Consider the following 40,778-nt stretch of genomic DNA (forward strand, 5'->3'; position numbering starts at 1 on the left):
GGGGAGGGAGCACAGCGCTGCAACACCGAAGATCGCGGCACCGTCCCGCACGCGGGGAGGGAGCACCGCGCTGCAGTGCCGAAGATCGCGACACCGTCCCGGCGCGCGGGAGAGAGCACCGCGCCGCAATGCCGAAGATCGCAACACCTCCCCCGCTTGCGGGGTGAGGTCGACGCGCGTCGCGCGGCGGGTGGGGGCCGGGGCGTTCCCGACATCCAAACGACGCGCCCTCGCGGCCGTTTCCCCCACCCCAACCCTCCCCCGCGCGCGGGGGAGGGAGCACGGCGCTGCAATGCCGAAGATCGCGGCACCGTCCCGCACGCGCGGAAGGGAGCAAGGCGCGGCTGTACCGAAGATGGCGACAGCGTCCCGCACGCCGCGGGAGGGGGGGCGACGCGCAGCGCGCGCGACCGGGCCTCAGCGTCGGCCGGGGCGTCGGCCGGTCGGGCGGGCGTCGTCCTGGCGGGCGGCCAGGCGGTCGGCGCGGCGGGCGGTGGCGGCGTCGCGTTCGTCGCGCAGCTTGAGGTAGTTCGCCAGCCGCTGCGCGGTCAGGGTGCCGGCCTCGACTGCGGCGCGCACGGCGCAGCCGGGTTCGCGTTCGTGCCGGCAGTCGCGGAAACGGCAGTCGGCGGCCAGGGCTTCGATGTCGGCAAAACCGCCCTCGGCGAGATCTTCTTCGCCGGTCGGCTTGAGCTCGCGCATGCCCGGGGTGTCGATCAGGCAGGCACCCGCCGGCAGCGGAATCAGTGCGCGATGGGTGGTCGTGTGCCGGCCACGGTCGTCGCTGTCGCGTACCGCGCCGGTGCGCATGTGTTCTCGGCCGAGCAAGGTATTGGTCAGCGTCGATTTGCCGGCCCCCGAGCTACCGACCAGCACCGCGGTGGTGCCCGGGCCGAGCCAGGGATGCAGCGCGGCGACGCTGTCGGGGTCGCGGGCGTTGACCGCCAGCACCGCGACGCCCAGCGCGGCGATCTCGGCCAGCGCGGCACGCGCGGCCTCCGGGTCGGCGCTGTCGCGGTCGGCCTTGGTCAGCACGACGACCGGTGTGCCGCCGCCCTGCACCAGCAGCAGATAGCGCTCGATGCGGCGCGGGTTGAAGTCGGCATCCAGGCCGCAGACCACGAGCACGGTGTCGATGTTGGCGGCGATCAACTGCTGGCGGTAATGCTCGCCGGCCGCCGCGCGCTTGATCGCGCTGCGACGGGGCAGCATCGCGACGATGCGGCGCTCGTCCTCGACCAGCACCCAGTCGCCGACCGCGGCGCGGTCCTCGGGCGCCATCGTGCCCTTGCGGTAGCCGCTGCGGCGCAGCCAGTCGGGCAGCGACTCGACCGCCAGCGCCTGGCCAGGGGCGCCGGCGACCAGGTAGCCGGAGCGGTGTTGCTCGACCACACGCCTGGGGCGCGCCTGCGGGTGGGCGGCCATCGCCTCGGCCCAGGGGCCGGACGGGGGGCCGTCGAATGGCCAGCCGATCGCGCGCAGCGCAGGGTCGGGGGCGGTCAAGCGATCGGCGGGGCAGTCGGCATGCGGCGGATTCTACGGGGACAGCGCCAGGGCGCGCACGACAGCCGGGGGCGCCCGTTCGTCGGCGTGGCCGCATTCATGCGGCTTTTGGGCTAGCATCGGGCCATCCTCCCCGCGCAGAGCGCCGCCCGATGTCCGCCCCCCTCAAAACCCGCGAACGCCTGTCCGAAGTGCGCTACGAAATCCGCGGCGAGTTGGCCCGGCGAGCGCGCGAGCTGGAGGCCCAGGGGCGCACGCTGATCAAGCTCAACATCGGCAATCCCGGCGCGTTCGGTTTCCGCGCGCCCGAGCACCTGCAGCGCGCGATCGCCGGTCGCATCCACGACACCGATCCCTACACCCACCAGCAGGGCCTGCCGATCGCCCGCGAGGCGATCGCCGCCCACCATGCCGCGCGCGGCGCGCACGCGGTCTCGCCCGAGCGCGTGTTCGTGGGCAACGGCGTCAGCGAGCTGATCGACATCGCGCTGCGCGCGCTGCTCAATCCCGGCGACGAGGTGCTGGTGCCCTCGCCCGACTATCCGCTGTGGTCGGCGGCGACGATCCTCAACGACGGGCGGCCGGTGTTCTACCAGTGCAAGGCCGAGCACGGCTTTCTGCCCGACCCCGACGCGCTCGAGGCGCTGGTGTCGCCGCGTACGCGCGCGATCGTGCTGATCAATCCCAACAACCCGACCGGTGCGGTCTACCCGCGCGCGCTGCTCGAGCGCATCGTCGCCGTCGCCGAGCGTCATGGCCTGCTGCTGCTGTGCGACGAGATCTACGACGCCATCACCTACGACGGCGCGGTGTTCGAGCCGCTCGCGCCGATCGCAGGCGACGTGCCCTGCGTGTCGTTCGGCGGGCTGTCGAAGGTCCACCGCGCCTGCGGCTGGCGTGTGGGCTGGGCGGTGCTGTCGGGCAGTGAGGCGCGCAGCCGCGAGTTCCGCAACGCGATGGACCTGCTCGGCGCCCTGCGCCTGTGCGCGAACGTGCCCGGCCAGTTCGCGATCGAAGCCGCGCTGACCGGCATCGACACGATCGGGGCGCTGTGCGCGCCCGGCGGCCGGCTGTACGAAGCGCGCCGGGCGGTGGTCGACGCCTGCGCGGCAAGCCGCTATCTGCAACTGGTCGAGCCGGCCGGCGCGTTGTACGCCTTCCCCGGCATCGCGCCGGAGTTCGCGCAGGGGTTCGACGACCATGCGTTCGCGCTGGACCTGATGGACGCCGAGGGCGTGCTGGTGGTGCCGGGCAACAGCTTCAACGTGCCCTATCGCAACCATTTCCGCGTGACGCTGCTGCCCGAGCCGGCGCAGCTGCGCGAGGTGTTCTCGCGCATCGAGCGGGTGCTCGATCGCCAGATCACCGACGCGCGCAAGGTCGTGCCGCTGGTGCCGCGCGCGGTCAATGGCTGAGCACGCGCGGCCGCTCCGCTACCTGGCGCTCGGCGACAGCTACACGATCGGCGAAGGCATCGCGCCGGCGGCGCGCTGGCCGGTGGTGCTGGCCGATGCGCTGCGCGCGGCCGGCACCGCGATCGACGCGCCGCAGATCGTCGCCACCACCGGCTGGACCACCGACGAGCTCGATGCCGGCATCGACGCCGCCGCGCCCGAAGGGCCGTTCGACCTGGTCAGCCTGCTGATCGGCGTCAACGACCAGTACCGCGGCCGCGCGCTCGACGACTACCTGCCGCGCTTCGAAGCACTGCTCGCGCGGGCGATCGGCTTCGCCGGCGACCGCGCCCAGCGCGTGTTCGTGCTCGCGATCCCGGACTGGGGCGTCACGCCGTTCGGTGCGCATTCCGGGCGCGACGTCGGCGAGATCGCGCGCACGCTCGATGCCTACAACGCTGCGGCAATGGCGCTCTGTGCGCGGCAAGGGGTGGCGTTCGTCGACATCGCGCCGATCAGCCGCGCCCGCGGCGGCGAGCCGGCAATGCTGGCCGACGACGGCCTGCATCCATCGGCCGCGCTGCACGCGGACTGGGCGCGACTGGCGCTGCCGGTCGCACGCGGCTTATTGTCGCGGGCATGACCGCGACCACCTCCGACCCCACCCCGCTCTCCACCGCCCCGTATCCGCGCGACGCCGCGCGTGGCATCGCCCGCGCCTTCCTGCCGCGTCATCCGCTGGGCAACCGCTACGACTACTACTACACGCTGACCAAGCTGCGCACCGACCCGCTGTACCCGGGCGTGCTGCAGGCGCTGCGGCCGACGACCGCGCCGGTGCTCGACCTGGGCTGTGGCCTGGGGCTGCTGGCGCATGCGCTGCGTGCCGATGGCCAGACATTGGCTTACGCCGGCGTCGACATCGACGCGGCCAAGATCCGCCGCGGCCGCGAGGTCGCCGCACGCGCCGGGTTGGCCGAGGTGCGGCTGGACGTGCTCGACCTCGCCGCCGGCCTGCCGGCGCACCAGGGCAGTGTCGCGATCCTGGACGTGCTGCAGTACCTGTCGCACGAGCGCCAGCGCGCGTTGCTCGACGAGGTGATCGCGATGCTGGCGCCGGGCGCACTGCTGGTGATCCGCAGCGGACTGGCCGACGGCTCGACCCGCAGCCGGACGTCGCGCATCACCGACCGGCTGGCCAATTTCGCCGGCTGGATGCAGGAACGCGCACGCTGCTATCCGACCGCCGATGGCCTGCGCACGCAGCTCGAAGGCGCGGGTCTGGCGACCACGCTGCGGCCGCTGTACGGCGACACGCCGTTCAACAACTGGCTGATCGTGGGCCGCCGCGCATGAGTCCGCGCGACGGGCTGGCCGATGCGCCGATGCTGGCGCTCGACGATCCGGCGTGGGCGCGCCTGAGTTGCGCGCAGGGCATCGCCCTTGGGGTGCCTGCGTTGCTGGCGCAGCTCGACGGCGCGACCGAGGACAGTTGGCAGAGCCCGCCGTGGCAGGCGCTGTGGGCGGCGCTGTGCGACGAGGGCCGCGTACACCCGGCCTCGTTCGCGGCCGTGCCGCACATCGTCGCCGCGCTGGCCGAGGCCCCCGAACGCGCCTGCCCGAGTCACTTCGTGTTGCCCGCGAGCATCGAGTTGGCGCGCGCCGCCAGCGATGCGGTGATTCCCGACAGCCTGATCGACGGTTACGTCGCCGCGCTCGCCCGGCTGCCGCTGCTCGCCGGCCTGGTCGCCGCGCCGGACTGGGACGAAACGCTATGCGCATCGGCGCTGGCCGCCACCGCCGCGGCGACCGGCCAGCACGCGCTGGCCGAACTGCTGCTCGAGGCCGACGACGTCGACGCGGTACTCGCCTGGCTGCGCGCGGACTAAGAAAAGCGCCGCAGGGGCAGCGTCGCTCCCACATCGGCTTCAGCGACGCTTGGCTATAGTCGTCGGCCCTTCGCCGCCGTCCGTCCGCCGATGCCGTCCAGCGCCCCTCGCACCGCCCGCCCGCTGCCGCGCACCCTGCGCGGCGCCCTGCTGTCCCTGCTCGCGCTCGCCGCCGGTGCGCAGGCGCAAGCACCGGGCGACGACGGGTTCCTCGCGGCGATGCAGGCTGCCGAGCGCGGCCAGCCGGTGCCGCCGGCGATGACCGGCCATCCGGCCGCCGCCTGGCTGGAGCTGGCTGCGCTGCGGCGCAATCTCGACACGCTGCCGTTGGCCCAGGGCCAGGACTTCCTGACCCGGCATGCCGGCGAGCCGGTGGCCGAGGTCTTCCGCGAGAGCTGGTTGCGCGCCATGGCCAAGCGTCAGGACTGGGCCGGCGTGCGTGCGGCCTGGTCGCCGTCGATTTCGAACGTCGCGCTGCGCTGCATCGAACTCGACGCGCGCGCCCGCACCGGCGCCACCGATGCGCAGTGGACGCGCGACGTGCAGGCGATCTGGCGCAGCAGCGGCGCCTCGCTGCCCGACACCTGCGATGCCCCCTTGCAGACCCTGGCCGCGCGCGGCGGCCTCGACGACGCCCTGCGCTGGGAACGCTTCGACCTGGCGGTTGCCGCGCAGGACGTGGCGATGGCGCGCGGAATCGCGCGCGGGTTCTCCGCCGCCGAGCAGCCGCTGGCGACCGACTACGCGGCCTATCTGCAGGCGCCGCACGCGCGCGCCACCGGCTGGCCGAAGACCGCGCGCAGCCGACTGGTCGCCTCGCACGGACTGGCGCGCCTGGCCAAGGACGACCCACTGGCGGCCGAGGCGCAGTTGCCGGCGGTCGCGAGCGCGCTGGGCTTCACCGAGGAAGACAACGGTCGCGTGCTCTACCAGGCCGCGCTGTGGACCGTGGCGTCCTACCTGCCGGACTCGGCGCGGCTGCTGGCACGGGTGCCGGCCTCGGCCTACGACGAGCGTCTGCACGAATGGCGCGCGCGCGAGGCGATGGCGCGCAGCGACTGGCCGGCAGCGCTGTCGGCGATCCGCGCAATGGGCGCAGCGCAGCGCGCGCAATCGCGCTGGACCTATTTCGAGGCGCGGCTGGCGGCACTGACCGGCGATGCGGCGACCGCCGAGCGGCTGTACCGCGACGCGGCGACCAAATCCGACTTCCACGGCTTCCTCGCCGCCGACCGCCTCGGCCAGTCCTACGCACTGTGCCCCTGGGACTTCGCACCATCGAACGAGGCCAAGACGCGCGTGGCGACCGACCCGGGCATCGTGCGGGCGATGGCGCTGTACCGCATCGAGCGGCCGATCTGGGCGACGCGCGAATGGAGCGCCGCGCTCGAGCGCTTCGACGACGACCAGCGGCGCATCGCGGTGCTGGTGGCCCAGGAGAACGGCTGGTACGACCGCGCGGTGTTCGGACTCGGTCGCCAGCCCGACGAAACCCGGCTCTACGCGCTGCGCTTCCCGCTGACCCAGCAGGCGCTGATCGAGCGCGAGGCCAAGCGCCACGGCCTGGACCCGGCCTGGGTCGCAGCCGAGATCCGCGCCGAGAGCACGTTCAACCCGCGTGCGCGCTCGCCGGCCGATGCCCGCGGGCTGATGCAGGTATTGCCCGCGACCGGCGCTGCGGTCGCGCGCCGGCTCGGCCGCAGCTGGGGCGGCGCCGAGAGCCTGTACGATCCGGAGACCAACGTCGCGCTGGGCACCGCCTACCTGCGCGAGAAGAAGGACATGTACGGCAAGCCCTACGTCGCGATCGCCGCCTACAACGCCGGACCGACGCCGACCTCGCGCTGGCTGTCGCAGCGCCCGGACATGGCCCCCGATTTCTGGATCGAGACGATCAGCTACCGCGAAACGCGCGAGTACGTCGCCCGCGTGCTCGCCTTCAGCGTGCTCTACGACTGGCGCATGTACGGGCGCGCGGCCAAGCTCGACGAACGCCTGCGCGGTGGCAGCGATGCCCGGCGCACGTCGTTCGCCTGCCCCACGCCGTGAGTGCGATGCAGACCTATCTGGTCGGTGGCGCGGTGCGCGATGCGCTGCTCGGCCAGACGCCGGGCGACCGCGATTTCGTCGTCGTCGGCCAGACCCAGGCGGCGATGGAGGCCGCGGGCTTCCGCGCGATCGGGCGCGATTTCCCGGTGTTCCTGCATCCGCACACCGGCGAGGAGTACGCGTTGGCGCGTACCGAGCGCAAGGCCGGGCGCGGCCATCGCGGCTTCGTCGTCGATGCCGACCCCTCGGTGACGCTGGAACAGGATCTCGAGCGCCGCGACTTCACGATCAACGCGATCGCCCAGGCCCCCGACGGCACATTGATCGATCCTTACGGCGGCGCGCGGGACCTCGATGCACGGCTGCTGCGCCACGTCGGCCCGGCATTTGCCGAGGACCCGTTGCGGGTGCTGCGCGCCGCACGTTTCATGGCCCGCTTTGCGCCGCTTGGTTTTACGGTCGCCGACGAGACGATGGCGCTGATGCGCGCGATGGTCGACGCCGGCGAACTGGCCACGCTGACGCCCGAACGCGTGTGGCAGGAGCTGCGTCGCGCCCTGGGCTCGGCGCGGCCGTCGGCGTTCGTGCGCACCTTGCACGACTGCGGCGCGCTCGCGGTCGTACTGCCCGAGGTCGATGCACTGTACGGCGTGCCGCAGCGCGCCGAATATCACCCCGAGGTCGACACCGGCACGCATATCGAACTGGTCGTCGACATGGCCGCGCGGCTGGCGCCGGGCAACGATGCGATCGGCTTCGCCGCCCTCACCCACGACCTCGGCAAGGCATTGACCCCCGCGCACCAGCTGCCGCGCCACGTCGGCCACGAGCATGCGGGCGTGCGTCCGCTCGAGGCGCTGTGCGCACGGCTCAAGGTGCCGTCCGCGCATCGCGAGCTGGCGATCGTCGCCTGCCGCGAACACCTCAACGTGCACCGCATCGCCGAACTGCGCGATACCACGCTCTACGAACTCATCGCACGCTGCGATGGCTTCCGCCGGCCTGAACGCATCGACCAGCTCGCGCTGGTCTGCGAAGCGGACAAGCGCGGCCGCCTGGGCAGCACCGACAGCGACTATCCGCAGGGCGCGCAACTACGCCGCGCCCACGCCGCCGCCTGCGCGGTCAACGCCCGCGACCTCGCGGCCGAAGGACGCGCAGGCCCCGCGATCGGCGAAGCGCTGCGGCGCGCACGGATCGCGGCAATCGCGGCAGCACGCGGTGGCGACGACACACCGGCCACGTAGCCGTCGGCATTCTCGAGCCGTTCCAGTACGGGAGCTTCCAATGCGTCAGTTCATGATCCTGCCCTTGGGCCTGTTGCTGGCGGCTTGCAGCCCGCCGCAGGCACCCGCCCCTGCCGCGCCCGCTCCGAGTGCCGCACCGGCCGTGGTCGGCGGCGACCGTGACGCCCACGGCTGCATCGGCTCGGCCGGCTACGCTTGGTGCCCGCGCAGCGCGACCTGCGAACGGCCGTGGGAACTGGCCCAACGCGAAGGCATCGAGAACACTGCACCCGCTGTCGAGGCCTGGTGCGCGGCGCCGGCCGACGCAGATGATCCACGATGAGATGCGCGCGGACGCGGCCGACACCAGCATGCGGCGCGCTGCACGATGGCCATCAACCCATCTCGTGATCGACGGGACGCGAGCTACGACCGCGCCGCACTCTGACCGTGCAGGCGTTCGGGGTCCTCTCGCCGTTGTCCTTGCCCTCTTGGCGAGAGGGTCGCGTGCGCGTCCAACGAGGCGTCGAGATGGCCTGCATGCGCCTTCGATTGCAGCTCGATCTCCCACTCGCGTCGGCTCGGAGCGGTTTACGCCCCCGTTCCCCACGGTTCATTCGCTACGAAGCGCGTAGTGCAGGCGGACACAGCCCCGGTCCAGCGTCTTCGCGCTGATCAGCGTCGGACTCAGACGAACTCCTGCGGCGGGAAACAGCGGGCTGCCGCCGCCCAGCAGCTCCGGCATGACGTAGATCTCGATCTCATCGAGCGCCCCACGCTCGATGAGCGCCATCTGTAGCTTGCCCCCTCCCAGCATCCAGACGTCTCCGTCATCAAGCGCTCTGAGTTCGGCGATCAACGCGTCGACATCGTGGCGAATTTCGAGCGTCCCTCGGGGCGCGTCGATGACGCCAGAGGTGACGACAATCACTCTGTGGTGTGGATACGGCCAAGGAGCGGGGTCGCGAGCGAGAAAGTCATACGTGCCGCGTCCCATGACGACCGTTCTGACCCGCCGGAGGAAGACGTTGTAATCGTGCTCCCCGAGCGCCATGCCCTCATAACGCTGCAGCCAATCGAGTCTGTCCCCAGGTGACGCGATGAAGCCGTCAAGGCTGGTCGCGATGTAGCCAAGAATGCGTGCCATGGCGCGCCCTTTTTTTGTAAGCGAACGTTCGTTTATATTAGACCAATGGGCAGATCGAAGAAAGTCTCGGACGAAGAATTGATGGATCGACTCCTCGTCCTCATCGCCAGGGACGGGCCAGGCCTGTCGTTCGCACACGCCGCGCAATGGGTCGATCTCGCGCCTGCCACACTTGTGCAGCGCTTTGGAACGCGAGAGGGCATGGTCGAGTCGACCCTGTCGCATGCCTGGACGCGGTTGGAGCAAGCCACTCACGCCGCCGATGCCCAGGCGTCGGCGGATCCTGCGGGCGCGGTGGACCTGCTCCTGCGCCTGACAGCGAGGGGGGCTGGAGACGTGGACTTCTCGGATGGACTGTTACTGCTTCGAGAGGATTTCCGTCACCCTGCGCTTCGCGCTCGAGGCGCGCAGTGGACCAAGCAGTTGACCACTGCATTGGGACAACGCCTTTCCCGGGATCCGGTGCTTGCCGATGTGCTGGGTCAGCAGTTGGCCAGCGTCTGGCAGGGCGCCATCATCTGGTGGGGCTTCACGCGAAAAGGCACGCTTGAAGCCAATGTAAAGGCCGTATTGGACGACTGGTGTCGCATCGCTCTTCGCGCCTGAACCCGGTGTCCCAACGCGTGCCAGCGCACAGCGATCACTGCGGCGCCCCCCCGGATTGAAAGAAACCCTTCTCGATTCTCGACCGCCGATGCCATCGACCGATGCATCGGCCGGCTCGCGCGCGCTAGTGCAGGCGAGGCCTGCGCGATCGCGGCACTTGCCATCGAATCCGCTCATGGCTGCGATGAGATCGTCGCGCTTGTGACGTCCGCGAGAGCCTGTCGACAATCGCCGCACGATCAAGACCGGAGTGAACGATGCGAAGCGCGATCGGTTGGATGCTGTGGACGACGGCGGTGCTCGGTGGCCTCGGCGCGCTGCAGGCGATGGCGGCCGAGCCGCTGCCGCAGTTGCGCGCCTACGAGGTGCCCGCCGCCTGGCGGCAGCCGGTCGCGCCATTGCGCATCGCCGCCGGCACCTGGCAGATCGGCACGGCGCAGTTGAGCGCGCTGCTGCTCAAGGGCGATGCCGGCGCCATCCTGATCGACGGCGGCATGCCACAGACCGCCGAGCACCTGCTCGCGAACATGGCCGCACTCGGCGTGGCCCCGTCCGACCTGAAGTTCATCGTGCTCAGCCACGCCCATGCCGACCATGCCGGCCCGCTGGCGGCCCTGCGTCGGGCCACCGGTGCCCGGGTCGTGGCCAATGCCGAATCGGCGCAGTTGCTCGCACGCGGCGGCAGCGACGACCTCCACTACGGCGATGCCTTTCTCTACCCGCCGGTCGTCACCGATCGTCTGCTGCAGGACGGCGAAACGCTGGCGTTGGGCGACCTGCGCCTGCAAGTGCATTTCACCCCCGGGCACACGCCAGGCGGCATGAGCTGGACCTGGACCGACCGGGCCGACGATGGCACGCCCGTGCGGATCGCCTACGTCGATAGCCTCAGCGCGCCCGATTACCGCCTGCTCGGCACCCCCCGCTATCCGCATATCGTCGACGCCTACCGCGCGAGCTTCGCGCGCGTGCGCAGCCTGCCCTGCGACCTGCTGCTGACCCCGCATCCGGACTTCAGCGGGCTGCGCTATGGCGCCACGCTCGAGCGTGCGCGCCCAGCCACCTGCGCAAGCTATGCCGATGCCGCCGAGGCCGCATTCGAGGCGCAGCTCAAGTCGGAACGAGAGGGCGCGGTAGACTGAGGGCTGCGTCGGTCGGAGTGGCCGAAGAACGCGCGTACTGCCCTGCCCCACCCGGTGCGCTGCGCGCACCGACCTCCCCCGCGATGCGGCGGAGGTGACAGCAGAAGCCCTTCTCCGCGTGCGGGGCATTGCGCCCTTCACGGATGGAGGGTTGGGTGGGGGCTACAGGTCGAGGCGATGTCCTCTACTTCTCCCACAAGCAGGGAGATGATCTCCCGCCCCCACCCGGTGCGCTGCGCGCACCGACCTCCCCCGCGATGCGGAGGAGGTGACAGCAGAAGCACTCCCCGCGATGCGGGAAAGTGAGGGCAAAAGCCCTCCCCCGCGTGCGGGGCATTGCGCCCTTCACGGGTGGAGGGTTGGGTGGGGGTTACAGGTCGAGGCGATGTCCTCTACTTCTCCCACAAGCAGGGAGATGATCTCCCGCCCCCACCCGGTGCGCTGCGCGCACCGACCTCCCCCGCGATGCGGAGGAGGTGACAGCAGAAGCCCTTCTCCGCGATGCGGAGAGGCGATCACGGCGCTATGTGGTCGCTTCGAGCCGCTGTTGCAATGCCATCGCGGCGGCGGGGTTGCGGGCCTTGGCGGCGGAGATGAAGAACACGAAGGTGTCGCGCGGCACGACCGGGGCGGCGTCGCGCTCGCCGGCGTAGGGCAGGTCGGCCGGGGCGCCGCCCTTCGCCCACTGGCGCGCGCGCTGTGCCCAGGCGTCGAGTTGCAGGCCGGGGTAGCCCTGCGGGTGCTCCTCGCGGCTGGACATCAGCCGGGCGTAGACGAAGTCGCCGGTCAGGTCGGCGAACGAGGGGTAATCGGCCGAGTCGGTGAACACCGTGGCGACGTCGTGCGCACGCGCCAGCGCCAGCCAGGCCGCGCTCTGGAACGAGGGGTGGCGGACCTCGACGGCATGGCGCAGCGGCAGGCCGTCGACCTCGCGCGGCAGCAGCGCGAGGAAGGCTTCGACGTCGTCGGCGTCGAAGCGGCGGTTCGGTGCGAACTGCCACAGCAACGGGCCGAGTCGGTCGCCGAGTTCGGCCATGCCGCCCTCGATGAAGGCCTCGATCCTTGCGCCGGTGTCGGCCAGGGCGCGCGCGCCGACGATGTGGCGCGGCGCCTTGAGCGAGAACATGAAGCCCTCCGGTGTCTCCGCGCGCCAGGCGGCGTAGGTCGCCGGCTTCTGCGCGCCGTAGAACGTGCCGTTGATCTCGATCGCGGTCAGCTTCCGGCTCGCGTACTCGAGCTCGCGCTTCTGCACCAGGCCCTTGGGGTAGAAGTTGTCGCGCCACGGCGCGAAGGTCCAGCCGCCGATGCCGGTGCGGATGCCGTCCACCGGCTGCGGCGGGGCGTCGAACAGGTCGATCATGAGCACCTCAGTCGGGATGCTGCGCAAAGCGCAGCCGGTTGTGGTCGGGGTCGACGAGCAGCATCTCGCGCGTGCCCCAGTCGGTGTCGTGCGGCGGTTGCAGGATCGCAACGCCTGCGGCTGCGAATGCGTGCGCGCAGGCATCGACATCGGGCACCTTGAAGTAGACCGCGCCGCCGACCGTGCCATCGCCGGCGTGCCCGCTCAGGAACAGCGTCTGACCGTCGCGGGTGAGCTGCGCGAACAGCGGCAACCCGGGTTCGAAGCGATGCTCCCAGTCGACCCGGAAGCCGAGCGCGGCGTAGAACGCGAGGCTGCGCGCGGCATCGGTCATGCGCAGCTGCGGGATGACGGTCTGGCGCATCACACCGCAGCCGGTGCCATGGCAGCCAGCCGCGGCCGCACATGGCGGTCGAGGATCGCGGCCAGCGGTGCGAGCGTCGGTTCGTGCGCGAGCACCTGGTCGAGATACGCGACGAAACGCGGCGCATCGGCCAGATACCGCGGCTTGCCGTCGCGGTAGTGCAGCCGCGCGAACAGGCCGAGGATCTTGAGGTGACGCTGCATGCCGGCCAGGTCGGCATGGCGCGCGAACACGGCGGGATCGGGATCGAGCGGCACCCCGGCAGCGCGCGCGCGGGCGTGGTAGCGCGCGAGCCAGGCATCGACGCGCGCCGGCGGCCAACTGCGGAAGGCATCGCGGAACAGGCTGATCGGGTCGTAGGCCAGGGGTCCACGCACCGCGCCCTGGAAATCGATCACCGCCACGCCCGCGCCGTCGGGCATCAGGTTGCGCGGCATGTAGTCGCGGTGCACGAAGCCCTGCGGCTGCGCCAGCACCACCTCGATCAGCGTCCGCTGCACGGCCTGCAAGCCGGCGCGCGCCTCGGCGTCGAGCGTCACGCCGAGGTGGCGCCCGAGGAACCAGTCTTCGAACAGGTCGAGCTCGCGCTGCAGCATCGGCGCGTCGTAGGCCGGCAGGTCCGCGGGGCACACGATCGCCTGCAGGCGCAGCAATTGCTCGAACGCGGCATCGACCATCGCATCGGCGCCGGCGTCGTCGACGACATCCAGGCAGGTGCGCGGGCCCAGGTCCTCGAGCAGCAGGAACCCGGCGTCGGTGTCCTCGGCCAGCACCGCGGGCACGCGCACGCCGGCCTCGCGCAGCAACGTGCGGATGCGCAGCCACGGCCGCACGTCCTCGAGTTCGGGCGGCGAATCCATGACGATGCGCGCCAGCCCTGCGCCCTGCGTGCGCCAATAGCTGCGGAAACCGGCATCGGTCGACGCGCGGACGAGCGTCAGCGTTGCATCGTCGGCCGCATCGCGCGCCCAGGCCAGGCGGGCGGCGCTGCGGTCGGGATCGGCGTCCGGGGAGACGGGAAACGTCGCGGTCATCGGGCGGATGTGTGGGGCGGGATGCGCAGGGTACAAGCTCGGCACGGCCGCGGCATCGCGGCTCAGACCTTCAGGTACCACCGACGCCGGTCCATCCAGGCGGCGACCGCCCACCACAGCGCGACGAACGCCAGTGCGAATGCCAGCGACGCGCCCTGCTCGCCGAGCAGCGGGGCCAGCGGCGCGGCGAACAGCACGCGATAAAGCGGTGCCCACAGGCCGGCGCCGATGGCGAGCAGCACCATTGCGCTCGAACCGGCATAGACCGCGATCGCGTTGACCCCGAACCGGCGGCCCCAGGCCGGCCAGCCGCGCCGGTCGATCAGCAGGTGCAGGCCGACGAGCGCGAGCGCGGCCAGCCCACCGGTCCACAGCACGTAGGACCCGCTCCACAGCGGCTTGTTGAGCGGCAGGACCAGCGACCATGCCGCGCCCAGCGCGCACGCGACCACGCCCAGCGCCCCCAGCGCGCGGACCCGCCCCAAGCGCAGCCAGTCGCCAGCACGCACACCCAGCAACGTCGTCGCCAGCGCACCCGCCGTGCTCGCCAGGCCCTCGGGATCGTGGCCGAGGCCGGTGACCGGGTCGTAGCGATACAGCCAGGGTGCGAACAGCGCGGTGTCGAGTCGGTCGAACAGATTGCTCCCCGGCGCGGTGCCGCCCAGGCCCAGAGCCACCGCACCGGCCACAAGCAGCGCGGCCAGCAGCGTCCATTGCGCACGCGGCGACAGCGACAGCGCGGCGAGCCCGGCCAGCGCGAAGCACAGGCCGATGCGCTGCAGCACACCCCACGGGCGAACATGCGCCAGGTCGAGCACCCACCACGCCAGCAGATGCAGCGCCAGGCCGATCAGCACCAACCGCGCCGCGCGCACGAGCACGCTGCGACGCAGCCGGGCAAGGTCGGCGCCGGCCGCCCGCCGAGGCGACAACGCTAGTGCGATCGACACGCCGACCACGAACAGGAACGTCGGAAACACCAGGTCGGCCAGCGTGCAGCCGTGCCAGGCCGCGTGCCGCAGCGGGGCGTAGACGTGGTCCCAGTCGCCCGGGGTGTTGACCAGCAGCATCGCCGCGACCGCGATGCCGCGCAGCGCATCGACGCTGGCCAGCCGCGCCGACGGCGCGGCCATGTCAGCCGGCCGCACCACCAATCCAGGTGCCACGCAGCGACAGCGTGTCGTCGACCAACGCGAAATCCGCACGCAGGCCGGGCGCGATGCGACCCAGCCGATCGTCCACGCCGAGGAACTGTGCCGGGTAAGTCGCCGCCATCCGCGCCGCTTCCTCCAGCGGCACGTCGAGCGTGCGCACGGTGTTGCGCACCGCCGCCATCATGTCGAGCGCCGAGCCGGCGAGCGCGCCGGCGGCGTTGCGCACGACGCCATCGACGGCGGTGATCGTCTCGCCGTAGAGCACGTAGTCGGGGCGGTCGGCACCGACCGGGGGCATCGCGTCGGTCACCAGAAACACCTTGCCGCGCGGCTTGGCGGCCAGCGCGACGCGCAGGCTGGCCGGATGCACGTGCGCGCCGTCGACGATGATCCCGCACCACGCGTCGCGGTCCTCGAGCGCGGCGCCGACCGCGCCCGGCTCGCGGCCCTGCAGCGGCGACATCGCGTTGTAGAGATGGGTGAAGCCGCGGATGCCCGCCGCCAGGCCGGCGCGCGCCTGCGCCCAGGTGGCGGCGGTGTGGCCGGCGGCGACGATCGCGCCGGCACTCACCAGCGCGCGCACGGTGTCGGCGGGCACGCGCTCGGGCGCCAGCGTCACCAGGGTGACACCGCCGCGCAGCGAGGTCGCCAGCGCGATCTCCTCGGCATCGGGCACGCGGAACTTGCCGGCATCGTGGGTGCCGCGGCGCTCGGGCGCGATGTAGGGGCCTTCGAGGTGGATGCCGATCACGCCGGGCACGCCGGCGGCGATCGCCGCGTCCACCGCCGCGATCGCGTCGCGCATCACCGCGACCTCGTCGCTGATCAGCGTCGGCAGCAGCGCGGTCGTGCCGAAGCGCCGATGCGCGGCGGCGATCAAAGCGATTGCCTCGACGGTCGGTGCGTTGTTGAACAACACACCGCCGCCGCCGTTGACCTGCGCATCGACGAAGCCCGGCAACAGGTGCAGGCCGTCGAGGTCTTGGCGCTCGACCTCGCGCAGGCGCGGATCGTCATGTGCGAGCAGCGCGGCGATGCGCGCGCCCTCGACCAGCACCGCGAGGTCGTCGCGGAAGCCCGCATCGGTCAGCACGCGGCCATTGACCAGGGCGAAGGTCATCAGACGGTCTCCGTGACCTTGTTGAGGTGCGGCGGCACATCGGGATCGAAGCCGCGCCGCAGTGACAGCGCGTTGGCCGCGCGATAGAAGCTCTGCACCGCGAGCAACGGCGCGCACGCGGGCTCGGGCGCGGTGACGACCGGCAGCTCGCCACCGGGCGCGGCCAGCCACACGTCCGCGCCCCGGCCGCGGAACTCGTCGGCGACCGCGCGCGTGCCGGCGTCGGTGCCGTCGGGCTGGGCCAGCAGCAGCACCGGAAACCGGGGGCCGACCAGCGCCATCGGCCCGTGACGCACCTCGGCGGCGCTGTAGGCCTCGGCGTGCAGGCCGCAGGTCTCCTTGAACTTCAGCGCCGCCTCCTGCGCTGCGGCGAGGCCCGTGCCGCGGCCGAGCACGAACAGATTGCGCGCCTCCGCCAGGCCGTCGACCAGCGGCGACCAGTCGCAGGCCCAGGCCGCGCGCATCGCCTCGGGCAGCGCCGGCAGCGCCGCGGCCAGCGCGGTGTCGCCGGTGACGGCCCGCTGCCAGTGCGCGGTCAACTGCAACAGTGCCGACAGCGAGGCCAGATAGCTCTTGGTCGCCGCCACGCTGCGCTCGGGGCCGGCATGCAGCGGCAGCACCGTATCGGCGAGCTGCGCCAGCGGCGCGTCCTCGACATTGACCAGCGCGAGCACATGCGCGCCGGCCGCGCGCGCAGCCTCGGCGTTGCGCAGCAGGTCGGGGCTGCGGCCCGATTGCGAGATCGCGATGAACAGCGCGCCGTGCATGCGTTGCGGCGCGGCGTATACCGAGCCGACCGACGGCGAGGCCGATGCGGTGACGATCCCTAAGCGCGTCTCGAACAGGTACTTGGCGTAGGTCGCGGCGTGATCGGAGCTGCCGCGCGCGCAGGTCATCACGAACGGCGGCGGCCGGGCGACGAGGGTGGCGACCAGCGCGTCGATCGCGCCGGCGTTGCGCGCGAACTGCGCGGCGACGACGTCCGGCGCCTGCGCGGCTTCGCGGAACATCCAGGTGCTGGCCGCGTCGCGCGGCGCCTCAATCGCGTGGGGCATCCTCGGGTCCCGGTGACGGCGTCGGACGCGGACGCATCGGCGCGGTCGATCCGCGCACGACCAGCTGCGGCACGAAGCCTTGGTTGTGGGTGGCCTGCGCGGCGACGGCATCGGCGTCCTCGCGCAGGCTGGCGATCAGCATCCGCGCGGCCTGCCGCGCGATGTCCTCGGTGGCCTGCTTGGCCGTGGTCAGCGGCGGCCACGACTGGCGCGAGAACGGACTGTCCTCGAAGCCGGCGATCGACAGATCGAAGGGCACGTGCATACCGGCCGACTTGGCTGCGGCCAGCACGCCGGCGGCGATCTCGTCGTTGGAGCCGAAGATCGCGGTCGGCGGATCGCGCAGCGCCAGCAGCCGACGCGCGCCGCGGAACCCGTCGTCGAAGGTGTAGTCGCCGGGAACCACCAGGTGCTTGTCGTGCGGAATCCCATAGTCCTTGAGCGCGGCCTCGTAGCCGGCGTGGCGTTCGCCGCTGGAATGGTGCTGCGGCCCGCCCCACAGAAAGCCGATGCGCTGGTGGCCGAGCTGGATCAGGTGTTCGGTGATCTCGTAGGCGGCGTCGCGGTCGTCGACGAACACGCAGGGATGGCCATCGCGCGGGTCCTCGGTGGCCGCGATGATACGCACCAAGCGGATGCCGCGCGCACTGAGCGCGTCGATCAGCTCGCGGCGCTCGGACATCGGCGCGGTCAGCACCAGGCCGGCCAGCCGCGAGCGCCGTACGAACTCCACCAGTTCTTCCACCAGCAGCGGCGAGCTCGCGTCGCAGGGATGGATCTGCAGCCCGAAGCCGGTTTCCCGGCACGCGGCGAGCACGCCGTTCTGCACGCCGATGATGTGGTACGGATTGGGGTTGTCGTAGATCAGCCCGATCACGAACGAGGTCGCGCTGCGCAGGTTGCGTGCCGACGGGTCGGGCTCGTAGTCGAGTTCGGCGATCGCATGCAACACCCGCGCGCGGGTGGCCTGCAGCACCGACGGCTCGTTGTTGATCACGCGCGAGACGGTCTTGAGCGAGACCTTGGCCCGCTCGGCGACATCCTTGATGGTGGGTTTGCGCACGTCCGGCTCCGGCAGTCTCTCAGGCCGCCATCATCGCGCAGCCCGGCGCGCCGCGTGACCGGCACGATGCCCGCGCAGGCCGTAGTACAGGATGTACAGGTAGCACGGCAGGGTCAGTGCCAGGAACACCAGTTGGAAGTCGTAGTGCTGCTTGAGCACCGCGAACAGCTGCGGCACGATCGCGCCGCCGGCGATGCCCATGATCAGCAGCGCCGAACCGGTTTCGGTCAGCCGGCCCAGGCCCTTGATCGCCAGCGGAAAGATCGCCGGCCACATCATCGCGTTGGCAAAGCCCAGTGCCGCCACGAAGCCCACCGCGACGTAGCCGTGGCTCAGAAACGCACCGGCCGAGAACACGATGCCCAGCACCGCCGAGATGCCCAGGTAGCGCTCCTGGCTGACGAACCGCGGGATCGCGACCAGACCGGCGACGTAGCCCAGCAGCATCGCGCCGAGCGTGAACGAGGTGAAGAACTTGGTGCGGTCCAGCGGCAGGTCGAACCCGTTGCCGTAGGTGCCGATCGCATCCCCCGCCAGCACCTCCACGCCGACGTACAGGAACAGGCACAGCACACCCAGCCACAGGTGCGGCAGCTGAAACAGCCCGCGCACGCGCGCGCCTTCGCCCGGTTCGGCCGCGGCGTTGGCCTCGGCCGGGCGCAGTTCGGGCAGCGGCGAGAACAGCACGCCCAGCGCGACCAGCATCAGCACGCCGGCCATGACCAGATACGGCAGGTGGATCTTGGCGGCGAACTCGCCCAGCAACTGCGCGCGTCCGGCGGCATCGGCGGCCGCGGCCTGCGCGCTGAGGTCGCCCATGCCGTGCAGCACCACCGTGCCCAGCACCACCGGCGCCAGGATGCCGGCGACCTTGTTGCAGATGCCCATCAGTGCGATGCGCCGCGCCGCGCTCTCGATCGGCCCCAGGATGCTCACGTACGGGTTGACCGCGGTCTGCAGCAGCGCCAGACCGCTGCCCATCACGAACAGCCCCGACAGCGCACCGGCGTACCAGCGCTGGGTCGAGAACTCGCCAAACAGCATCGCACCGGCCGCCATCACGAACAGGCTCAGCGCCAGCCCTTTCTTCATGCCGGTCCGGCGCAGCACCCAGGCTGCGGGCAGCGCGAGGAAGAAGTACGACAGGTAGAACACCATCAGCACCAGGAACGCGTTCACCTCGTCGAGTTCGAACGCCAATTGCACGAACGCGATCAGCGGGCCGTTGACCCAGGTGAAGAAGCCGATGATGAAGAACAGCAGGCCCATGATCGCGATCGAAGTCGCGTGGGTCGGGCGGACGTGCGGTGTCGCGATCGCAGACATCAGGAGCGCTCCGGCGGGCGGGACTGCGGGACCGGCGCGGCGCTGCCGCAGACCGGACATCGAGTACCAACGTTGTCATCAATCCAGGCCGGGCGCTACCCGGCGCTCGCATCATGCCTCAACTTCTGCGCGAAACGCGTGCTGCATTGCGACATGCGCTCGTCATCCGCAAGCGACCCGTGCCATCGGAACTGGCTGATTCGACGCGCTTATCGCGTTCATCCGCGCGGCGCCCGCCGATTGTTGCAAAAGTGTGAAGGATCCAGCCCGTCGATCGACGCCATTGCCGCGAGGCGTTGACATCGTTGTCATGACATGCCGACACTCCGTCGCATCTGGCAGCGGCTGTCATCGTATGGCGCCCTTCCCACCCGGAGCTTTCGTGGCTGCATCTTCTTCCCTGCCGTCGACCGCGCCCCGCCCTGCCGTGCGCGACGCCTTCATCGCCGCCGACGTCGGCGGCACCCACGTCCGTATTGGCCTGGTCGAGGCCACCGGCGATACGGCACGCCCGGTGCGCGTGCTCGAGTACCGCAAGTACGCCTGCGCGGCGTATCCCGGCCTGGCGGAGATCGTCGAGGAGTTCCTTGCCGCCCTGCCCGGGCGCCGGGTCGATGCCGGCGCGATCGCCAGCGCCGGCTACGCGCTGGGCGACGGCACCGTGATCACCGCCAATCTGCCGTGGCCGATCTCGCTCGAGCGCATCCGCACGCGGCTGGGCTTCCGGGATTTCCGCCTGGTCAACGATTTCGAAGCGGTCGCCCATGCCGCCGCCCAGGTCGACGCCAGCGAAGTGCTGCGCCTGACCGGCCCCGACGCCGCCGCGCCGGGGCCGATGTTGATCGTCGGGCCGGGCACCGGCCTGGGCGCTGCGGTGCGCATCCCGACCGCGCACGGCCCGGTCGTGCTGGCCACCGAGGCCGGGCAGGCGGCATTGACCACCGGCCATGCCGGCGAGCAGGCGCTGCTGCGCGAGCTGCAGCGCGGGCGCAGCCACGTCCCGATCGAGCATGCGCTGTCGGGCCCGGGCCTGCTGAATCTCTACCGCGCAGTGTGCGCGCTGCAGAGCGTGCCCCCGGTCCACACGGCGCCGGGGGCGGTCACCGCGGCGGCGATCGCAGGCGACGACGCGCCAGCGCGCGCGGCACTGGACGCATTCTGCGGTCTGCTCGGCAGCACGATCGGCGACATGGCGCTGCTCTACGGCGCGCACGGTGGCATCTATCTGGCGGGCGGGATCCTGCCGCAGATCCGCGACTACCTGATGGGCAGCGACTTCGTCGCCCGGTTCCTCGACAAGGCACCGATGCGCGAGGCGCTCGAACGCATTCCCGTGAATCTGGTCGAGCACGGGCAGCTGGGCGTCATCGGCGCCGCCAGCTGGTACCTCGACCGGCTCGACTGACGCGTCGCCGGCGGCGCGACGGTCGGGGAAGGACCCGCGTTACGGCGCGCCCTGCGGGGCGCGCGCGCCGCGGCCAGGCAGTGGGGTACGCCGGCAAGGCACGCACGCGACGGCACGACGGCCGCCGCGGCGCCACTCACATCAGCGATGGGGACCACCATGAACACCCGTAAATCAGTGCTTTCGGCCGCGATCACGATGGGCCTGTGCGTCGCCGCGCAGGCCCAGGCGCAACAGGCGGCCCCCACGTCGGACGCGGCCACCGACCTGGACCGGGTCGTGGTGACCGGTATCCGCGGCAGTTTGGAGAAGTCGCTCGACACCAAGCGCGAGGCGCAGTCGCACGTCGAGGCGGTCTCGGCCGAGGACATCGGCAAGCTGCCGGCCAAGAACGTCGCCGACGCGCTGCAGCGCCTGCCCGGCGTCAACATCAGTTCCTCGAGCGCCAGCGAAGGCGGCTTCGACGAAGCCGACCGGGTGAGCCTGCGCGGCACCAATCCCAGCCTGACCCAGACCCTGGTCAACGGCCACACCATCGGCACCGGCGACTGGTTCGTCCTCAGCCAGACCGCGAACGTGGGACGCAGTGTCAGCTACTCGCTGCTGCCGGCCGAGATCGTGGACCAGGTCGTGGTCTACAAGACCGCGCAGGCCAAATTGGTCGAGGGTGGCACCGCCGGCTCGGTGAACATCGTCACCCGCAGCCCGTTGCAGTTCCCGCAGCCATTCACCGCGGAATTGTCGGTGGGCGCGGTCCATGCCGACCTGCCGGGCGAGACCGATCCGCAGATCAGCGCCCTGTTCAACTGGAAGAACGATGCCGGCAACGTCGGCGTGATGGTCCAGGGCTTCCACCAGAAGCGTCACCTGCGCCGCGACGGCCAGGAAGTGGTCGGCGGCTACGGCGTCATCGGCGCCGATTCGGCGGTCGCGGCGACCAACCCGGACCTGGCCGGCGTGCTCTATCCCAACCTGCTCGGCGCGGTGCTGTTCGAGCAGGAGCGCGAGCGCAAGGGCGGCGTGGTCGACATCGAGGTCAAGGCGTCCGACACCCTCACCCTCGGCCTCAATGCCTTCTACTCCAAACTCGAAGCCGACAACTTCAACCGCAACTTCATGATGTGGGGCAGCCAGTTCGTCAACGGCCAGGCGCCCGCACCGGGTTATGTGGTCCGCAACGGCGTGCTGACCCAGGCCACCTATGCGCCGGTGACCAGCGACACGATCACGCCCTACGGCGTCTACGACATGATCTCGCGCCCGGGCGCGGGCTCCGAATCGAAGTACATCGCCCTCGACGCCGACTGGCAGGCCACCGATGCGCTGGGCATCAAGGTCCAGGCCGGCACCACCCGGGGCCGCGGCCAGAGCCCGACCCAGGACGTGATCGAGACCGGCGTGGCCGGCAACGCCGGCGCCAGCTGGCAGATGCACGGTCTGGGCCACCCGATCGACTGGTCGCTGGGCGGCGACAACACCACCGGCACGCACCTGCCGCAGTTCGGCTGGATCTTCGGCGGCCAGGCGATCGACGTGCGCGACGACGAGGACTGGTTCTCCGCCGACGGCGAACTCTATGTCGGTCGCGTGCTGTCGTCGCTGGACTTCGGTGTGCGCCACGCCGAGCACGAGCGTCGCAACGACCGGCAGATCGGTCAGGGCCCGAACTGGGCCAGCGACTGGCAGAACTTCGGCGCCTACCCGACGCCAGGCGGCCACTTCCCCAGCGACTTCGGCAACGGCATCGGCGGCAGCGTGCCCGGCGGCATCTGGTACTACACGCCCGAGCAACTGGCCGAACTCAACAGCCGCTTCGCCAACCGCGATCCGGTGGGCCGCTTCGACTTCTCGGGCGTCTACGGCGTCAAGGAGCGGGTACGCGCCGCCTACGTGCAGGCCAACTTCGAAGGCGATCGCTGGAGCGGCAACATCGGCCTGCGCTACGTCAAGACCGACACCGATGTGAGCTACAACCAGTCGGTGTCCTCGCCCGACGATGTCCCCGGCGCGATCACCGGCTCGGACTTCGGTGCCTACCTGCCGGTGCGCGACGAGAACAACTACAGCAAGCTGCTGCCGAGCCTGAACCTCAAGCTCGACATCACCGACGATCTGGTCGCGCGCTTCGCGGCTTCGCGCACGATGACCCGTCCGGACTTCTCGGCGCTGTCGGGCACGCTGGCGCTCGACGACCTGACCCATACCGGCAGCGGCGGCAATCCGTACCTGGCACCGATCGTCTCGACCAACCTCGACCTGTCGCTGGAGTGGTACTTCGCGCCGCGCGCGTTGCTCGCCGCCAGCCTGTTCCGGATGGACCTGGACGACTACGTCAACTTCGGCACCACCACGATCCAGTACAAGGACCAGGCCGCCAGCGTCGAGGCCGGCCGGGACGTGTACGCCGACTACTTGGTCTCGATGCCGATCAACAGCAACGGCAAGGTCAAGGGCGTGGAGCTGACGTACGAGCAGCCGATCGGCGAACACTTCGGCGTCGCGGCCAACTACACCTACGCCGACGGCTACGCCGAGGGCGGACGCCCGCTCAACGGCACCTCCGAGAACACCTACAACCTGTCGGGCTACTTCGAGAACGAGCGGTTCAACGCGCGCGTGAGCTACACCTTCCGCGATGCGTTCTACGCCGGCGTCAGCCGCACCGACGCGTTCTACCAGGACGACTTCGGCACGCTGTCGGCCTCGCTCGGCTTCAAGGCCAGCGACTGGCTCACCGTCACGCTCGAGGGTCTCAACCTCAACAACCCCGACCACAAGTACTACACGCAGACCACCGCCGGTTACCTGCCGTACGCGTTCTACTCCAACGGCCGGCAGTACTACCTCAACTTCCGCTTCAAGTTCTAAGCGCGCAGGTGCGCCGCGTCCGGGTTCTCCGGACACGGCGCGCCCGCATCGCCTGCGGGCCTCCGGCCCGCACCGGCGGCGCCGCATTCGTGCGGCGCCGCGCATTTCTGATGGAATATCGCGTATGCCTGTTCGCTTGATCCCGCGCCTGCCTGCCGTCGCGCTCGGCCTGGCCGCCGCCGCACTGCTGGCCGCCTGCGCCCCGCGTCCGCAACGGCCGCATGAGGTGGTCACCGCCCCAGCCCTGATTCCCGCTCCTGCCCGGATCGTGACCGGCGATGGCGGCTTCGATCTCAGCGTGGCCACACCACTGCATGCCGACGGCGAGGCCGCGCAGCAGGCAGCGCGCCGGTTCGCCGCGCTGGCCGCCAAATCCAACGGTCTGCGCCTGGCCGCGCCCGCAGCCGGCGGCCCGGCGCCCAGCGCGATCGCGTTCGTGCTCGATCCGGCGGTCTCGCCCGAGGCGCCCGAAGGGTATGCGCTGGAGATCGCGCAGGACGGCATCGTGGTGCGCGCCGCCGATGCGCGCGGCCTGTTCCACGGCGCGACGACGCTGTGGCAGTTGGTCGCGCAAGCCCAGGGCGAGGCGATGACGCTGCCGGCGTTGCGGATCGACGATGCCCCGCGCTTCGGCTGGCGCGGGCTCATGCTCGATTCGGCGCGGCATTTCCAGAGCGTCGACGAGATCAAGCGCGTGCTCGATGCGATGGCGGTGCACAAGCTCAATGTCTTCCATTGGCATCTGACCGACGATCAAGGCTGGCGCATCGAGATCAAGCGCTATCCGCGTCTGGCCGAGGTCGGCGGTTGCCGCATTCCGGCCGGCGATGGCGGTATCGATCCTGCGACCGGCGCGCCGGTGCCCTACTGCGGCTACTACACCCAGGACCAGATCCGCGAGATCGTCGCCTATGCTGCGGCGCTGCACATCGAGGTCGTGCCGGAGATCAACGGCCCCGGGCACGCACAGGCCGCGGTCTCGGCCTATCCCGAGCTCGGTGTGCTCGACACGCCGGTGCCGGTGCTCGCCGAATGGGGCGTCAACCGCACGCTGATCAATGTCGAGGAATCGACCTTCACGTTTCTGGAAAACGTACTGGCCGAGGTGGTCGACCTGTTCCCGGGCCGCTACGTGCACGTGGGCGGCGATGAAGCGGTCAAGGACCAGTGGCAGGCCTCACCGCGGGTGCAACAGCGCATGCGCGAACTCGGCGTGCGCGACGAGGCGCAGTTGCAGAGCCATTTCATCGGCCGTATGGAACGCTACCTGTCCACGCACGGCCGGCGCCTGATCGGCTGGGACGAGATCCTCGAGGGTGGCCTGCCGCCGGAGGCGACGGTGATGTCGTGGCGCGGGATCGAGGGCGGCATCGCCGCTGCCGCGCTCGGCCACGACGTGGTCATGAGCCCGTCTTCGGACCTGTACCTGGACTACCTGCAGACCGACGCGCCCGACGAGCCGCCGGGCCGGCCGTCGATGGTCACGCTCGAGCAGGTCTACCGGTTCGAGCCGGTGCCCGCCGCGCTGCCGGCGGCGCAGCGCCATCACATTCTCGGCGTGCAGGCGAACATGTGGACCGAGCACACACGCAGCTTCGCGCGTCTGCAGCACAACTTGTTTCCACGCATGGCGGCGCTGGCCGAGACCGCCTGGTCGCCCGTCGAGGCGCGCAACTACGTCGGTTTCCTGGCACGCCTGCCGATGCAGTTGCAGCGTTACCGGGCGCTGGACATCGACTATGCGCAGACCCCGTTCCAGGCGTGGGCAACGGTCGACGGCGACCGCCGCGACGGGACTGCGCGGGTGACGCTGCGCAATCCGCTGGGCTACCCGATCCGCTACACCCTCGATGGCCGCGCGCCGGATGCCGGCTCGCCGCGCTACACCGTGCCGCTCGATGTGCGCCTGCCGGTGCAGCTGCGCGCGGCCGCGTTCGCCGCCGACGGCACGTCGCTGGCGCCGGCCACGACCCATGCGGTCGATGCGACCTCGCTGCTGACCCGCCACAACGCCGAGCTGGCGGTCTGCCCCGATGTCGGGCGCCTGCTGCTGCGGCTCGAGGACGACGGTCCGCTGACCGGCGAGCGCGCGATCTTCGACGTGACGATCTTCCACCCCTGCTGGCTGTGGCCGGCGGCGGACCTGGGCGATATCGATCGGTTGACGGTCCGCGCCGGACGCATGCCCTATGCGTTCCAGCTGGCCCACGACGAACCCCAGCGCACCTTCCTGCCGGCGCGCACCGCGCACGGCGAGCTGCAGGTCCAGGGCGAGGGCTGCGCCGGTCCGGTGCTGGCGACGGTGCCGTTGCCGGCGGCGCCCGATGCCGATGGCTTCGTCAGTCTCGACGTGCCGCTCGACACCGGCGCGCTGGCGTCGCGGCGTACGACCGATCTGTGTCTTCGCTTCACCGGCGACACCCGGCCGACGATGTGGGTGGTGGACGCGGTCACGCTGCAGCCGCGTTGACGGCCCGCGGCGGGCGCCTGGACTACCGGCGTTCGCCGTCGATGCGCAGCAGCAGGTCGCGCAGTGGCGTGAGCCGGGTCGCCAGGCCCGCGATCACGCCCAGCGTGTTGGCCAGTGCGTCGGCCGGGTCCTGCATGCGGGTCTGGGTCAGCGCACCTTGCGCGAACTCCAGCCCGATTCCCAGCAGCACCAGGCCCAGGCCGGCACCGAGCAGCGAGGGCCAGCGCGCGTAGAGCTGGACCGCGGCCGCCGCCAGGGCCGCGTAGGCGAGGAAATGGCCGAGCTTGTCGCCATCGGGCACGTCGGGCATCGGCACCGACGGCGCCAGCGACAGCACCACGACAGCCGCGATCGCCGCGATCCACAGCCCGCACCACAGCCCGGGCCGGCGCAGCGGCTTGAGCGCGCTGCGCCGCACGCGCGGCCCCGCGGCGCGGCTCACAGCCGGTGGCTCAGATCGCCGACGAGGAACGCGTGTTCGAAGTCGACATCGCGAGCGAAGCCGATCGCCTGGAACGCCTCGCCCATGCCGCCGGGCAACGTCAGCTTCTTGACCTGCTGGCGCAGGGCGTAGCGGGCGGCTTCGTCGGCGGCCTGGGCTTCGTGCGCGGCCAGGCGCGCATCCAGGCGGTTGCCCAGCAGCAACGAGGCCTGGGTGCAGTAACCGGCGAATTCGAAGCCGGCCCCGGTGCCCGCCTCGGCCAGCGCGGTGAAGTCGACCGAGGCGGTGAGGTCCTGCAGGCCCGGCAGCGCGAACACGTCCGGCGACACTCGGTGGCGGTGGAAGGCGCGCAGGGTGCCGTCGCTGCGATCGTCGCGGTAGTACTCGCTGCGCGGGTAGCCGTAGTCGACGAACAGCATCGCGCCGCGCCGTAGCCCCCCGGCCACCGCCTGGACCCAGTAGGGCAGTTGCGGCAGCAGTTCGGAGCGGTAGCCTTCGGGCAGCGGCGCGCCGCGCTGGCGCTCGATGTGTCGCACCGCCGGCGCCAGCAGCGCATCGGCCGGGCGCAGCGTGGTCGCGAAGCCGCCATCGTCGGCAACGACGACGTACTCCTCGTACACCTCGCCGCCCTGCACTGCGAACCGCGGCGTCGGCAGCGCATCGACGACCTCGCTGGCGAACAGCACGCCGTTCCAGTCGTCGGGCATCGGGCCGTCGAGCCAGTGCACACGCGCGAACAGCGCGGCCGGCAGCCGCGCGGCCAGATGCGCGCGCTGGCGCTCGCGCAAGTCCGCGCTGGGCTCGAGGATCGCGTAGCGCGCAGGCACGGCATCGAGCGCGGCCAGATGCGCCAGCGCATCGGCAGCGAAGGCGCCGCTGCCGCCGCCGACCTCCAGCACCTGGGCCTCGACGCCGATCTCGCGCAACACCGGCGCGATCGCCTCGGCGATGCATTCGGCGAACAGGCTGCCGAGTTCGGGCGCGGTGACGAAGTCGCCGGCCGCACCGAACTTCGTCGCGCCAGCGCTGTAGTAGCCCAGGCCGGGCGCATACAGCGCCAGCTCCATGAACTTCCAGAACGGGATCGCGCCGCCGGCCTCGGCGATCAGCGCGCGAATCGCCGCACGCAGGCGTTCGCTGTGGGCAAGGGCATCTTCGGAGATAGGGGGAGCGGACATGGACGGGGCTTGGCGGTCACAATGCACAGCATACCGAGCCTGCCCGAACGCGACCGTCAGGAGCCCGCATGGACACCCCGCGCCCCGTCGCGCTGATCACCGGCGCTGCGCGCCGCCTCGGCGCTGCGATCGCCCGTCATCTGCACGCCCACGGCCACGACGTCGCGCTGCACTGCAACGCCTCGCGCGACGACGCCGATGCGCTGGCCGCCGAGTTCGAGGCGTTGCGCCCGGGCAGCGCTGCCGTGCTGTCGGCCGACCTGGCCGAGGCCGACGCTGCGGCCGCCCTCGTCGCGGCGACGGTGGCCCGCTTCGGCCGGCTCGATGCCCTGGTCAACAACGCCGCGGCGTTCGTGCCGGCATCGCTGGCGGACAGCGACGCGGCCCTGTTCGACGCGCTGATGGCGGTCAACGCCCGCGCGCCGTTCCTGCTCGCACGCGCCGCCGCGCCGCACTTGCGCAGCGCCAGCGGCGCGATCGTCAATATCGCCGACCTCTATGCCGAACGCCCACGCGCCGACCTGGTCGCCTATGCGGCATCGAAGGCGGCGCTGCTCGGACTGACCCGCAGCCTCGCGGTCGCGCTGGCGCCGCAGGTGCGGGTCAACGCGGTCGCGCCGGGCGCGATTCTGTGGCCGGAGGACGGCGGCGATCCCGAGCTGCGCGCACGCATTCTCGAGGCGACCCCGTTGCGCCGGCAGGGCCGGGTCGAGGATATCGCCGAGGCGGTCGGCTGGCTGCTGCGCGGGGCCGGCTTCAGCACCGGTGAGGTCCTCCACGTCGACGGCGGCCGCATGCTGTGACCCGCGACGGCTTGCGCACGCTGCTGTCGGTGCTGCTGGGTGCAGCGGCCTGGCTGCTGGCGGGCCTGGTCATGGCGGCCCCGCTGGTCCCGCTCGATGGCCGCTGGCAAGCCGCGGACGCACAGCAGGCGCAGGCGTTCGATCCGCAGCGCGGCCTGACGCTGCCGCGTGCAGACGACGGCCACACGGTGCAGCTGTGGCCGCGCGACGGCCAATGGCCGGCCGGCCCCTGGGTCCTGGAGGTCCGGCAGGCGGCGCTGCAGCATGTGACTCTGGAGTGGCCGCCCGGCCAGCCGCAGACGCGCGCGCAGACGATCCAGGTGCCGGGGCAATGGCCAGGGCACGGCCGCCTGGGGTTCCACGTCGTGTCGCCGCCACCAGACGGCGCCCCGCTGACGCTGCGGGTCCAGACCCACGGCAGCATGCCCGGCACGCTGCTGTGGACGGTGGTGTCGGAAAGCGACTATCTGCAACGCGATGCGCGCTGGCTGGCGATCGCGAGCGCGTGCCTGGCGACGATGCTGGCGATGGCGGTGATGGCGGCGTTCTTCGCCTGGCGTCTGCGCGACGCGACCTTCGCGTTCTACGCCCTCTATGTGGTGGCGTTCGCGCTGGTGATGGCGCTGCAGACCGGCTACACGGTACATCCGCTCGGCCAGCAGTGGCTGGGCGAAGCCACCCGCTTCTGGGGGCGGCTGGCGACCGCGACCGCGATCGTCAGCGCGACTCTGTTCCTCGACCGCTTCGCCGACCTGCCGCGCCTGCTGCCGCGCAGCCGACGCTGGCTGCGCGGCTACGCTGCGGTGGTGGCGTTGTGTGCGGTGCCGGCGCTGGTGCCGCTGCCGGCGCTCGAGGCATTGGGCCGGACGCTGATCAACCCGCTGCTGGCGCTCGGCGCGCCGCTGCTGCTGGGCGCTGCCGCGCTCGCCGCGCATCGCGGGTCGCGGCTGGCAGGCGTGTTCCTGATCGGCTGGACACCGCTGCTGCTGGTCACCGCCCTGTCGAGCCTCGGGCTCGGCGAGCGGATCGGCATCGCCTGGGACGACGGCCTGGCATCGCTGGCGACCGGCGCGTTCGAGGCGCTGGTGCTGGCACTGGGTCTTGCCGAGCGCAGCGCGGGCTTGCGCGGCGAGCGCGACCTCGCCCTGCGGCAAGCGCACACCGACGCACTCACCGGCCTGCTCAACCGGCGCAGTTGGGATGCGCGCCTGCCAGTGCTGTTGGCTGCCGCGCCGGCCCATCTGTCGGTGATGTTTCTCGACCTCGATCACTTCAAGCGCATCAACGATGCGCTGGGGCATTCGACCGGCGACCGCTGTCTGCGCGAAGTCGCGCGCGTGCTGCGGCTCGAACTCGACCCGGCCTGGCCGGTCGCGCGTTACGGCGGCGAGGAGTTCGTCGTCGCCCTGCCCGGCACCGATGCTGCGACCGCGCTGCAGATAGCCGAGCGGATCCGCACGCGCTTTCGGACCGCGCTGGCCGATTTCGACGCGTTGCGCCCGACGGTCAGCATCGGCGTGGCCGCCCACCGGGCCGGCGAAGATGCCGACACCCTGCTGCGACGGGCCGACCACGCGCTGTACCAGGCCAAGCAGACCGGCCGCGATCGCGTGCAGTTGGCAGGTTGAGCCGGACGCGTGGGGCTACGGTGCCGGGCCTACATCCTGCTCGACCAGATCGGCCAGCGGGTGCGCCGCCACGCAGGCGCGCACTGCGGCCTGCAGGGCCGGCAGGCCGGCGAACAGGGACGGTTCGGCGAACGCACGGCGCACTGCGGCCGGAAGCCCGTCGAGGTCGCGCAGCCACAGCGCCGCACGGGCCTGTTGCAGCCGCGCGGCATGATCGAACTGGTCGTAATCCTGCGGGCAGACGATGGCCGGACGCGCCTCGGCCAAGCAGCGGTAGAGAATGCCGGCGCCGCCGTGGTGCACGACAAGATCGTAGCGCCCGACCCAGCGCGCATAGTCGACATGGGCGAGCCGCTGGTAGTTGCCGCTGCGTTCGTGGTGGTCGGCCGCGACGTCGCCGTCACTGAAATGGATCTCCAGCTCGGGCATCGCCGCGGCCAACGCGCGCAACCGCACGTCGACCCCGCCCTTGGCCCAGCGCAGGTGCGTGCCCAGCGTGACCAGCACATGTCGGCGTCCCGCGACGAACACCGGCGCCGCACGCGGCGGCAGCCACGGCGTGTCGTCGCCACCGGCCGGCAACCGCGGCCCGACGAAGCGCAGCGCCGCCGGCCAGGTGCGCGGGAACTCCAGCGCCGCGATGCCCAGCGCGAGGATCCGCTCGGGCGAGTAGACCGCTTCGGTGCCATCGCCCCGGTACAGTTGCGGCAGACCGAGCGCGCGCATGCGCGTGCGGTGCATTCGATGCACGCCGCGTTTGAAGCCGCGAACCGCCCAGCGCGCCAGTGTCTGCCACAGCCGGGCGCCAGCATGCGTCGCCGGCAGCAGTCCGCCCATGTAGGCCGGCGGCCCGTCGGGCGTCTCGACTACGCATGGCGACGGTAGGCTGGTCCACCAACGGATGCCCAGCGATTGCGCGACGGTGCCGGCAACCGGCACGGTGAAATCGGCGATCACCAGATCCGGCGGCGCCTGCGCATACGCAGCGCGCAAGGCCTGCGCGAAGTGCGTCATGACCCCGAGCGCGTCGCGCAGTTGTCGATGCATGCGCAGCGGGTGGTTGCGTACCGCATGGCGCGGGTCGGAGATCGCATCGAGGACGCGCTCGGCGTCGGCATCGAGCAGCGGTACGCCGGCAAGCCCGGCACGCGCGACCTGCGCCATCGCCGACGGCGTCGACAGCACCCGCACCGCGTGCCGCGGCGCGAGCTCACGGGCGATCGCCAGGATCGGATGCAGATGTCCGCTGTAGGGCGGCGCGATCAGGTCGATGCGCATGGCGTCGCCGCGACGAAGTCCGCGCACAGGGCCCGCACCTCGGGCCGCTGCAGATAGTCCAGATGGCCGCCGCCGACCGGCAGCGCGGGCCCGCGCCAGCCCAGGCGCGAGATCCAGTCGCCGCGGCCGCGCACGCACAGCAGGCGGGCCACGTCCGGCGCCCGCCGCGCCACCGGCCCGTAGGCGAATACGTGGAGCCGTTGTGCCAGTCCCACCGGCAACCGCAGGTTGGCCAGCAGTTCGAGCCCGCAACTGCCGGCCAGCACCACCACCGCGCCGCCACCGTCCAACGCCGCGGCCACCGCCGCGCCGTGGCGCCGGGCGAACGCGGGACGACGGGCGACGAGGTAATCGCCGGCATTGCGCAGCGCCGCCAACGGCAACGGCACTGCGACGTGGCCGGCGCGCGACGCGGTGTAGGGGAAGTTGCACGGGAGCAGGTCGCGACCCGGCCCGCGCAGCGTGTCGAGGAATGCCGCCTGCTGCGGGCTGAGCGCGCAACGCGCCGGGTCGCTGCGGCCGGTCAGAAACGCGATGCGGACTCCCCCGCTGTCGGCGTCAGGCGGCATGGAACCGGCCATCGGCATGCACGCGGTAGCGGCGGCTGCGCCAGCGCACCGTGCGCACGCAGACCGCATGCAACACATGCAGCGGCTGCAACAGCTCGGCCAGCAGCGACAGCACCGGCCGCGGTGCGGACGCGACGCCGAGCCCGCGTTGCAGCGCCCATGGCACCCAGGCCCGAAGCGCCAGCACACCGGCGACCGCCACGGCACCGGCCAACCCGGGGCGCCATGCCAGCGCCACGAGCATCGCCCACAACAGCAGCGGCGGCAGGCCATGCAGCAGCACGATCGCCACCCGCGTGCGTGGCGGCTGGCGATGCAGCAGCAAGGTGGCAAACAACATCCAGCGATGCATCTGCCGCACGTAGTGCGCCGGGCCGTCGAGGCTGGTGCGCACCGCGACCGGCGCGATCGTCTGCGCAATGCGGCCGCCCTGTGCGCGGACGTGATCGGCCATCGCCAGGTCGTCGGCCAGCGCGCCGCGCTGCGGCGAAAAGCCGCCGATCGCGCGCAGGCGCTCGGTGCGCAGCGCGTAGCACATGCCGTTGATCGACACTGGCGGCGCCCAGGCCAGCGGCGCGAGATAGGTCAGCGCGGCGTTGTCGTTGACGAAGCACGCGAGCAGGCGGCCGGGCCAGCGCTCGCCGTCGTCGCGATAACCGGGCAGCGCCGTCGCCAGGTCGGCCGCATCGAGGGCAGCGACCAGGCGTGCAAGCGCATCGGCCGACAGCGTGGCGTCGTCGTCGAGCACCAGGCAGACCGGGGCCTGGACCTGCGGCAACGCGCTCTCGAGCTTGTAGATCTTGGGATTGCAGCCGTCGGGCGCAGGCGGCAACACGCACACGTCGATCGCAGCGCCAGGGTACGCGGCGCGCACGGCAGCGACCGCCGCGAGTGCCTGCGCGTCGTCGGCATCGAGCAGCCAGTGGAAGCGCGCCAGCGGCAGCGCGTGCACGGTGGCGCCGAGCACGTCGCGCAGCCGGGGGTCGCCGCCGAGGATCGGCTGCAGCACGGCGACGTCCTGCATCCGCCGCGCCGATGGCGGCACCGGACGTGCGTGCTGGCGCCGCAGTTCGCGCCACGCGCAGGCGCCGCGCAGCGCCAGCAGTGCGGCGTAGGCGCACGCGCAGACGAGCGCGACGCTCACCGCGCCCACTGCGCACGCTGCCAGGCGACGAAGGCCTCGATGCCGTCGGCCAACGACACGCTCGGCGGTCCCAGGTCGGCGAGCATGCGCGCCGGATCGAAGGTCTTGGAATAGGCGAACACGCCGACGCCGAAGCGCGTGATCGGCGGCTCGCCGCGCAGCCGCAGGCCACGCCACAGCCATTCGGCCACGGTGGCCGCACGCAGCGCCGCGCCGATGCGCACGCGCCGCGTCGGCGGCGGCAGGTCCAGTTGCGCCAGCACGTCGAGCAGCAGCGCCTGCAGGTCCACCGGCTCGGCATTGGTCAGGTTGTAGCTCTCGGCCGGGCGCGGCATCGTCGCGATCCGCAGCAGGTAGTCCGACAACGTGTCGATCTGCACCAGATCGCCGATCACCGGCCGGTCCTGGCCGACGAACCGGGGCAACGCACCGCGTCGCGCCGCTTCGAGGATGCGCGGAAACAGCACCGTGTCGCCGACGCCGAACACTGCGCGCGGCCGCACCACGACATGCTCGCCGGGATAGGCGCGCACCAGTTGCTCGCCGGCGTACTTGGTCTGCGCGTAGCGGTTCACGAAGTCCGGCCCGATCGGACTGTCCTCGCGCAGGCCCAATTGATGGGCCTCGCGGTAGAACACCGAACTCGACGACAGGTAGACCAGCCGCGGCAGGCCGTGGCGCTTGCAGAACTCGATGACATGCGCGGTCGCGTCGATGTTCTGCGCCCGATACTGCGCAGGCGTGCCCCAGGGCGAGGACCGCGCGGCGGCATGGATCACCACGTCCGGTCGGAACGGCAGGTCGAACGGCCGGCTCAGGTCGCATTGCACGTAGCCCGGCAGGTCGGTCGCACGGCGCCCGGTGCCCCACAGCGTCAGGTCGGCGCGCGCGGCGTGGCGGCGCAGGAACGCGCCGCCGACGAAGCCCGACGCGCCAGTCACCAGGATGCGCATGCGGCCGCCTCCGGTCGGGGCGCGGGCGTCTGCGCGCGATAGCGGTCCAGGCTCGCCTGGCAATGCGAGGGCACGATGGCCACGTCCGGGGCCTCGTGGGCCAGCGTGTGCAGCCGCGCGAGCGTACGCGTATAGGCCGGCCAGTCGTGGGTCACCAGCCGCGCCGGCCATGCCGGCAACCGACGCTCGCGGAACGCCAGGTGCGACCAGCAGGCATCGGCGCACAGCAGCACTGCGCGGTCGTGCGCGTCGCGCAGGCACAGGCCCAACTGCCGCGGCGCATGGCCCGGCAGCGCAACCGCGAACAGGCTGCCGTCGCCGAACAGGTCGTGGCCCTCGCCCAGCGCCTGCCACGGCGCGGGCAGCGGCCGCGCGACCGCCTCGTCGGCATGGCGCAGGCGCGCGTCGAAATCCGGCGGCAACAATGCCGGCAGCCAGCCGTTGCGCAGCCCGCGCAACCGTGGCATCGCGCGCAGGGTGTCCAGGTCCTCGCGCATGCACACGAAGCGGGCATTGGGCAGGTCGCGCAGGCCGGCGATGTGGTCGGCATGGAAATGCGAGATCAGGCACCAGCGGATATCGGCCGGTCGCAGCCCGTACGCGGCGAGTTGCGCCTCCAGGCGTTGCTCGGCCGGCAGCACGACCGGTGTGGCCCAGCGATACAGGCGCTCGGGCAGCCGTGCGGTCGCGTCCAGGAACCGCGGCGCGTAGCCGGTGTCGTAGAGGATCGCGCCCTGCCGCGGATGCACGATCAGCGCGACCATCGACGGAAACGCCACGCTGGCCCAGCGCCCGCCGGCCAGCGTCACCCGCTCGCAATGCCGGCAATGTCCGACGTCGAACAGGGTCAGGGCGAGGCGCACGTCAGTACCGCAGCACCGCGCCGCCCAGCGACAGCCCGGCGCCGGTGCCCAGCAGCAGGCAGGTCTGGCCACGCTGCAGGCGGCCGCCCACGATCGCGTGGTGCAACGCGTGCGGCAACGAGGCCGCGACCTGGTTGCCGTGCTCGGCGAGGATCCGCACCACGCGCTCTTCGGGCAGCCGCAACGCGCGCACGATCCGGTCCAGGCCCCCGCCGGAGGCCTGGTGCGGAACCACGCAGTCGATCGCATCCAGGCCGATGCCGGCCGCTGCCAGCAGGCGTTCGAGCAGGCGCGGCAGACGACGGCCCGCCAGCCGGAACGTCGCCGGGCCGTCCATTTCGAAGCGGTAGACGTCCGGATCGATGTCACAATGCGCCCGATCGCCGGGCGCGATCCGCGTGCCGCCACCGCGGATCCGGCACGCGTCGGCGCTGTCGGCATAGGTCTCCATGCGCCAGGCCAGTAACGCCGAGTCATCGCCCGGTGCTGCGGCGCCCAGCACCAGCGCGGCGGCGCCGTCGCCGAACAGCGGCGCGGTCAGCGGGTCGTCGGCGCGCAGCCCGCGCGAGGGCAGCTCGCTGGCCACGACCAGCACGCGACGATAGCGGCCAGTGGCGATGCCGGCCGCGACCAGGTCCAGCGCGACCAGAAAGCCCAGGCAGGTCGCGTTGACATCGAAGGCCGGGATGCCCGAATCGCCGAGACCGAGCGCGCGCTGGACCAGCGCGGCCTGGCACGGGATCGGCTGCTCCATGACCGCGCAGGTGGAGACGATCGCGTCGAGCGTCTCGCCGCCGATCCCGGCCGCCGAGAGTGCCGCCTGCGCGGCGCGCGCCGCCATCCACGATGCAGTCTCGCCATCGGCGGCAACGCCGCGCCAGGCCACGCCGGTTGCCGCCTCGCTGGCGCCGGACGCCAGGCCGAGCCGCGCATCGAAATCGCTCGACGGCACCCGCCGCGCAGGGCGATGGCAACCGCTGCCCAGGATCCGCAGTGCAGGGCCTGCGGTCTGCATCAGGCGGGACACCCGGCCAGCGCGTCGATGCGCGCAAACGCCGTGTCGCGGTCGGGATGGACGGCCCACAGCTGCGCGAGGGTGCGGCCGTCGACCGGATGGCGCAGGTCCGGCGCGATCTCGGCCAGCGGCTTGAGCACGAACGCATGCCGCAGTTCATCGCGCGGAATGCGCAGGTTCCCCGCGCCGGTCAGCACGCGGTCGTCGTAGAGCACGATGTCGATGTCCAGCGTCCGGTCGCTGTAGCGCGGTCCGCTGCGGTCGCGCCCGTGCGCGTCCTCGAGCGCGTGCAGCCAGGCGTTGAGCGCGTCGGGCGGCAGGTCGGTCTCGATGGTCGCGGCGGCATTGAGGAAATCGGCGCCGTCGTAGCCCACCGCCGGGAAGCGGTAGGTCTGCGACACGACGAGCACGGGGAAGCGCGCGCGCAGCGCGTCCACCGCGGCGCGCAGGTGACGCTCGGGATCGAGGTTGCTGCCGAGGCTCAGGCAGGCGATGGCCATGGTGGCGCTCCTGTGGGGAGCGCCATGATCGCGCATCGTCCGCCCGAGGTCAGCGGGGGCGCGCGTCTTCCAGCGCCGGCGCCGCCCGGGCCGGGCCCGCGTCGGCGGTCGGCCCGCCTTGCAGGCGCACGTCCATCGGCGCGTCGCTGCGGGCCTGGAACACCCGCAGGTCGAACTCGGGCAGGATCGCCAGCAGGTGGTCGAAGATGTCGGCCTGGATGCCCTCGTAGACCGTCCACCCGGTGTCGGCGGTGAAACAGTAGATCTCCAGCGGCAGCCCGGTCTCGGTGGGCTGGAGTTGGCGCACCAGCAGGGTCAGCTCCTGGTTGATGCCGGCATGGTGGCGCAGGTAGTGCTCGACGTAGGCGCGGAAGGTGCCCAGGTTGGTGACCCGGCGGTGGTTCACCGGCTCGGCGCCGCGCGCGGCCAGCGCGGTGTTCCAGTCCGACAGCTCCTGGTCCTTGCGGTCGAGATAGGCATCGAGCAGCACGAAGCGGCGGAAGCGCGCGATCTCGTCGGCAGCCAGGAACCGCACACTGCCCTGATCGAGATACAGCGCACGCTTGATCCGGCGGCCGCCGCCCTCCGACATCGGCCGCCAGTTCTTGAACGCGTCGCTGACCAGCTTCTTGGTCGGCACCGTGGTCACGGTGCGGTCGAAGTTGCGCACGGTGATCGTATGCAGGGCGATGTCGATCACGTCGCCGTCGGCGTTCTGGCTCGGCATCTCGATCCAGTCGCCGATGCGCACCCGGCCGTCGTTGCTGATCTGCACGCTGGCCACCAACGAGAGAATGGTGTCCTGGAAGATCAGCATCAGCACCGCGGTCATCGCGCCCAGGCCGGTGACGATGTGCAGGAACTGCGCGCCGATCAGCGTGGCGATCACCGAAATGCCGACCAGCACGAACATCACGATCTTGGCGACCTGCAGGTAGCCCTTGATCGGCTTGTTGTGCGCGTCGGGACGTCGCTCGTAGTTGTGGTTGACCACATCGAGCGCGCGCGAGATCGCCAGCGCGATCGTCACGACCACGAAGATCTGGCACAGCCGCTCCACGATCAGCACCAGTTGCGGCGGCAGATCGGGCACGGCGTTGATGCCGGCCGAGATCACCAGCGCCGGCACAATGTTGGCCAGCCGCGGAATCACCCGCAGGCGCACCTGTCGGTCGTGCTGCGCGCCGCCCAGCGGCGTGCGCTGCAACACCCGACCGAGGCCGCGCAGCAGGATGCGCTTGGTGATGAAATTCGCCAGCCACGCCAGCAGGCACAGAGCGGCCAGTACGGTTGCGGTGTACGCCCAGGGATAGGGCGCCAGCAGGGTGCTGAGTCGTTCGAGATGGGGCTGCATCGTGCGGGAATCTCCTGTTGCGGCCGCGTATCCGCGGCGGCGCCGGGACCCGCGGATCAGTCCTGGCGACTGCGTTCGATGATCACGCCGACCGCGCGTGCACCACGCACCGCACCCGGCTTGCTGAGCTTCAATCGTACCCAACCGACGTTGAACTCATCGATCACAAGCGCCGCGCAGCGCTCGGCCAGGGTCTCGACCAGCCCGAATTCCGACGCGCCGACATAGTCGATCAGCCGCTTGCTGACGGCCTTGTAATCGAGTGTGCGGGCGATGTCGTCGCTCGCCGCCGGCACGCGATTGTCGAACGTCATCTCGACATCGAACACCAGCGGCTGGCGGATACGCCGCTCCCAGTCGTAGATGCCGATCAGCGCCTCGATCTCGAGGCCTTCGATGAAGACTTTGTCCATGGGAGAGGCCGGATGGGTGATTCGTGGATGGGAGAGGGGGTGAAGCGCAACCGCGGGCGACAGCTTAGCGATTGTCTCGTCGCAGAGTCGGGACGAGCATGGCCGCCGATCCCGTCGCATCACCCCACACGCATCACGGATGCACCAACGGCGGCAGTTGCGCCATGTCCCACCTCGGCACCACGCGCACCGCCGCATCGCCGTGCTGGCCGGCCTGCAGGCGCAGCGCACCGGCGAAGGCGATCATCGCGCCGTTGTCGGTGCACAGCGCCGGGCGCGGGAAGCACACGCGGCCGCCGCGGCGCGTGGCGTCGGCCTGCAGCTTCTGGCGCAGGCGCAGGTTCGCGCCGACGCCGCCGGCGACCACGAGCGTGGTGCATCCGGTCGCATCGAGCGCGCGCGCGCACTTGATCGCCAAGGTGTCGACGACCGCATCCTCGAAGCCGCGCGCGATGTCGGCGCGGGTCGACGCGCTGCGGTCGCTGTTCTGCCAGGCCAGCAGCACCTGGGTCTTCAGACCGCTGAAGCTGAAGTCCAGGCCGGGCCGGTCGGTCATCGGCCGCGAGAAGCGGAACGCGCCCGGCGTCCCGGTCTGCGCCAGTGCGGCCAACTGCGGGCCGCCGGGATAAGGCAGGCCCATCAGCTTGGCGGTCTTGTCGAAGGCCTCGCCGGCGGCGTCGTCCAGGGTCTCGCCGAGCAGCCGGTAGGCGCCGATCGCATCGACCGCGACCAACTGCGTGTGCCCCCCCGAGACCAGCAGCGCGACGAACGGCGGCGCCGGGGCGTCGTCCTCCATCAGCGGCGCCAGCAGATGACCTTCCATGTGATGCACGCCGATCGCCGGCACGTCGAGCGCCCAGGCCAGCGCGCGGGCGACGCCCGCACCGACCAGCAGCGCGCCCACCAGGCCGGGACCGGCGGTATAGGCGACGCCATCGAGCGCCTCGACCTCGAGCCCGGCCTCGGCCAAGGTCTGGCGGATCAGCGGCAACAGCTTGCGCACGTGGTCGCGGCTGGCCAGCTCCGGCACGACGCCACCGTACTGCGCATGCAACGCGATCTGGCTGTAGACCGCATGCGCACGCAGCCCCGCGGCCCCGCCCAGGGCGGTGTCGTAGACGGCGACGCCGGTTTCGTCGCAGGAGGTTTCGATGCCGAGGACGTTCATGGTGCGCAGGACTGCCGGGAAGCGGACGGGGACACGGGCGCATCGCAGCGCCCGCTCCGGGCGGCTTGCGTCAGCCGCCGGGTCCTGGCTATGATACGCGGCTCGCCGGGAGCAGACCCTCGGCAGACCCGAATTCGTCAGATTCGATCCGGCCCTCGACGGTCGGGTGCCCAGATCCCCGGAGATTCCATGCCTAGCGTCAAAGTCCGCGAAAACGAGCCCTTCGAGTTTGCGCTGCGCCGTTTCAAGCGCACCTGCGAGAAGGCCGGCGTGCTCGCCGAAACCCGTAAGCGCGAGTTTTACGAGAAGCCGACCCAGGAGCGCAAGCGCAAGGCCGCTGCCGCCGTGAAGCGTCAGGCCCGTCGCGTGTCGCGCGACGTCACCAAGCGCCAGCGCCTGTACTGATCGACCCGCGTCGGGCACCGCCTGGCGCGATCGTGTCCTGACGCAAGAGCCGGCCGCGCGCATGCGCTGCCGGCTTTTTGTCGTCCCTTGTTCCCAGCCCCGTGCCTCGCACGAAGGGCATTGGTCTGCCTCAGGACCGCTTGCCCGTCCGCCACCGGAAACCGCCATGACCCTCAAACAGCAACTCACCGAAGACATGAAGGCCGCGATGAAGGGCGGCGACAAGCACAGCCTGGGCGTGATCCGCCTGGTCAACGCCGCGATCAAGCAGCGCGAGGTCGACGAACGCATCGAACTCGACGACGCCGCGGTGCTCGCCGTGCTGGAGAAGATGGTCAAGCAGCGCAAGGATTCGGTGACCCAGTACGCGGGGGCCGGGCGCGAGGACCTGGCCCAGATCGAGCGCGACGAGATCGTGGTCATCGAGCGCTACCTGCCAGAGAAGCTGGGCGAGGCCGAGATCGTGGCCGCGATCGAGGCGGCGAAGGCCCAGACCGGCGCCAGCAGCCCGGCCGACATCGGCAAGCTGATGGGCGTGCTCAAGCCGCAACTGGCCGGCAAGGCCGACATGGGCGAGGTCTCGCGCCTGGTCAAGCAGTCGCTGGGCTGAGGCCCGGCTGGCGGGCCGCCAACGGCCCGCCTCCACCCGACGCGCTATGCGCGTCGACCTCCCCCACACGTGGGGGAGGCGATCCGTCGTGACTTTCGCGCTCGCGGCGATACGCATCTGCGCCCTCCCCGGCTTGCGGCGGAGGGCTGGGGTGGGGCGCGCCGCCAACGGCCCCGCCCCCACCCGACGCGCTATGCGCGTCGACCTCCCCCACACGTGGGGGAGGCGATCCGTCGTGACTTTCGCGCTCGCGGCGATACGCATCTGCGCCCTCCCCGGC

General features: G+C 71.4%; 38 protein-coding genes. 16 read left to right on the forward strand and 22 right to left on the reverse strand.

What is annotated here, in order from left to right:
- Positions 1-417: 417 nt before the first annotated feature.
- Entirely contained in the window at positions 418-1,503 is a 1,086-nt protein-coding gene (gene rsgA, locus ABE505_RS15565; RefSeq protein ID WP_346445449.1) for a ribosome small subunit-dependent GTPase A, read from the reverse strand.
- A 152-nt stretch (positions 1,504-1,655) separates the two neighbouring features.
- On the opposite strand from rsgA, the gene ABE505_RS15570 reads away from it, so the two are divergent.
- The 7 genes from ABE505_RS15570 (at position 1,656) to ABE505_RS15600 (ending at position 8,404) form a co-directional block, all read left to right on the forward strand.
- Positions 1,656-2,918, forward strand: coding sequence for an aminotransferase class I/II-fold pyridoxal phosphate-dependent enzyme (locus ABE505_RS15570; protein ID WP_346445448.1), 1,263 nt, complete (start codon positions 1,656-1,658; stop codon positions 2,916-2,918).
- Positions 2,911-3,540: an SGNH/GDSL hydrolase family protein gene (locus tag ABE505_RS15575; RefSeq protein ID WP_346445447.1), complete on the forward strand. Its 630-nt coding sequence runs from the start codon at positions 2,911-2,913 to the stop codon at positions 3,538-3,540. The genes ABE505_RS15570 and ABE505_RS15575 overlap by 8 nt, the downstream gene beginning before the upstream one ends.
- The gene (locus ABE505_RS15580) at positions 3,537-4,253 is read left to right on the forward strand and encodes a class I SAM-dependent methyltransferase (RefSeq protein WP_346445446.1); all 717 of its coding nucleotides are present in this window, start codon (positions 3,537-3,539) and stop codon (positions 4,251-4,253) included. The genes ABE505_RS15575 and ABE505_RS15580 overlap by 4 nt, the downstream gene beginning before the upstream one ends.
- The gene (locus ABE505_RS15585) at positions 4,250-4,786 is read left to right on the forward strand and encodes a hypothetical protein (protein WP_346445445.1); all 537 of its coding nucleotides are present in this window, start codon (positions 4,250-4,252) and stop codon (positions 4,784-4,786) included. The genes ABE505_RS15580 and ABE505_RS15585 overlap by 4 nt, the downstream gene beginning before the upstream one ends.
- A 90-nt stretch (positions 4,787-4,876) precedes the next feature.
- Positions 4,877-6,835 carry a transglycosylase SLT domain-containing protein gene (locus ABE505_RS15590; protein WP_346445444.1) on the forward strand — a complete coding sequence of 653 codons (1,959 nt, stop codon included), beginning with the start codon at positions 4,877-4,879 and terminating at the stop codon, positions 6,833-6,835.
- Positions 6,836-6,840: 5 nt separating this feature from the next.
- Complete coding sequence (locus ABE505_RS15595; protein ID WP_346445443.1) at positions 6,841-8,082, forward strand: multifunctional CCA addition/repair protein; 1,242 nt, start codon at positions 6,841-6,843, stop codon at positions 8,080-8,082.
- 40 nt (positions 8,083-8,122) lie between these two features.
- A complete protein-coding gene (locus ABE505_RS15600; RefSeq protein ID WP_346445442.1) occupies positions 8,123-8,404 on the forward strand; it encodes a hypothetical protein in 282 nt (93 codons plus the stop codon).
- 270 nt (positions 8,405-8,674) lie between these two features.
- On the opposite strand, the gene ABE505_RS15605 is transcribed toward ABE505_RS15600, so the two are convergent.
- A complete protein-coding gene (locus tag ABE505_RS15605; RefSeq protein WP_346445441.1) occupies positions 8,675-9,208 on the reverse strand; it encodes a dihydrofolate reductase family protein in 534 nt (177 codons plus the stop codon).
- A 45-nt stretch (positions 9,209-9,253) separates the two neighbouring features.
- On the opposite strand from ABE505_RS15605, the gene ABE505_RS15610 reads away from it, so the two are divergent.
- Together ABE505_RS15610 and bla are read left to right on the forward strand one after the other, a co-directional pair.
- On the forward strand, positions 9,254-9,814 hold the full coding sequence (locus ABE505_RS15610; RefSeq protein ID WP_346445440.1) for a hypothetical protein: 561 nt from the start codon (positions 9,254-9,256) through the stop codon (positions 9,812-9,814).
- Between the two features lie 278 nt (positions 9,815-10,092).
- Positions 10,093-10,956 (forward strand): subclass B3 metallo-beta-lactamase, encoded by an 864-nt coding sequence (gene bla, locus ABE505_RS15615; RefSeq protein WP_346445450.1) that lies wholly within the window; start codon positions 10,093-10,095, stop codon positions 10,954-10,956.
- A 523-nt stretch (positions 10,957-11,479) separates the two neighbouring features.
- On the opposite strand, the gene ABE505_RS15620 is transcribed toward bla, so the two are convergent.
- The 8 genes from ABE505_RS15620 to ABE505_RS15655 all read right to left on the reverse strand — a co-directional run bounded on the left by ABE505_RS15620 (position 11,480) and on the right by ABE505_RS15655 (position 19,432).
- Positions 11,480-12,316 (reverse strand): DUF72 domain-containing protein, encoded by an 837-nt coding sequence (locus tag ABE505_RS15620; protein ID WP_346445439.1) that lies wholly within the window; start codon positions 12,314-12,316, stop codon positions 11,480-11,482.
- A gap of 7 nt (positions 12,317-12,323) precedes the next feature.
- Complete coding sequence (locus ABE505_RS15625; RefSeq protein ID WP_346445438.1) at positions 12,324-12,680, reverse strand: VOC family protein; 357 nt, start codon at positions 12,678-12,680, stop codon at positions 12,324-12,326.
- On the reverse strand, positions 12,680-13,714 hold the full coding sequence (locus ABE505_RS15630) for a phosphotransferase (RefSeq protein ID WP_346445437.1): 1,035 nt from the start codon (positions 13,712-13,714) through the stop codon (positions 12,680-12,682). The genes ABE505_RS15625 and ABE505_RS15630 overlap by 1 nt, the downstream gene beginning before the upstream one ends.
- A 62-nt stretch (positions 13,715-13,776) precedes the next feature.
- Positions 13,777-14,847: a heparan-alpha-glucosaminide N-acetyltransferase domain-containing protein gene (locus tag ABE505_RS15635; protein WP_346445436.1), complete on the reverse strand. Its 1,071-nt coding sequence runs from the start codon at positions 14,845-14,847 to the stop codon at positions 13,777-13,779.
- 1 nt (position 14,848) lies between these two features.
- Positions 14,849-15,988: an N-acetylglucosamine-6-phosphate deacetylase gene (gene nagA, locus ABE505_RS15640; RefSeq protein ID WP_346445435.1), complete on the reverse strand. Its 1,140-nt coding sequence runs from the start codon at positions 15,986-15,988 to the stop codon at positions 14,849-14,851.
- Positions 15,988-17,043, reverse strand: coding sequence for an SIS domain-containing protein (locus ABE505_RS15645; protein WP_346445434.1), 1,056 nt, complete (start codon positions 17,041-17,043; stop codon positions 15,988-15,990). The genes nagA and ABE505_RS15645 overlap by 1 nt, the downstream gene beginning before the upstream one ends.
- A complete protein-coding gene (locus ABE505_RS15650) occupies positions 17,027-18,106 on the reverse strand; it encodes a LacI family DNA-binding transcriptional regulator (RefSeq protein WP_346445433.1) in 1,080 nt (359 codons plus the stop codon). Before ABE505_RS15650 ends, ABE505_RS15645 begins: the two co-directional genes overlap by 17 nt.
- 30 nt (positions 18,107-18,136) lie before the next feature.
- On the reverse strand, positions 18,137-19,432 hold the full coding sequence (locus ABE505_RS15655) for a sugar MFS transporter (protein WP_346445432.1): 1,296 nt from the start codon (positions 19,430-19,432) through the stop codon (positions 18,137-18,139).
- A 355-nt stretch (positions 19,433-19,787) separates the two neighbouring features.
- Here ABE505_RS15655 and ABE505_RS15660 point away from each other — a divergent pair, with 355 nt between their 5' ends.
- The 3 genes from ABE505_RS15660 to ABE505_RS15670 all read left to right on the forward strand — a co-directional run bounded on the left by ABE505_RS15660 (position 19,788) and on the right by ABE505_RS15670 (position 26,175).
- Positions 19,788-20,837: a glucokinase family protein gene (locus ABE505_RS15660; RefSeq protein WP_346458291.1), complete on the forward strand. Its 1,050-nt coding sequence runs from the start codon at positions 19,788-19,790 to the stop codon at positions 20,835-20,837.
- Positions 20,838-20,996: 159 nt separating this feature from the next.
- On the forward strand, positions 20,997-23,705 hold the full coding sequence (locus tag ABE505_RS15665) for a TonB-dependent receptor (protein ID WP_346445430.1): 2,709 nt from the start codon (positions 20,997-20,999) through the stop codon (positions 23,703-23,705).
- Between the two features lie 124 nt (positions 23,706-23,829).
- Positions 23,830-26,175: a family 20 glycosylhydrolase gene (locus tag ABE505_RS15670; RefSeq protein WP_346445429.1), complete on the forward strand. Its 2,346-nt coding sequence runs from the start codon at positions 23,830-23,832 to the stop codon at positions 26,173-26,175.
- Between the two features lie 22 nt (positions 26,176-26,197).
- Here ABE505_RS15670 and ABE505_RS15675 read toward each other — a convergent pair whose 3' ends face one another.
- Complete coding sequence (locus tag ABE505_RS15675) at positions 26,198-26,617, reverse strand: VanZ family protein (protein ID WP_346445428.1); 420 nt, start codon at positions 26,615-26,617, stop codon at positions 26,198-26,200.
- Positions 26,614-27,795: an SAM-dependent methyltransferase gene (locus ABE505_RS15680; RefSeq protein WP_346445427.1), complete on the reverse strand. Its 1,182-nt coding sequence runs from the start codon at positions 27,793-27,795 to the stop codon at positions 26,614-26,616. The genes ABE505_RS15675 and ABE505_RS15680 overlap by 4 nt, the downstream gene beginning before the upstream one ends.
- A gap of 68 nt (positions 27,796-27,863) precedes the next feature.
- On the opposite strand from ABE505_RS15680, the gene ABE505_RS15685 reads away from it, so the two are divergent.
- On the forward strand, positions 27,864-28,598 hold the full coding sequence (locus ABE505_RS15685) for a pteridine reductase (protein ID WP_346445426.1): 735 nt from the start codon (positions 27,864-27,866) through the stop codon (positions 28,596-28,598).
- Positions 28,595-30,226, forward strand: coding sequence for a diguanylate cyclase (locus ABE505_RS15690; RefSeq protein WP_346445425.1), 1,632 nt, complete (start codon positions 28,595-28,597; stop codon positions 30,224-30,226). Before ABE505_RS15685 ends, ABE505_RS15690 begins: the two co-directional genes overlap by 4 nt.
- 15 nt (positions 30,227-30,241) lie before the next feature.
- Here the strand turns inward: ABE505_RS15690 and ABE505_RS15695 are convergent, their stop codons facing one another.
- The 10 genes from ABE505_RS15695 to tsaD all read right to left on the reverse strand — a co-directional run bounded on the left by ABE505_RS15695 (position 30,242) and on the right by tsaD (position 39,483).
- Positions 30,242-31,504: a glycosyltransferase gene (locus ABE505_RS15695; RefSeq protein WP_346445424.1), complete on the reverse strand. Its 1,263-nt coding sequence runs from the start codon at positions 31,502-31,504 to the stop codon at positions 30,242-30,244.
- On the reverse strand, positions 31,489-32,073 hold the full coding sequence (locus ABE505_RS15700; RefSeq protein WP_346445423.1) for a hypothetical protein: 585 nt from the start codon (positions 32,071-32,073) through the stop codon (positions 31,489-31,491). The genes ABE505_RS15695 and ABE505_RS15700 overlap by 16 nt, the downstream gene beginning before the upstream one ends.
- Positions 32,063-33,217 carry a glycosyltransferase gene (locus ABE505_RS15705; protein ID WP_346445422.1) on the reverse strand — a complete coding sequence of 385 codons (1,155 nt, stop codon included), beginning with the start codon at positions 33,215-33,217 and terminating at the stop codon, positions 32,063-32,065. Before ABE505_RS15705 ends, ABE505_RS15700 begins: the two co-directional genes overlap by 11 nt.
- A complete protein-coding gene (locus ABE505_RS15710; protein WP_346445421.1) occupies positions 33,214-34,170 on the reverse strand; it encodes an NAD(P)-dependent oxidoreductase in 957 nt (318 codons plus the stop codon). The genes ABE505_RS15705 and ABE505_RS15710 overlap by 4 nt, the downstream gene beginning before the upstream one ends.
- Complete coding sequence (locus ABE505_RS15715; RefSeq protein WP_346445420.1) at positions 34,155-35,033, reverse strand: MBL fold metallo-hydrolase; 879 nt, start codon at positions 35,031-35,033, stop codon at positions 34,155-34,157. Before ABE505_RS15715 ends, ABE505_RS15710 begins: the two co-directional genes overlap by 16 nt.
- Position 35,034: 1 nt before the next feature.
- Entirely contained in the window at positions 35,035-36,048 is a 1,014-nt protein-coding gene (locus tag ABE505_RS15720) for a 3-oxoacyl-[acyl-carrier-protein] synthase III C-terminal domain-containing protein (RefSeq protein ID WP_346445419.1), read from the reverse strand.
- Positions 36,048-36,548 carry a 2-amino-4-hydroxy-6-hydroxymethyldihydropteridine diphosphokinase gene (gene folK / locus ABE505_RS15725; protein WP_346445418.1) on the reverse strand — a complete coding sequence of 167 codons (501 nt, stop codon included), beginning with the start codon at positions 36,546-36,548 and terminating at the stop codon, positions 36,048-36,050. The genes ABE505_RS15720 and folK overlap by 1 nt, the downstream gene beginning before the upstream one ends.
- 49 nt (positions 36,549-36,597) lie before the next feature.
- On the reverse strand, positions 36,598-37,902 hold the full coding sequence (locus tag ABE505_RS15730) for a mechanosensitive ion channel family protein (RefSeq protein ID WP_346445417.1): 1,305 nt from the start codon (positions 37,900-37,902) through the stop codon (positions 36,598-36,600).
- A 56-nt stretch (positions 37,903-37,958) separates the two neighbouring features.
- Entirely contained in the window at positions 37,959-38,315 is a 357-nt protein-coding gene (gene folB, locus ABE505_RS15735; RefSeq protein WP_346445416.1) for a dihydroneopterin aldolase, read from the reverse strand.
- 133 nt (positions 38,316-38,448) lie between these two features.
- Positions 38,449-39,483 (reverse strand): tRNA (adenosine(37)-N6)-threonylcarbamoyltransferase complex transferase subunit TsaD, encoded by a 1,035-nt coding sequence (gene tsaD / locus ABE505_RS15740; protein ID WP_346445415.1) that lies wholly within the window; start codon positions 39,481-39,483, stop codon positions 38,449-38,451.
- A 189-nt stretch (positions 39,484-39,672) separates the two neighbouring features.
- Here tsaD and rpsU point away from each other — a divergent pair, with 189 nt between their 5' ends.
- Together rpsU and ABE505_RS15750 are read left to right on the forward strand one after the other, a co-directional pair.
- Positions 39,673-39,888, forward strand: a complete 216-nt coding sequence (rpsU, locus tag ABE505_RS15745; RefSeq protein WP_047138278.1) for a 30S ribosomal protein S21 — start codon at positions 39,673-39,675, stop codon at positions 39,886-39,888.
- A gap of 166 nt (positions 39,889-40,054) precedes the next feature.
- Positions 40,055-40,498 (forward strand): GatB/YqeY domain-containing protein, encoded by a 444-nt coding sequence (locus ABE505_RS15750; protein ID WP_346445414.1) that lies wholly within the window; start codon positions 40,055-40,057, stop codon positions 40,496-40,498.
- Positions 40,499-40,778: the final 280 nt, after the last annotated feature.

This window comes from Luteimonas sp. TWI382 (genome assembly GCF_039674545.1).
Lineage (GTDB): Bacteria > Pseudomonadota > Gammaproteobacteria > Xanthomonadales > Xanthomonadaceae > Luteimonas.

What these genes read in the sequence shown, in the direction of transcription:
- bla (WP_346445450.1), top strand. Translation starts at nt 10,093, where the DNA reads ATGCTGTGGACGACGGCGGTGCTCGGTGGCCTCGGCGCGCTGCAGGCG.
- ABE505_RS15570 (WP_346445448.1), top strand. Translation starts at nt 1,656, where the DNA reads ATGTCCGCCCCCCTCAAAACCCGCGAACGCCTGTCCGAAGTGCGCTAC.
- ABE505_RS15660 (WP_346458291.1), top strand. Translation starts at nt 19,788, where the DNA reads ATGGCGCCCTTCCCACCCGGAGCTTTCGTGGCTGCATCTTCTTCCCTG.
- ABE505_RS15610 (WP_346445440.1), top strand. Translation starts at nt 9,254, where the DNA reads ATGGGCAGATCGAAGAAAGTCTCGGACGAAGAATTGATGGATCGACTC.
- ABE505_RS15620 (WP_346445439.1), bottom strand. Translation starts at nt 12,316, where the DNA reads ATGATCGACCTGTTCGACGCCCCGCCGCAGCCGGTGGACGGCATCCGC.
- ABE505_RS15635 (WP_346445436.1), bottom strand. Translation starts at nt 14,847, where the DNA reads ATGGCCGCGCCGTCGGCGCGGCTGGCCAGCGTCGATGCGCTGCGCGGC.
- folK (WP_346445418.1), bottom strand. Translation starts at nt 36,548, where the DNA reads ATGGCCATCGCCTGCCTGAGCCTCGGCAGCAACCTCGATCCCGAGCGT.
- ABE505_RS15590 (WP_346445444.1), top strand. Translation starts at nt 4,877, where the DNA reads ATGCCGTCCAGCGCCCCTCGCACCGCCCGCCCGCTGCCGCGCACCCTG.
- ABE505_RS15710 (WP_346445421.1), bottom strand. Translation starts at nt 34,170, where the DNA reads ATGCGCATCCTGGTGACTGGCGCGTCGGGCTTCGTCGGCGGCGCGTTC.
- ABE505_RS15580 (WP_346445446.1), top strand. Translation starts at nt 3,537, where the DNA reads ATGACCGCGACCACCTCCGACCCCACCCCGCTCTCCACCGCCCCGTAT.
- ABE505_RS15700 (WP_346445423.1), bottom strand. Translation starts at nt 32,073, where the DNA reads ATGCCGCCTGACGCCGACAGCGGGGGAGTCCGCATCGCGTTTCTGACC.
- ABE505_RS15625 (WP_346445438.1), bottom strand. Translation starts at nt 12,680, where the DNA reads ATGCGCCAGACCGTCATCCCGCAGCTGCGCATGACCGATGCCGCGCGC.
- ABE505_RS15680 (WP_346445427.1), bottom strand. Translation starts at nt 27,795, where the DNA reads ATGTCCGCTCCCCCTATCTCCGAAGATGCCCTTGCCCACAGCGAACGC.
- ABE505_RS15685 (WP_346445426.1), top strand. Translation starts at nt 27,864, where the DNA reads ATGGACACCCCGCGCCCCGTCGCGCTGATCACCGGCGCTGCGCGCCGC.
- rpsU (WP_047138278.1), top strand. Translation starts at nt 39,673, where the DNA reads ATGCCTAGCGTCAAAGTCCGCGAAAACGAGCCCTTCGAGTTTGCGCTG.
- ABE505_RS15670 (WP_346445429.1), top strand. Translation starts at nt 23,830, where the DNA reads ATGCCTGTTCGCTTGATCCCGCGCCTGCCTGCCGTCGCGCTCGGCCTG.
- tsaD (WP_346445415.1), bottom strand. Translation starts at nt 39,483, where the DNA reads ATGAACGTCCTCGGCATCGAAACCTCCTGCGACGAAACCGGCGTCGCC.
- ABE505_RS15645 (WP_346445434.1), bottom strand. Translation starts at nt 17,043, where the DNA reads ATGCCCCACGCGATTGAGGCGCCGCGCGACGCGGCCAGCACCTGGATG.
- ABE505_RS15730 (WP_346445417.1), bottom strand. Translation starts at nt 37,902, where the DNA reads ATGCAGCCCCATCTCGAACGACTCAGCACCCTGCTGGCGCCCTATCCC.
- ABE505_RS15600 (WP_346445442.1), top strand. Translation starts at nt 8,123, where the DNA reads ATGCGTCAGTTCATGATCCTGCCCTTGGGCCTGTTGCTGGCGGCTTGC.
- ABE505_RS15585 (WP_346445445.1), top strand. Translation starts at nt 4,250, where the DNA reads ATGAGTCCGCGCGACGGGCTGGCCGATGCGCCGATGCTGGCGCTCGAC.
- ABE505_RS15595 (WP_346445443.1), top strand. Translation starts at nt 6,841, where the DNA reads ATGCAGACCTATCTGGTCGGTGGCGCGGTGCGCGATGCGCTGCTCGGC.
- ABE505_RS15655 (WP_346445432.1), bottom strand. Translation starts at nt 19,432, where the DNA reads ATGTCTGCGATCGCGACACCGCACGTCCGCCCGACCCACGCGACTTCG.
- ABE505_RS15720 (WP_346445419.1), bottom strand. Translation starts at nt 36,048, where the DNA reads ATGCAGACCGCAGGCCCTGCACTGCGGATCCTGGGCAGCGGTTGCCAT.
- ABE505_RS15605 (WP_346445441.1), bottom strand. Translation starts at nt 9,208, where the DNA reads ATGGCACGCATTCTTGGCTACATCGCGACCAGCCTTGACGGCTTCATC.
- ABE505_RS15665 (WP_346445430.1), top strand. Translation starts at nt 20,997, where the DNA reads ATGAACACCCGTAAATCAGTGCTTTCGGCCGCGATCACGATGGGCCTG.
- nagA (WP_346445435.1), bottom strand. Translation starts at nt 15,988, where the DNA reads ATGACCTTCGCCCTGGTCAATGGCCGCGTGCTGACCGATGCGGGCTTC.
- folB (WP_346445416.1), bottom strand. Translation starts at nt 38,315, where the DNA reads ATGGACAAAGTCTTCATCGAAGGCCTCGAGATCGAGGCGCTGATCGGC.
- ABE505_RS15575 (WP_346445447.1), top strand. Translation starts at nt 2,911, where the DNA reads ATGGCTGAGCACGCGCGGCCGCTCCGCTACCTGGCGCTCGGCGACAGC.
- ABE505_RS15750 (WP_346445414.1), top strand. Translation starts at nt 40,055, where the DNA reads ATGACCCTCAAACAGCAACTCACCGAAGACATGAAGGCCGCGATGAAG.
- ABE505_RS15695 (WP_346445424.1), bottom strand. Translation starts at nt 31,504, where the DNA reads ATGCGCATCGACCTGATCGCGCCGCCCTACAGCGGACATCTGCATCCG.
- ABE505_RS15630 (WP_346445437.1), bottom strand. Translation starts at nt 13,714, where the DNA reads ATGACCGCGACGTTTCCCGTCTCCCCGGACGCCGATCCCGACCGCAGC.